The sequence below is a fragment of the Parasediminibacterium schistidii genome (assembly GCF_046546515.1).
GTDB lineage: Bacteria > Bacteroidota > Bacteroidia > Chitinophagales > Chitinophagaceae > Parasediminibacterium.
The window spans coordinates 1-57671 of sequence record NZ_JBKHKJ010000025.1; the positions used below are offsets into that span (position 1 = coordinate 1).

Here is a 57671-nt window from a genome sequence, read left to right on the forward strand (position 1 = left end):
ATAAAACATGGTAAAACTTTTGCTGCAATTATAGGAGTTATCATTATCACAAAAGCACTGAAAATAAAAAAAGAGTTTAAAGAAATTGGCGATATAAAGAAAGTATTATTCTTCTTTTTCTTTTCTTCGTGAAAGTTTGAGTCTTCGAGCATTTGTGGCTAAAAAATACTAGTCGAAATAATTTTAAATAATATAAAATGAACCTCAATAATTACACCATCAAAGCGCAGGAAACCATACAGGCTGCGCAGCAAGTGGCTTTCAATAATGGAAACCCCAATGTTGAAACCAATCATTTGCTAAAAGCGCTACTGAACGACCAGGATAGTAGCATTGATTATTTAATCAAGAAAAATTCTGTTAACACCACACTTATCCAAACAAAATTGGATGAGAGCATTAAACGTTTGCCAAAGAGCAGCACAGGCGAACCAGCCCAAAATATTGGCAGGGATTTGAACAGTGTTTTCTTAAAAGCAACCAATTCTATCAGCCGCTTTAAAGATGAATTTGTAAGTGTAGAACATTTACTATTGGGATTACTGGAAGTGAACGATGATACAGGCAAAATTTTAAAAGACGCAGGGCTTACTGAAAAAGGGCTAGTAGCTGCTATTACTGATTTACGAAAAGGTAGTACAATAAACTCCCAGTCAAGCAATAACCAGTTTAATTACTTGCAGAAATACGCAAAGAATCTAAACGACTTAGCCCGTCAAGGAAAGCTGGATCCTGTGATTGGGCGTGATGAAGAAATAAGGCGGACATTGCATATCCTTACGCGCAGGAGTAAGAACAACCCCATCTTGGTGGGTGAACCAGGCGTAGGTAAAACAGCCATTGCTGAAGGGTTGGCTATGCGTATTGTTAATGGGGATGTGCCAGAGAACCTGAAAAACAAAATCATTTTTGCCCTGGATATGGGCTTGTTGATAGCAGGTGCCAAATACAAAGGTGAATTTGAAGAACGCTTGAAAGCCGTAGTAAAAGAAGTAGGCGAAAGTGATGGACAATTTATTTTGTTTATTGATGAGATACATACGCTTGTAGGTGCAGGTGGCGGCGAGGGCGCCATGGATGCCGCTAACATCTTAAAACCTGCATTGGCAAGGGGCGAGTTAAGGGCAATTGGTGCAACAACGCTGAACGAGTACCAGAAATTCTTTGAGAAAGACAAGGCCTTGGAGCGCCGTTTCCAAAAAGTATTGATAGATGAGCCTTCCGTGGAAGATGCCGTGAGTATCTTGCGTGGGATAAAAGACAAGTACGAAGCCCACCACCATGTGCAGATAAAAGACGAAGCCATTATTGCGGCTGTTGAATTGTCGCATCGCTATATAACTGACCGTTTCTTGCCTGATAAAGCTATTGACTTGATTGATGAAAGTGCTGCCAAGCTCCGTTTGGAAATGAATAGTATGCCTGAGGAGCTAGACAAACTAGAACGCATCATCCGCCAACTGGAAATTGAAAGGGAAGCCATCAAAAGGGAAAATGATACGGATAAGTTGAAAGAATTATCCCTTCAAATATCTGTATTAAGTGTAGAGCGTGATACCTTAAAAGCCAAATGGAAACAAGAGCGTGAAATAGTTGATAAAATACAAAATGCCAAAGCGGAAATAGACAACCTGAAAATAGCCGCTGAACGTGCCGAACGAGATGGCGATTTTGGCAAAGTAGCCGAGATACGTTATGGCAAGATTAAGACGCAAGAAGAATTTATTGCCGCATCGACTGAAGAACTAGGGAAGTTGAGCGAAAAACGCTTGCTGAAAGAGGAAGTGGATGCAGAAGACATTGCCGAGGCAGTAGCTAAAGTAACAGGCATCCCACTGCGAAAAATGCTGCAAAGCGAAAGGGAAAAACTGCTTAACCTGGAAGACGAACTACATAAAAGGGTTGTTGGGCAGGAAGAAGCCATTACTGCCGTGGCAGATGCCATCCGCAGGAGCAGGGCTGGGCTGCAAGACCCTAAAAAACCGATTGGTTCATTTATATTCCTCGGTACTACGGGCGTCGGTAAAACAGAATTAGCAAAGGCTTTGGCAGATTACCTATTTGACGATGAAAACATGATGACCCGTATAGACATGAGCGAATACCAGGAAAAACATTCTGTTAGCCGCTTGGTGGGTGCGCCTCCAGGATATGTGGGTTACGACGAAGGCGGGCAATTGACGGAAGCCGTTAGGCGCAAACCGTACAGCGTAGTGCTATTGGATGAAATAGAAAAAGCGCACCCTGATGTATACAATATCTTACTCCAAGTATTAGACGATGGCCGCCTAACTGACAATAAAGGACGTGTGGTGAATTTTAAAAACACCATCATCATCATGACCAGCAACATGGGTAGCCAATTGATACAGGATGCTTTTGAGGATGTAACAGATGCCAACCGGGATGAGGTAGTAGACAAGCTGAGAGACGAAGTAACCTCCCTCCTACGCCAAACCATACGCCCAGAGTTTTTGAATAGGATAGATGAAATAATCATGTTCCAACCGCTGATGCGCAAGGAAATAAAAGGCATCATCAACATACAGTTGCAGCAACTGAAAAACATGGTTGCCAAAAATGGTATTGAGTTACAATACACCGATTACCTGTTGGATTACCTGTCAGAAAACGGCTACGATCCACAATTCGGTGCAAGGCCGCTGAAAAGGCTCATCCAAAAAGAAATAATCAACCAGTTGAGCAAAAAAATACTGGGCGGCAGTATAGACAAAACAAAACCTGTATTGGTAGATGTGTTCGATAATGTGCTGGTGTTTAGGAATGAGGATGCGGCAGTGGTTGCATAAGATGGTTATTTAATGATAAAGCCGGGAGTGTTTGCTTCCGGCATTTTTTTTATTTTTCTTTCAGCCAATACGAATCCTGATGAGTATTGAATATCCTAAGGATATTAATAGTTAGGGCTGTTGTATCACAAATGAAAAAAAATTAAGTACGGAAACTTTGGCAGCAATTTAGCCCTAACATTTTTATACCTATAGGAGTATGCAACGGGCAATTTTGAAATTTCTACAATTGCATCATCTACTTCATCTGCAAACCTAAAACCAAGATTAGGGGAAAGTTCATTATAATAGTCTAGTGCGTCTTGAATATCGGATAATGCTAAAGTACTAATATTAACCGTGTACAACATTATGCCTGCTTAAAATTATTTTTTACGCTTTCCCATTTAACACCATAATTAGGGTTAGCAGAAATTTTCGCCAGCTCATCATCCAACGCATCCCTTTGCCATTGGGGCAGCCCTTCATTTTCTGCTTGTATACTTTCAACTGCATCACTCTTAATCAAATCCTCAATTAATGACGTAGCATATTCTTTTTTTATTTTCAGGTGGTATATTGCTTCCATTTTATTTCGAATTAAGTGGGCTATTTTCCAAAAATAAGAAAAAATTATTAGCTACTCAATACTTCATACACTTTTATCTGCGATTCCAGCATTGCCTGCGCTACTCTCCCATTTGCCTTTAATGCTAAGAGGGCATTTGTCAATAAACTATGTGTAAATGCTTTTCTGTAGGCAGCTTCTTGCTCATTTATTGGTGACTGCAAAGACAAACGGTATGCCAGTTGCATCGCATTAGTTGCCTGCTCCTGTTTTTGTTGCATAGCCGCCAATCGCTGCCTTGCATAGTATAACTTTCTCTGGTTTTGCTGTACCTGATAGTCTGTTTGCTTTTGCAGTAATGCCTCTTCCTCATCTGACTGCTGCTTTACCAATGCGGCTATTTCGTCAGTTAAATCTTCCTTTTCTTCTTTCAGCAATGGGGCTAGCTTTAGCATGGCCCGAGTTGGCAGCTCCCGTTTGTCGGTTTCTGCCTGAGCAAGGGTGCTGCGGGCAATGGAAAGGTAAAAAGCCAGTTGCTCCTGTTGAAGACCATATTTCTCACGAAGTTCTTGTATCCAGTTCATGGTAAATGATAGTTTTAAGATTAGTAAGTTGATTTTTAAGCAAAGCTGAAACATTTTTTCTGAAACATTTTAAAATGTTTCAGAAAAAATGTTTCAAGAACAAACAGTCAAATTTAATTAAGGTCAGTTTTATATTTTAGTTATTCAGTGGAGGATGTACAATATTGAAAATATTTTCAGCAATCATTTGGATTTTCGGGTTCTATGACTTCAATATTACATTTCTAGTTCAGAATCTAAAGTTATATAGAAAATACATCCAATTGAACAATTTAAAAAAAACCGAATGCTTTGCTATTAACTCACCTTACGCAGACCTATGCACAAAGTCAATGTTTACAATGGTTGCAGAAGTATTAATGTAGTTTTCATCATCTCCTAAAACCCTTGATAAACCTACAATTGTTAATAAAGATGCGTAAAATCAGTAATTTATATTTTTCCCCATCATGGGGGAAATTTTGGGTACCCATGGGGGAATATTTCCCCCATATAGGATTTTTGTTTTGGGCTATATACCTATCCATGCCAACTTTACATTAAAAGAGGAACTATGGCATCTTAGCCTTGCCTCCGCATCGGATGTTAGTTGGCTTAGGAAAATGATAATCCACCATCAAAATCTTATCGGTTTCTTATCAATAAATTATCAGTTTATTATCATAAAACTATTATTTCATTTTCAATAAATTATCATAAAATTCACTTAAATTATTATAAAAAATGAGGCTCAAAAAAACAAAAAAAATTGAATATCAATGAGTTATAGGTAAAAAGGTAAATAACAAAAAAAAATAAACCACCGAAAAACAAAAAATAAACCAGTTCAAAGCTACTTATAAATAAAAAAGGCCAACAAAAAGCGAAGATTTAAAATACACCCTCATTATTCCCAATTCTTCAATAATTCATTGTCAATTGTGAATTATTTTCCTTATTTTAGAGCTGGTGAACAAGCACGGTGCCAAAAGTTCTTTTATTCATTAAAAAAAACAGCAAATGAAATCATTATCACAAACTTGGTTTGCAGACGGCTACATTGATTTTGAATTGAAAAAATACACGCTACTAGCCTACCTGCAGGAAATTAATGGTTGCTTCAACCAAAATAAGTTGTATCCTCAACTTGCCGATTTAATTTTTCATTACAACAACCTTGTAGCCTTCAGGGAAAATAAAAAATACCTGCAGGAGCAATTCCCAAAGCGGCTTACTGGTGTGCAGATACAACAATTGCAAGTGCTGTACGAAAGCATGATAGAAGATGACAGCATGATGAGCGAGCTGCAGGCTATTATTAATTATTCTGCCCATAAAATGAAAACCACCATTAGCAGTGGCACAGAAATTTATGAGTTTGTGGAAGATAAGCTGAATATTGAGCCGATAGGTCTGGTGCCACTGGATCACAGCGAGGGGTATTTTTTCTTGTGCGAAGGGAAAGGAAATACCCGTGTGTACCAATACAGGCTAAGTATTTTTGAAAAGCACGATGAAAAGTACCGCAGCATCAAAACAGATTTTATTGATACTTGGCAACGCACCATGGCAAATAGCTATCAGAACATAAAAGCAGCATTGATCCGGAACCGGGGTTTTATGCCCAACCCAGCAGTATATGCTGTAGAAACACCACTTAGCCTGCCTATTGAAGAAACATTGCTGCCGATCGCCAAGCGTAGCTTAGTTAGGTATATTACGCAGAACGCACCTAATGCTGGGTGTTGAGCAAAGGACTGTCCATAAAGCAATGTTATGCATAAAAGCCACCCGATAAGCAACTGATGCTTAGCAATGTTGTAGAAATAACTTTCACATTATTGAAGGCAAATATCATGGCTAAAGCCATTTTGCGGTGTCCATTTCACCCCAGCCTAATGGCATGGGGTTATTGTTAATACCATTAATAGCTTTATTTAGCCTGCTGTAGATAACTCTATGCCTTTAGGCTGGGGATACAAGTGGTGTTAATCAGCCTTTAGCCATGACAAGATATTACTTACATTGAACCCAGATTTTGCAATTGAAATCTATTGCAAGCCCCAACTACTTCAATCACAAGCACTTGCTGGAATTTTTGGCTTTACAATAATTTACTATGTTTTCAGCCAAAAAAATCGGCTCAAATGCTTGTATTTATTGTATTTGAGCCTTTTATAACGAGGTAAACTGCAAAATCTGGGTTGAAGGAAGTTATTTTGACAACTTAATTTAGTTGTTTGTCGTTTCCTTTTTGTTAACTTATTTTTATCCACGTCTCCCAGTTTCGAAAGCTATTATTAAAAAAAGCCCTATTTTTAAAGTTTTTGCAAGTGTTGGTTAACACTAGTTTTTTCATTAAAATTTTTACATGATAGCTACCAAAGAGGCGTCGCTTTTTCAAAACTATTTCAATACTAGTTATTCGTATAATGAGTTATTGGGAGAAGATGGGAACCTACGCCCTCACTGGCAAACTTTTTTTAATTCATTTGAGAAGCTGGGACCAGCAGAAATACAGGAACGCAGGCAGGATATACTCCGCTTCCTGAAAGAAAACGGCGTTACTTATAATATTTATGGCGACCCTTCTGGTCTTAACCGCCCATGGAACCTTGATTTAATTCCTTTTCTGGTTAGTAAACCAGAATGGTCCATTATTGAAGCTGGCTTGGTACAGCGTGCCGAATTGTTCAACCTGATACTAAAAGATATTTACGGCTCGCAGCAATTGATTAAAAATGGGCTGTTGCCTATAGAGCTTGTTTATAACCACCCTGGTTTTTTGCGTCAATGTGCTGGCATACCTTTAACAGGCAACCATCATCTTATATTATATTCTGCCGATATTGCCCGCAGCCCCGATGGAAAAGTTTGGGTATTGAACGACAGGACACAAGCCCCATCCGGATCCGGCTATGCGCTGGAAAATAGGATGGCAATGGCTAGGATATTGCCCGAGCTGTTCGAAGGGCTAAAAGTGAAACAATTAACCCCTTATTTCAACGACCTTCGCGATGCGCTAACCGCAATGGCACCCACTCAGAAACAGCCACGGGTTGTTATCCTTACGCCAGGCCCACGCAACGAAACCTATTTTGAGCATTCTTACTTATCGTCTTACTTGGGTTATACCCTTGTGCAAGGCGATGACCTGATGGTGAAAGACAGCATCGTTTGGCTGAAAACCATAGGTGGATTGGAAAAAGTGGATGTAATTTTAAGGCGGGTAGATGATGTGTATTGCGACCCATTGGAGTTGAAAGAAGACTCGCACCTAGGCGTTGCTGGGCTTTTGCAGGCCGTAAGAAGCAGGAACGTTACCATTGCCAACCCGCTTGGCAGCGGCATTTTAGAAAACCCTGGCATAATGCCTTTCCTGCCAGCTATTGCAAAATACTATTTTCAAAAGCCATTGATTTTGCCCAATATTGCTTCGTGGTGGTGTGGGCAGCCCAAGGAGATGAAGTATGTGCTGGAAAATATCCCTACCTTAATCATTAAAAGGATTTACAGGGATTCTGACACTAGCACATCCATAGATGGTAGCACGCTGAACGCAAAAAGGATACAGGACTTAAAAGAACAAATAAAAACACATCCTTATTTATTTGTTGGGCAGGAAAAAGTTTCTTTTTCATCTACCCCTTCCCTATCAGACAAAAAAGTAGAACCGAGAAATGCCCTGTTCAGAAGTTTTTTGGTAAGCAACAACGATACTTACACCGTGATGAAGGGTGGGCTTACCCGTACTGCCAGCGATGCTGGCAATATGGTAATATCTAACCAACTTGGCGGTTTTAGCAAAGACACTTGGATTATAAACCCAGATGGCGAGGCACAAACAGGGATGCAGTTCCAAGGTGGTGGCGGTGCTCAATTTCAATCAATGGGCGGCTGGCAAGGGCAGGCAGGGGCATTTTCCCAGTCGCAAATGCAATCTCCAATAGAGATGCAAGGCGGCCAAGCAGCAGCCCTACAAATACCTACCTTAAAAAATATTTTGCCCAGCCATACTGCCGAGAACCTATTTTGGGTAGGCAGGTATGCAGAGCGTTTTTTGGGCAATGCCCGGTTCCAGCGTACCGTGATGCAAGTAATTACCGAAGGCAACCGCTTGCAATTTGACAGCGACCGGGAAACAGAGCAAACATTGCTGATGGCATTAACGCACTATACCTGCACCTACCCTGGATTTGTGGGCGATACTGGAAAGGCAAAACTGGAAAACCCATGGAAAGAACTGTCGTCCATGATGTTTGACATTAGTAGAAGTGGGGGACTTATGTACAATTTCACTTTGTTTAGCCGATCGGTAAATGCGGTGAGAGACCACTGGAGCACAGATACTTGGCGGGTATTGAGGAGCATGGAGGAACATTGGGCAGAGGCCGAAAGCGTGCACCTTACTCATTTTAAAATGATGGCCATGCTGGATGATTTAATCACCTCCATGGTTGCTTTTATCGGGCTGAACAGGGAAAGTATTTCAAGAGAGCAAGGGTGGGTAATTTTAGACACTGGACGGAAAATAGAACAAAGCCTCCTGCTGGTAAATATGCTGCGTGCCACATTAGTAAACAAGCACGATGAGCAAGTATCCTACAACTTGCAGGAAGCTATTTTAAAAAGCAATGAATCGCTGGTTAATTACCGCTATAAATATAAAATACACCTTCAGTTACCTTATGTGTTAGAATTGATGCTGCTGGATGCAAACAACCCACGCTCGCTTGTATACCAGGTTTTCAGGATAAAGAAATACTTGGAAAGTTTGCCTAAGCCCCAAAATAATAATGGAAATATGCCAGAATACTTACGGTTGATAACAGATGTATATGACCAACTAAAAGCGGCTGACAAAAACACACTTTTGGCATTGGGCAAGAACGAGGCTACTTACGAAAAGCTGGATATTTTCCTTTCGGATATGTTTACACTATTGGCATGCATACCCAACGCCATTTCCAAAACATATTTTAAACACACGCAAACACAACGGCAATTGTTTACAGCCGATAAAATTGCGTAATAGATTTTTATCACCATGAATTACAAGATTGTACATAAAACACAATACATATACCACGAGCCAATAAGCCTTTGCCACAACATTGCGCGGCTTACGCCCCGTAGTACCAATAGGCAGGAATGTAAAAAGTCAACGATTACCATTGACCCTGTACCGGATGTAATGAACGAATTTGAGGATTTTTTTGGCAATAAAGTGGTCTATTTTGCCATACAGCAAGAGCATAAGTCATTGCTGGTAACAGTATCCTCAGAAATAGAACGCCTCCCTGCGGAAACTTTGCAAGGCATAGAAACGTATGGCAAGAAGCCATGGGAGGAAGCTAGGATGCAACTGTATCAGCCACGTTTAGACTATATAGAAGCGCGCCAGTATGTACCAGAAACACCAGCCACCAGCTTTGAAGCGTACATCACAAGCTACACATTGCAGTCATTTACGCCAGGGCGGCCTATTTATGAAGCCGTTTACAACTTGATGGAGCGTATATATAAAGATTTTGAATTTAAGCCAGGTTTTACCACCGTAGCCACGCCTATTTCGGAAGTGATGGCGAAACGCAAAGGCGTGTGCCAAGATTTTGCACATGTTGGCATTGCTTGTATCCGTTCCGTGGGCCTGCCAGCCAGGTACGTGAGTGGCTATATTGAAACCCTACCCCCGCCCGGCGTGGAAAAATTAGTAGGCGTTGATGCTTCCCACGCATGGTTTTCTGTTTTTATCCCCAATATTGGTTGGCTCGATTTTGACCCAACGAACAATGTAATACCCTCGGAGCAGCATATCACCATCGGCTGGGGCAGGGATTATTTTGATATTACCCCTTTAAAAGGCGTAATACTAAGCAGTGGCCCCCATACACTTTCTGTATCTGTTGATGTAAGGAGGGTGGGTGGAAAATGATAGTATTTTTTTTTTTCATTTATAGTCTTTAGAATTTATCCAGCTGGCTGAAAATTTTGTAGAATAGAAAAAGGGTTGCATATTAATTCATTTATCATATTGGGCATGAATCTTGCAAATTAGGTGCTTAGTTCTGTATTAAATAGCATAAATTACTGTTACTTTAGTGATTTTCATTTTTAAAAAATGTAACACTGAGTACTTCAGCACTTAAATAACTTATAAAAGCAGCATGAAAAAATCATCGTTCCTAGTTACCGCTTTCTTATTTTTAGTTAGCATTGTGCAGGCGCAAGGCTATACGCAACAAATTACCAACGTAAAAACACAGGCAAGGATAATGGCCGAAGCTGCCATGAAAAGGGATTACACAACCTTGCTGAAGTATATAAACATTGACGGCTTCCCAAAAGGAAGGCTGAATATCATGACAAAGGCCAAAGCGTTGAAAATTATACAGACTGCCGATTCTCAAATGGTGAAACAGGGTATTGCCATACAGTCTATCAATTTTGGGGATGTGTTGTCTATACTAAAAGTGGGTTTTGAATTCCAATGCACCATGCCGCAAACTACAGAAATGAAAATGCAGGTTGGCAGGGTAATTACGACATCTACATTAATAGGCTTATCGGAAGACAATGGCATTAACTGGACATTTATCGATGCTACAGGCAGAGATAAAATAGAAATGAAAAGGCTAATGCCCAAATTGAGCAGCAAGCTGCAGTTTGCCAAGCAGGAATCGCCCAAGTTTATAAGTCATCAGTAGTAAGTCGTAAGCTGTGAGTACTTTGATTTGGCAACTTTCCAAAAGTTGCGGAGTAATGGACAAAATTGATGCTATTTTCTGAGTTCCAATGCCTTAAAAAACTCATACAATACTTGCCAGTACTGCATTTTAGATGTTTTTTTGTAATCAATATTCTATTGGAAATACTTTGATTGCTTAAAACACAATGCTAGCCTTAATTACAGGGAATTTGAGCATCAATTTTGTCCATTACCCCAAAGTTGCCAAATCTTACTGAATGATTTTATGCACACAGTCATCAGTAGTACGGAACGCATTTGCAAATAAAAAAAGCTACCCAAACAGAGTAGCTTTTCCAAAAAATATAACCAATCAACTATTTTGCATCTGCCATGTCTGGTATCATTTGTACCTTATATGCCCCTGCTTCCAGTTTTGCTTTTGTTTCGCTAAAGGCTTTCAAGGTTTCCTCTATATCTGCATCTGTGTGTGCAGCAGTAGGAATTAAACGGTAAATAATATGCCCCTTAGGGATAACTGGATACACCACTATTGAACAAAAAATATGGTAATGCTCTCGCAAGTCCATCACCATGGCGGTGGCTTCTTCCACGCCGCCTTTCATATAGATGGGTGTTACTACGCTGTTGGTATTACCAATGTCGAAGCCACGTTCTTTTAAGCCAGCTTGCAGTTTCAGGGCATTGGCCCATAGTTTGTCTTTCAACTCAGGCTTGGTACGCAAAAGCTCCAGCCTTTTCAGGTTGCCTATTACAAACGGCATAGGCAGGCTCTTGGCAAATATTTGGGAGCGGATATTATAGCGGATATAATCTACAATTACTTTTGGCCCAGCAAGAAAAGCGCCAATACTAGCCATAGACTTTGCAAAAGTGCTGAAATAGAGGTCTATACCATCCTGGCAACCTTGTTCCTCCCCTGCCCCTGCCCCTGTTTTGCCCAAGGTACCAAAGCCATGTGCATCATCTACCAATAACCTAAATTCAAATTTTTCTTTCAAGGCCACAATTTCAGTCAGTTTGCCTTGGTCGCCAGCCATGCCAAAAACACCTTCTGTTATTACCAAAATGCCACCCGCATTTTGTTTATCAATTAGTTGCGCAGAGCGTTCCAGTTGTTTTTCTAGGTCTTCTATATCATTGTGCTTATATACATACCTATGCCCAGGGTGCAGGCGCAAGCCATCTATAATACAGGCATGGCTTTCTGCATCATATACTATCACATCGTGCCTGCCACATACAGCATCAATAGCACTCATGATGCCTTGGTAGCCATAATTCATTAATATGGCATCTTCTTTTTGCTCAAAAGCCGCCAACTCTGCCTCTAGCTGCTCATGGAAGTTGCTATTGCCGCTCATCATCCTGGCACCCATTGGGGTGGCAAGGCCGTACTCGGCAGCCGTGTCGGCATCTATCTTCCTTATTTCGGGGTGGTTTGCAAGGCCTAAGTAATTGTTCAGGCTCCATACAATCATTTCTTTCCCACGGAATTTCATCCGGTTGCCAATTGCGCCTTCCAGCTTGGGGAATGCAAAATAGCCATGTGCCCTTTCCCTATGCTGCCCTATGGGGCCGTAATTCTTAATTAACCTTTCAAAAATATCTGCCATATTCTATAATACCTGTTTTGCACTTTTCAAACGCTATGGAATAGCAGCTAAAAGCTGGTGAGAAAAAGAACCTAGGCCATGCCCCGGCAACAATGCGTGCAAAAATAAGCTATACAACTGTATTGGTTGAAGTAAATTATATCAAGGCCAGTTATTACTGCACCCAGACCTCCACGGTTTGCATTAATAGCTACCATTGTTCAACCCATGCTAGGAGCAAGTATCCAATTAAAGCCGTCTAATGCGCCAACACAAAACTTTTGGCACGGTATTGCATGATAGTTTATAGATAAAAAAATATTTACAAAAAAAAAACGAATTATGAAAAAAGTAATGGCAATATTGATGGCAGGTAGTTTATTTGTAGCTTGCAAATCGAACAGGGATACTGAAGTAATGCAGGCTAGGCAAATGGCAGTTGATTCGATGGCTGCTGTGTCGGACAGGCAAAAGGCAGTTGATTCGATGAGTGGGCTGGCTGTGCAAAAACAACAAGTGATAGACTCTCTGAATGTGGCAGCTACCCAAAAAGCAAGCATTAGAACTGAACGGGTACACGAACGCAGGACAGAACGCACTACAGAAGCATCTCCTACAGGAAATGGTAACACCACAACCACTACTACTACCACGCAAGCTACCCAAACAACAGTAGCCCCTGCAAAAAAGAAAGGACTTAGTGGTGCCGTTACGGGCGGTCTTGTTGGTGCAGGTGTTGGTGCCATTACAGGTGCAATGATAGATGGGCGGAAAGGCGAAGGCGCTATTGTGGGCGGCTTAATTGGCGCAGCGGCAGGTGCAGGCACAGGTGCCATAATAGATGCTAAGAAAAAGAAGAAAGCAGCGGCAGATGCAGCTTTGCAGCAACAGCAGCAGTAAAATATAAATTCCAATAATAAAAAATCCCCTTGACATTTAGGTCAAGGGGATTTTTTATGGGCAATATTTTCTACAATTTTTATCAATAAATAGCTGCTGCATAATTTTACGATTGGAAATAAGCTTTTTATCATTAATCTTGCTAAGTAAACACATAAATAAAAATAGAAACAAAAATAAGTTTGAAACAGCATACAACACCAAAAGCCCACTGTTTAAATTTGTACATGTAAACGATAATTTTGAATGAACCTTTCTTTTGAAAAAAAAATATTCCTAATATTTATATGCTTGCTTGCCGCAACTGTATTAGCTGGCGTTTATACCTATAAAAACAGCAATGCAACCCAAGCAACGAATTTTTGGGTAAAACACACGGAAGAGGTGCTGTACCGGTCAGAAAAAACACTTTCTGCCATTAGGGACATAGAATCGGCAAGCAGGGGGTTTATACTTACTGGCGATACTTCTTTTTATAAATTGGACAAAAAAAACTACGACAGTATATATGCCAATATCTCGATACTGAAATCATTAACCAAAGACAACCAACAACAGCAGCGGCGTATAGATTCCATTGCAAACTCTACTACTTGCAGGCTAAGGCTATTAGGCGAAATTTCTGAATATAAAAAACTACACAATACAAACCTAGCAGAAGCAGCCATTGCTACGCAAGTAAAAAACGGCAAGCGGTGCATGGACGAAATTGCCACGCACATTAATGGGATACAGCAAGAAGAAAACAAGTTATTGATATTGCGGGAAGAAGCTAATGCAAAAAGCCTTCATCAATTTTACTACACATTATATGCCTTGCTAGGGTGCATCGGCATTTTATTTATACTTGCCTGGTGGTGGATAGGCATAAACATTAAAACTAGGAAAAAGAATGGTGTAGAGCTGCTGAATGCAAAAAAATTCCTAGAAGCCATTAATAACCTTACCCGTATTGGACATTGGGAAATAGATATGCGTCAAGAAAAAATATTCTTGTCAACCATTACAAGCGAAGTATATGAACTGCCAGCTTTTTATCAACTGGGCATTGCAGAAATGCTGGGCTTTTATAAGGAAGGCGAAAGCAGGGACACCATTGAGGAAGCCTTTAAAAATGCGCGAGAAAAGGGGATAGCATTTGATTTGCAATTGCAGATAGCAACGTTTAAAGGCAAAGGGCGCTGGGTAGAGATGAAGGGCGTAGCCGAATTTGCTAAAGGAAAATGCGTAAGGCTTTATGGAACCTTACAGGACATAAGCACCATTAAAAAGCGGGAATACCTTTTTATAGAAAACGAGGCTTTGCTCACAAACTTATATGGCAACACGCCCATGCTGGTAGGGCTGGTGGAAATTGAGGGCAACGACATACTGCACATTAAAATGAACAAATGGGGGGCAGCCTACATGGGCAAAGCTGAGGCTGAAATAAGTAACCGGTATGGCAGCGAACTGGGTAGCCCACAGGAAACCCTTGACTTGTGGATTGGTTATTTCAAAGAAGCAGAACGGCTGGGCAAACCCTTGAAACTTGAATATGAACGCATAAAAGATGGCAAGGCCTATTATTTTAAGGGGATGGCTGCTTACATAGGTATTAACGAAGCTGGCAAAAAAAGATACGCCTACTTATCGGAAGACATTAGCCCCCAGAAGTACATTGAACTACAACTTTTGCAAAGCGAGGAGCAATTCAGGGGTACATTTGAAAATTCCGCCATTGGCATTGCTATTGTTTCACTTACTGGGCAATGGATAGACGTAAACCCTAGTGTTTGCAATATTGTGGGCTATACTAAAAAAGAACTGTTAAGCCTTACTTTCCAGGACATTACCCACCAAGATGATTTAGAAGACGATCTTGGCAATGTAAACGCCTTGCTTGAAGGGCGAAGCAACAATTACACATTGGAAAAGAGATACCTGCACAAGGATGGCTCTGTTGTTTGGGTGTTGTTAACCGTTTCCTTATTGAGGGATGCAGCCAACAAGCCTGTTCACTTTATATCCCAAATTATTGACATCACTAGCAAGAAAAAGTCTGAGGAGCAGGTAATGCGGTTGGTGTCTGATTTGAATGCCGTGCTGAATGCCACTACCGAGGTATCTATTATAAGCACAGACCTTGTGGGCAATATCAACCATTTTAATAGAGGTGCAGAAAATTTGCTTGGCTACACAGCAGCAGAAATGGTGGGCAAGCAAACGCCGGAAATCATACATTTAAAGGAAGAGGTAGAAGCCAGGAGCCAGCAACTATCTACTAGGTTTGGCAGGGAAATCAAGGGCTTCGATGTTTTTGTGGAATACAGCAGGCAAGGCAGGTTCGAATCGAGGGAATGGACATACCGGAGGAAAAACGGCAGTACATTTACTGTGCAACTGGTAGTTACCCCCAAAATAAGCGATACAGGCGAAATAATCGGCTTTTTAGGCGTAGCTGTAGATATAAGCCGCATAAAAAACATTGAAAAACAGCTTAAAGAAAGCGAGCTAAAATTCCGGACACTCTTTGCCCTTTCGCCCGTGGGTTTTGTACTGAAAGACTTGGAGAGCGGCAACTATGTGGACTTTAACGATGCATTTTTAAAAGACATAGGCTTTAGCAGGAACGAACTACTTTCAAAAAGTTACCTGTCCATCACTGTCAATGGTCAAGAAGAAGTAAGATTGCTGGCTGGCCTGAAAGACAAAGAGCATTACGGGCCAATAGAAATGGAATACATAAAAAAAGATGGCACCCACTACACGGCATTGAAGAATGGCGTGAAAATAATAGACAGTACTGGCAACGAGCTTGTATGGGCAGTGATTCAGAACATTACCGAACTAAAAGAAAAGGAAAAGGAATTAAAGCAACTAGCAGGAGAAATAGAGGCAAGGAACAAAGAACTAGGCAACATAAACCAAGAATTGGAACAATTTGCTTACGTAGCCTCGCACGACTTGCAGGAACCCTTGCGGATGATTACAGGCTTTATTAGCCTCCTACAAAAAAAATACAGCGACGTACTGGACGACAACGGGAGAAAATACCTAAGCATTATTGTGGATGGCGCCGTAAGGATGCGTACTATTATTACAGATATACTGGATTATTCTAGGTTGAACAAAGCCGAAGCAGAGCATACACCAGTAGATTTGAACAGGATACTAAAGGAAATTGCCCAGGTGCATTTATCTGGGATACAAACCCCGTTGCCATTAATTGAATTGGACAATATGCCTACCATAATTGCCGACAAAACAGCTATGCAGCAGCTATTTTCAAACCTAATTAGCAATGCCTTGAAGTACCAAGTGCCTGGCACCCAACCAATTGTAAAAATAAAAGCACAGGATAATGGGGCTAGCTGGCAATTTTCAGTTGCTGACAACGGCATAGGGATACTACCTCAGTTTTATGACAAGGTATTTGCGGTTTTCCAAAGACTTCATAGCAAGGAAGAATACGCTGGCACAGGAATTGGGCTGGCTATCTGCAAAAAAATTGTTCAGAACCATCATGGCGAAATATGGATTGAGCCAACAATGGGTGGGGGCGCAACATTTTTATTTACTATTTCAAAAAAATAACATTAATTTTAAGTCCAATTTTTAATTTATGCCAATGAATTCCATACATATTTTGCATGTAGAAGATAGCGAAGCAGATATTTTATTAATGCAGGACGCAATGGAAGAATTGCACTTGGCTCATCATATAGAAGTAGTAAGAAACGGGTATGAAGCTATACAATTTTTGGAAAAAAAAGGGGATTACCAAGACAAATTCACGCCTGATTTAATTCTTTTGGATATTAATATGCCCTTGATGGATGGGCACGAACTATTGGAATTCATTAAAAAGAATCCAAGAACAAAACATATACCAGTACTGATGCTTACCACATCGTCGTCCCAGACAGATATTATGAAGTCTTACCAAGAGTATGCAAACAGCTATATTGTAAAACCGCACAATGTGGACGATTTTGCAAGTGTAGCAAATGCTATAGAAAGCTTTTGGATGAAAGTGGCCTCTTTGCCTGAAAACCTAAGGTATTAGGAGGAAGTTTATTGATACTGGTACACTACTTTTCCTACAAATTGATTTTGTTTGCTATAGCAGTTTTCTGTTTGCCTTAGCCCATTTTCGTTGTAATCGTACCTCCAAGTCAAATGATCGGTTCCACCTTTTATTGACTGAATCATTTTAACTACTTTTCCATCGGCATCATATTCATATATAAAATCTGGCAATAGTTTCCTTGCCATACTGTTGTACCTTACCACATCGGTAAGCAAGCCAGCATCGTTGTAGTAGTAATAGTAATTTTCTGTTATTTGCCCATTTTTCTGCCATTTTTCTTCTGCTAAATACCCTTTTTCATCGTAGGTAAAAACAATACGCATCGTGTCGTGGCCGCTTTTTATCCTTAGCATTTGGCTGGGAATATTATGCTCGTTGTACTGCCAAATATGGATTTCACTATTATTTGTTGCAGTAACAGCCGTGTCGGATGAATTGGTAGCAATCGAGGCAATACTACCATTGCGGTTGTAAGTATAAACAGTGGTGGTTTCCACGGTTGTTTGGTCTTTAACATTGCTGCTTATAGAATTCATTAATTTGCCATTGGCATATTCATTTACCAAAACGGTTGTGGAGCTACCTTGTATTGCCGTTTTGGTTACTATTTTTTTGCCATCCCCCTTAATGGTTTGTTCTATGCTGAAGCCAGGAGTTATTTCTTCATTGGGGTCGTAACCAACGGCTTTCACCTCTTTTATTTTTTTTGATACTAACAATTTATATTGCTGGGCGCTTTGCTGCTGGGCAACTATGTCGGTAAAATAATATTGCCCATGAGCAGATATGGCAAGGCTACAAACGATTAAAAACAATACAAATTTCATAAGTCCAGTCTATAAATTTGTTCAAAATTAACCACTGTTGCCGCAATTTCCTAAACAGATTATTTTAAGGCAATGCCCTACCCTCGAAATCAATAGGTCATTAGTTTTGATTTGCCGTATTTAATAAGCCTTTTTTCTAATAACTCATAAGAAAGTATAGAAAGCCCTATTGTTAGTATAATCCTTGCAAGGTTGTTTATGTAATTTATAGAAATTAATTGGCTACCACAAATTATCTTCGCCCGAAACTGCTACAACATGAAGATAGGGATATTAGGAGGCGGGCAACTGGGAAGGATGCTTTTGCAAGCTGGGGTTAATTATATTGCCGAGACTTATGTTTTAGAAAACGATGAAAACTGCCCCTCCGCACACTTGTGCAATCACTTTATAAAAGGAAACATTCAAGATTTTGACACTGTGTATCATTTTGGCAAAAATTTGGATGCGATTACCATTGAAATTGAATCGGTAAATGTGGATGCCTTGGAAATCCTGGAAGCAGAAGGCGTGAGGGTTTACCCATCACCTGCTGCATTGCGTATTATTAAAAATAAAATATACCAAAAACAATTTTACAAACAAAACGAAATACCGACAGCCGATTTTAGCGTTACGCAAAGCAATAGTGATTTGCTAAACAACCATCTTTATTTTCTGCCTGCTGTTCATAAACTAGCCGAGGGAGGATATGATGGCAAAGGTGTACAAATATTGAATGATTTTAAAGACTTGGAAAAAGGTTTTGACCAACCCTCTGTACTAGAAAAACTAGTGGCAATACACAAGGAAATTGCCATCATCATTGCCATGAACGACAAAGGCGAAACGGCTATTTATCCCGCAGCAGAAATGATATTCGACCACCGACTAAATCTTTTAGACTATCAAATTTCGCCTGCATTGTTGCCAAAAGAACTGACGTGGAAAATAGAAGCCATAGCAAGGCGGATTGTAAAAGAATTAAAAAGTCCAGGCATATTTGCAGTAGAATTATTTATAGACAAAAACAATGAGGTATTGGTAAACGAAGTAGCCCCTCGCCCACATAACAGCGGCCACCACACTATAGAAGCAAATTATTGCAGCCAATACGATATGCTTTGGCGTATTTTGTTACAACTGCCTCTTGGCAACACGGCTGCCATACAGCCATCGGCCATTGTAAATATAGTTGGCGCAGACGGTCATACAGGCGAGGCCATTTACAATGGCCTGCCCGAAGTACTGCAAATGGGCAATGCCTGGGTGCATCTTTATGGGAAAACACAAACAAAGTCTGGCCGCAAAATGGGGCATGTAACCATCATGAGCAACGAATATAACGAGCTAACACATAAAGCAAAAAAAATAAAGCAACTACTGCAAGTAACTGCTAGCTAATGCCAATTATGCCATTTTTCGTTTTAGGCTTACTACTTCTTCCTGCAGGTTGCTTACCATGCCCGCTAGTTGGTTTACATCCCAACGCTGCACCATATTTGCTTTTTGCAAAATGAAAACGGCTTTCCATATTTCCAGCACATCCTCTTCGTTCACATTGTATGGCTCGTAAATAGGATTGTCGCTAACTAAAGTAAGTTTGTTTTTCAAGCGATTATTTTTCATTATCCGCTTATACACAATGCCCTCATTTTTCGATAGCACTACATAGCTATTGCTATTTTTCACATCGTCCATCTTTTCCACCTTCTCCCCTACTATCACGCTGCCGCTTGGGGTAGGCAACATGCTATCGCCCACAATTTCAAATGCCCTGTATTGGCCTGGGGCAAGCATAGGCAGTGTAAAAGTGTTTAGTTCATCTACAAAGTCCGGGTCGGCATAGCCAGCCAAATAACCTGCAGCTGCTTTTACCGGCACAAACTGTATCACAGCTACTTCTGCACCCATTTTCATTTTCCTACGTTGTTCTATATAGTTTTCTGTTTTAGAAGCACTTAAATCCTGCAGTAGCAATTCATCCAAGCTAAGTTTAAAAAAAATACTTACTGCTTCCAATACTTCCAGCTTAGGCTCGGCTCTTTCTTCTTCATAAGCACCTAAAAGGGAGCGTTTTATTTTCAGTTTGTTCGCAAATTCTTCCTGAGTCCATCCTCTTAGTTTCCTTAGGTAACGCAAATTTTTTCCAGCAAAACTCATAACATCTAATTTAATTAGATGCAAATTACTAATAAAATTAGTTTTACAACAAAATATTTTTTGGAAGCAATAAAAAGGCCATTCATTTATCCAAAAAACAAACTGTTACACGTTCTTGTTTTACAAACGTGACAAAAGTCTAGCAAAAAAATGCTTGTTTATATTTCAATACTTCCCTATTTTTAAACCCTATGAAAATGTTCAACAAGCATACCCTTTTACTATTCGTAGCTATACTATGCATCAGTATTGTTTCAGGCCAAGATAAACCTTCAAATATTGGCGTTGTTTTATGTGGCGCAGAGTTCGGCGAGAAGAAACTGCCTGGCAACCTCTATACAGACTATATATATCCCAACAAACAAGAAATTGATTATTTCGTAGCAAAAGGCTTTACACAGTTTACCCTGCCCTTCAAGTGGGAAAGGGTACAACGTACATTAGGGGGCGACCTGGATTCTGCCGAGGTAGCACGGATGAAAGAATTTTTGGCATCGTGTAATAACAACCATATCAAAGTAATACTTACCCTGCAAAATTTTGCTGTTTATAACAACAATTCAAAAGAACTAACATTAGGTAGCCGTAAGTTATCCAGAGATTTGTATAAGGATTTTTGGAAAAAAATGGCCACTGCATTTTCTGGCTGCACCAATATATATGGCTACGACATCATGAACGAACCAAGGAATATTTTTGGCCGCAAGTGGCGCAAAGCAGCCCAAGCTGCCATAGACGGCATCAGGGAAGCTGACATGAGCACAAGCATTATCATTGACGGGGAAAATGGCAGTTTTGCTTTTGACTGGCCTAGTGAAAACAACAAATTACGAAAACTAAAAGACCCAGCAGACAAGATTATATATGATGCACATTGCTATTTCGACTTTAACCACTCTGGCCAATACGACAACAATTACCAAACCGATTTTAAAACAGATATAGGCATAGACCGCGTAAAACCCTTTATAAAATGGCTGAAAAAGCATAACAAGCAAGGGATTATAGGTGAGTTTGGTGTGCCTCCCAGCGATAAATGGCTGGAAGCAATGGACAAATTTGTGGCATATTTACAAAAAAACGGGCTGGGTGCCAACTATTGGGCTGCTGGCCCTTGGTGGGGCGATTACGCTTTATCAATAGAACCTGCAAACAACACAGACAGGCCCCAAATGAAGGTATTGGGAAAATATTTGAAGCCTGTGGTTATTACACCGTAGCTATTTAAAATAGAGAAATTCATCCGTTTTATAAAAACTGACACGCATCATTTTTTTAGAATATACCAATACTAACTTTGCAAATATTGGTTCATCTATTGGCACATTCAAAATGAATGTCCATTGTTCATCTTCAAAAATTTTGCATGATAACTCCTTCATTACACAAGTTCCACATCCCTGTGATGGGGCTTAGCTACACTATTGATACCCCTTTAAAAGTTGCAAAATTTGGTATTTCATCTGTTATCTCTATAGTAGAAGATGGCTTGATTGAGCAAGTGCGTGAATTGTATAGTAGAGAGGCGGGCATACCCTATGAATTAATACCTACAACTGAATACGACAGCCGAGCCAAACGCATAACAGCTTACCTAAACTTGGTAGATGTATTGATACAAAAGCAAATAGCTACTTTAAAGGCCTTGCCTTTTGAAGCATACAGCGACATTACTACTTATTTTGAATTGTTGCCCGCCGAAAGCCCTGTAAAAGCAATGTATAATGCAATGCTGGAAACAGAAAATAAGGAGGAAAAACTTGTATTGCAGGCAGCATTAAGAAATAAAATAGTTACAGGGGCGGCAGATGTGAACATTATGGCAAAGCTGGACAAAAATAATTATGCCAAAAATGGCGAGTTGCTGCCCACAGAATATTCCGATGCTTTGGCTGGTTTAAGAGGGTTTGCAAACAGTACCTTGCATTCGTCTGTCGTTTTGTCTGCGGGCTATAATCCTAGATTGTACAATTATATTGACCATTTCCCTGATTTTTTGCCCGACGAAGCTGGTAAATTGAAGAAAGGGATTATTTTAAAAGTGAGCGATTATCGTTCCGCACTTACGCAAGGCAAAATATTGGCTAAAAAAGGCGTTTGGGTTTCAGAATTCAGGATAGAAAGCGGGCTAAACTGCGGCGGCCATGCTTTTGCAACGGACGGCCTGCTGCTTGGGCCAATACTTGAAGAATTTAAACAAAACAAAAAAAGCCTCGAAACAGAGCTAACGACCCTATGCAATCAGGCACTTGCCGCAAAAGGGGTACCTATTTTTAAAAGCCCAAGGGAAACTAGAATCACGGTGCAAGGTGGTATTGGCACAGCCAGCGAGGCCAATTTCTTATTAAACTATTACCAAACAAACAGTACGGGATGGGGCAGCCCTTTTCTATTGGTGCCGGAGGCAACTAGTGTTGACCCCAACACCTTGCAAAGCCTTGCCACAGCAGAGCCTGACGATTATTATTTAAGCAATATCTCGCCACTGGGCGTGCCATTCAATAGTTTTAGGAAAGCAACCTCCGAAGCACAGAAAGCACAGCGGATAAGCGAAGGAAGGCCAGGCAGCCCTTGCGTAAAGAAAATACTGGTATCAAACACAGAATTTTCTGATGTGCCCATTTGCAGTGCTTCACGCAAATACCAACACTTGAAAATAAAACAACTACACGAGGTCGGATTGCCTAGCGATGAGCTGGAAAAAGCAATATCCACCGTAACTGAAAAAGATTGCTTGTGCGAGGGGCTAAGCGTGGCTGTATTATTAAAAAACAATATCACCTCATTTTTTAGCAATGGCTCTACGGCAGTGGCCATTTGTCCGGGTCCAAACCTTGCTTATTTTTCAGGTATTTTCACCTTAAAGCAAATGGTGGGGCATATCTATGGCAGGGTTAATATTTTAAACAGTGTAAAAAGGCCTAACTTATTTATCAATGAATTAAGCATGTATGTAGATTACCTGAAAAAAGAAATTGACACGAGCATAGGCACGCTTACCATCACCAAAAGCAGGCAGCTAAAAACCTTCCAACAAAACCTATTGAAGGGCATAGCATACTACAAACAATTGACTGATTCTTTTAAAAATGAAACAGCCCTATACATAGAAGAAATGAAGGAACAACTGTGCAATTTTGAAAACATCATAGCCGCTTTAACTATGCCTTTTGAAGTAAAAGCAACACCGATACTAGTATAATTGTAAATGCTTGATATACATAAAAAGCCATCCCTTTTAAAATATGGGATGGCTTTTTTGCGGGTATCCCATTCAACTTCTTTTTGGCAGGATGGAATTTTTAAATAAGCATGTAGGCACATATAATTGGGTATCCATTTTAATTTTTTTCTAAAAAATTAAAATGGTATATCTTACTTTCGACTTTTAAAGCATTAGAGACAGACGATGAAACGCTTTAAAAGTATTTACTTGATAAGATATACAAGCCATTAATTGTTTTAATAACCCCATTGTTGAGGGTTCAACAGGTAGCTTCTGGAGCATCTGTAATCGGTTAATTCGTAGTCTAATATGGCACAGGCAAGGTAAACGCTTTCTTTGGGCATCCATTTGGCATTGGTAAGGGCTTGCCTCACCCGCTCATCCCCATAATAACGCCTGCAATTCCTGATGTCATCCACGTCGCCACGTTCAAACACCCGTTATATCACAAAACTTGCCTTGTCATCATAGTCCAAAGTGTCAAAATTCACGTTCCAAAAAATGCGCCTTTGAAATACTGGTTTCATATTTAATTATGAATTATAAATGATGAAATAGGAAACTTGTATGTGCAGTTAAATTACAATAATTGCTTGATCCCATATCCCTTTTTTGTAACACTTGCAACACCTTGTCAAATTTATTAATTTTTTCCCACAATAATTCTACCTATTTCAACTGTAATATTTTTTTTGTAATAAATTAAACTATTGCAAATTTTTTATTACAATCATGTAATAAAAATTTAAGAATAAATAAAATTATTACACATTTTTTATTACAAAAAGAATTTGCTGAAGAAATTACGAGATTTTTTTTACCTTTATATTCTGCAAAGTACAATTCCAGAAAAAGAATAGCAAAAACCAATTTCTATTTTTCGCCATAAGAGATTTATGCAATGCTAGACCCGCTTGTACGGATGTTAATGCAATTGAATATACCCCATTGATAAATTGAGTGCCTAACATTATGAGGTATGCTTCATTATTGTTGTTATATTAATTGATGTAACATGCAAGAGCTGCCCAAGCGTATTAAAATGTTCAACTTGTAATTGCCTTTGGACATGTTTTTCAAAAACAGGTTGATGTGTTTACCCGAAGAAGGGTTTGGAAATAACTCGAACCTAACAGCCATTGGCAAATCATCAATAGTAAGTAAGGCAATGTTGCTGTACTAAGTACTGCCATCATTGTTTATTGCTTTAAACTACTGCCACCATCGTTGTTTACATACAAATTTGTGCTGACCATGCGGGAAATGCCCACATAAATGGTTTGCAAATCCCCTTGCCCTAAAATAACTAAACTCATGATAGGGGGCGGTGAATTGGACTGAAATTGCGGCAATCAAATGGATTTCACTAACAGGATGTTGCAAACAGTTGGTTATGAACTATCCGTACTGTATTTTAGCCGAAAGTAAACACACCATGCCACACTCAAAAGAGCGGAAAGAAAAGAACTGCCTCAATTGCAATGCAACTGTGCAGGGAAGGTATTGCCAGGAATGCGGGCAGGAAAATATCGAGCCAAAGGAAAGTTTCTGGCACTTAGCCACCCATTATTTTTACGATATTACCCATTTTGATGGCAAGTTTTTTTACACCCTGAAATATTTGATACAAAAGCCAGGCTTTTTATCAAAAGAGTATATGTTAGGCAAAAGAAACAGCTACCTGAACCCTATCAGGATGTATGTTTTCACCTCGGCTATCTTTTTCCTTTATTTCTTTAGCACTTTTAATACAGAACATTTTGGAAAAGAAGGTGGAACTGAAAGTAAGATAGAGCATCTGGGACAGCGGATGGACTATGTAGATAGCCTACTAGCAGAAACGACCGACCCTAAAAACAAAAAGGAGTTGCAAAATTTAAAAAAACGTCTTGGCATCAAACAATTGACCATTAAAAAGGAGGCAGAGAAAAACAGCAAGGATACAGCCGAAAATGACAATGAAGAAGAAGACACCATTGTAAACCCCAAAAAAATGGGTTATAATGCTTTAAACCCAACTAAAAAAAACACCAAAGATTCTATTGGGGCACATGCCAATAAACCAATAGAAATAACAGATGGCCTTGTAATTCTCTCCACTAAAATACCTGATTCTATCACCACTATCAGTGAATTTGAAACATGGCAAAACAAATTAGATCCCAAGGAAAAACCCAACTGGGTCAGCGTTAAAATAATAAGGAAGTATTTCTCAATCAAAGAAAAATACAAACATTCCTGGGGCGATTTCACAGAATTGTTTGCAGAGAAATTCCTGCATTCATTCCCGCAGATGTTCTTTTTGTCGCTTCCCGTTTTTGCTTTGTTCCTTAAACTTTTGTACTGGCGCAAAAAAGAGTTTTATTATGTAAACCACCTTATCTATGCTATCCACCAATACATTGCTACTTATATTTTCTTGTTGTTTATTTTGCTGCTACAAACCCTTTCGGGTCAGCCACATTTCGGTGCAGCTATCTACCTGGCACTTGCCTTGATTATATACAGCATCTATTATATGTATGCTGGTTTACGCAGTTTCTATGGACAAGACAGGTTAAAAACACTAATTAAAAATATGATACTCAATTTCTTTTCACTTACGTTTATTGGGTTACTGATGGTGCTGTTTATTTTACTTACGTTCTTAAAAGTTTAAACAATATGCAACAACCTTTATCAGATAGTTTCCTAGGGCTTGTGAAAATAATGGACGAACTGCGGGAAAAATGCCCGTGGGACAAAAAGCAAACCATACAAACCCTACGCCCCCTCACTATAGAAGAAAGCTACGAACTGGCTGACGCCATTACAGACGAAGACTGGCAAGGGATAAAAGAAGAGCTGGGCGATGTGCTGCTGCACATTTTATTTTACAGCAAAATAGGCACGGAACAAGGGCAATTTACCTTGCAGGATGTGATAGAAGGCATTAGCAAAAAATTAATCCACCGACACCCGCATATTTATGGCGATGTTGTTGTGGCCGATGAGGAAGATGTAAAGCGGAACTGGGAACAGCTAAAACTTAAAGAAGGCAAGGGCAAAAAAAGCGTATTGGAGGGCGTGCCAAAAGCATTGCCAGCCGTGGTAAAAGCCACAAGGATACAAGAAAAAGCAAAGCAAGTTGGCTTTGAATGGGACAATAAAGAAGATGTGTGGAAGAAAGTGGAAGAAGAAATAGCCGAGTTGCATGAAGCAATTGCCGAGCAAGACCACCCCCATATAGAAGAAGAATTTGGCGATGTATTGTTTAGCCTAGTGAACTACGCACGATTTTTGAATATAGACGCAGAAGGCGTATTGGAAAAAACAAACCTGAAGTTTATCAACCGTTTCCAGAAAATGGAAGCAATGGCTGCACTACAAGGCAAAAACCTTGCAGGCATGACGCTTACAGAAATGGATGCGCTTTGGAACGAAGTTAAAAAACAAAAAAGTACCACTTGATTGCTATAGTTAGAGATGCATTTTACAAACATGGCTACCTGCTTATCATAGCGGCATGGTTATATACCATTTCGTTTGTAATTACCAATTATTGGGTATCTGATGCTTCGCCAGTAAAGGTAAAGGACAAGCTGGAACGTAAGATAGCAACTGCTGAAAATGCTATTAAAGGCATTACCAACGATACTGCACTACTAAAAATATTGATTAGTAATGCAGCAAACGAAAAAAAGCTAGAGATAACAAAGCAACAATTTGGCCTTTACCTATATTGCTTAAACGACCTTGGCAGCCCCATTTTAAATTACTGGAACAGCAATGTTTATACCATTGCCCCTGCTGACATACAGCAAAAGGATGGCTATTATTTTGCCACTAAACAAAATGGCAATTTTGAAATCATCAAAAAAACAGTATTCCTAAACCATAAAACTATTATTTTACTTGCGGTAGTGCCTATCAACTGGGATTATTTTATCGAAAACAAATACCTGACCAAAGATTTTGAGGGATTTCCCCACCTAGATGAGCAATACGAAATAAGCACAGAAACAGGCGCATTGCCCATTATGAATGCCGATGGCGATTTGTTGTTCAAGATAAAACAGAAACAAGGCCATATTTATGCTGCTTACGACATAGCCACCATCGTTTTCAGGTTGTTTTTCATTTTTGTGCTTATCTTATTTATCAATCGGGTGGCTAATGGCATTGTTGCCTCGCATGGTTTGCCAATTGGTATGTCTTTTTTAATCGGCACGGTGGGCATCATTCGGTTTATCACCTATGTATTTCCTTTTCCTTTCAACTTTAGCCGCTTATCGCTTTTCGATCCCTCGGTATATGCTTCCAACTTCCTGCACCCAGCCCTAGGGCATTTGCTTGTAAATTCGGTTTTGCTATGTTGGCTAGCAGGTTTTTGGAAATTCCACCTGCTCAAGCATAGGCCGTCAATTGTTTATTTCAGGCATAGCTGGCTCAAGTACACCAATATTATTTTGCTGCTGGCCATGGCGTTTACCATGTCCGACATTACCAGCACGCTGGTACAAGACTCTAAAATATCTTTTGATGTAAGCCATTTTTTCAGCCTCAACATTTTTAGCCTTGTTAGCTTCATTACGCTTGCGTTTCTGGTTTTGTCTTTTTACCATTTGTCGCATATTTTACTAAGGCCGCTCATTGCCACTCGTACCCCTATAGGCCGGCAAATTCTATTACTACTTATTGCTGGCTTGTGTTATACTACTTTGTCCATTGGCCCATCCACGGCAGTTAATATTTCCGTTTTGGCATGGGTTGCAGGCTACTTATTAGTGATTAACTGGCGTAAGGAAGATATCAGCTTGCCCATACAAAAATCTACCTTTTTCATTTTTTGGGTAATGATTTTCGCGCTTTCCATCGCATTGCTTATCAGTTGGCAAAACCAAGTGGTAAATGTGGCCCAGCGAAAAAAACTAGCAGAGCGGCTTGCTTTGCAAATAGATGCGAATGGAGAAAATGTCTTGAGCATTGCCGTTACCAACATCAACCAAAAAAGCATTGCAGATTGCTACCCACGCTTGCTTGCAGAAGCAAGCAACAAACACATTAAAGACAGTGTGCTAAACGAAAATTTCACAGGCTATTTAAACAGGTTTGAAACAAACATTTATACCTTCAACCGTTTTTTGCAGCCTTTGTTTAATGAAGATACCGCTATCAGCTATGCATCGTTCCAAGCCATTATCAATGCCCGGAGTAAACCAACACCCATCCCTAACTTATATGCTTGGCAAAACAACCCAGACGAAATAAACTATATTTATTCTTTCCCAATAGGTACAGATTCATTGCCAAAAGGATACTTTGTATTACTTGCCAAGCCCAAAAAATACAAAAGCGAAGCCCTGTATCCGGTGCTGTTTAGCCAATCTGGCGACGAGGTTAGCCTAGGCGAGCAAAACCAATATGCTTATGCTACCTACACTAATGGTAAATTGGTAGCCAAATACAACGATTACGATTTCCCCTTGCATATAAACAGTGCCCATCTTTTGCCTTATGCCTTTGTAGAACATCCGCACGGCAATGAAACAGAATTATGGTACAATGCTAGCAATGGCAAAACAATTATTGTTGCCAATTCTAACACACACATTATAGAAGTAGCTACTTTGTTTGCTTACTTGTTCTTTACTTTTTTGGTGGTGATAGGGCTTTTCCATTTTGGGGATTACCTATTAAAAACGAAATTCTCCAATTCTGTATTAACAAAGCCACTTAGGTTTAGTATGCAGTCAAAAATACACGCAACAGTTATTTCTATTAGTATATTTTCATTTTTTGTTATTGGAGCAGCCACCATTTACTTCTTTATCAACCGTTTCAATAGCTCTAACCAACAAAGGCTTTCTGCCAACATAGAAATGATTGCCAATGAAATAGGCGTGAAACTGCAACAGGTACAGCAGCAAAAAATATTGGATGATGGCATTGCTATGTACGACATAGGCTATAGCAACAACTTTGAACGGGATATAACTGAGGTTTCTGAAACGCATAATGTGGACATTAATTTCTATAGCTTGTCTGGCAACCTTATTGCTTCAACACAGCCTCATATTTATAGCAAACAGCTATTAAGCACCAAGATAAACCCAATTGCATTGTACCATTTGCAATACGACGGGCGTAGCCGTTTTGTGCAAACAGAAAATATTGGCCAGCTTAGCTACCTAAGCATGTACATGCCCATAGTAGACGAAACCGGTAAAACATACGCTTATATCAACATACCTTACCTCAATTCCCAATTAGAGCTAAACCAAGAAATTTCCAGCTTCATAGCCACTATTATAAACCTAAATGCTTTTATTTTCCTGATAGCAGGAGCCATTGCCTTTTTAATTACCCGGGGTGTTGTTGCTTCTTTCAGCATCATTGCCAATAAAATGAAAGAGGTAAACATTGGCAAAAAAAATGAAGCAATTGTTTGGGACAAAGACGACGAAATTGGCGAATTGGTAACCGAATACAACAAAATGGTACTTAAGCTAGAACAAAGCGCCGATGCCCTAGCACGCAGCGAGCGGGAAGGCGCCTGGCGCGAAATGGCAAAGCAGGTAGCCCACGAAATAAAAAACCCGCTTACGCCCATGAAGCTAAGCATCCAATACCTGCAAAGGGCCATAAACAACGACATGCCCAACGTAAAGGAACTGGCACAAAAAGTAGCAACCACACTGATAGACCAGATAGAACAATTGGCACAAATATCCAGCGACTTCTCGCAGTTTGCCAACATTGGCAATGCCGTGATGGAAGAAGTAAACATAAGCGAAAAGCTGCATGGCATTGTGCAACTATACCGCCAAAGCGGTTCTGTAACAATACGCTACGAGCAGCAACCACCCCATATTGTACTGGGCGACAAAATACAACTAAGCAGGCTGTTTACCAACCTGATAAAAAACGCAGTAGAATCGGTAGAAGATGGCAGCAAATGCCTGATAGAAATTACGCAAGTACTAGCGAGCGACCATGTAACCATTGCCATAAAAGACAATGGCAAAGGCATAGACCCCGAAACAGCCCTTCATATTTTCCAGCCCAATTTTACTACCAAAACCTCTGGCACGGGGCTTGGGCTGGCCATCTGCAAAGGCATAGTGGAAAAACTAAAAGGCACTATCAGCTTTGAAACAGAAGTGGGCAAAGGCACTGTTTTTATAGTAACACTGCCTTTGGTAAACGGATTAGGGTAAGTAATAAAGTATAAATTTTACAAACGTTCCCTTGTCTTACTTTTCTAATTAATCTATATAACCCGCTTAGCCAATAGATTAAAAAGCGTAGTGGCGTAGCAATATTATTCACCCAGTACCATTAAAACCCTTTGCAGGGCTTCTTTTACATTGTTGGCTATCAATAGCAAAAAAGGGTGTCTATCGTTGTTTGTTTGTGCTGTTTCCAAAGCTGCATAGTACTGCAAACGACTTTCAATATCCCCTTTTAAAATGGCTATTGGGTAGCCATGCTGCAGCAACACAAGGTTCATAAGCAGTCGGCTTGTCCTGCCATTGCCATCTATAAAAGGGTGTATGGTTACTAGCCGCTCATGCAGCCCGGCACTTAGCACCACCGGGTGCAAGGTTGTTTTGTTTTCATTGTACCAAATAAAAAAATCTTCCATTTGCTTGACCACCAAAAAAGGTTGTGGGGGTATGTGCTTTGCCCCGCTAATCAAAACTTGCACCTTCCTGTAAGTGCCAGCATTGGCATTGTCAATGCTTTGCAGTATCAGCTTGTGTATATTCAGCAATATGGTTTCTGTAAGGGGTGTTTTGTCCTGTACGAGCCCTTTTATATAATCTAAGGCATAAGTGTGGTTAATGGCTTCCAAATGTTCTTGTAATGACTTGCCCCCAATGGTTAGCCCCTTTTCCACCACTAAGGCAGTTTCCTGTAAAGTAAGGGTGTTGCCCTCAATACGGTTGCTTTCATAGGTGTATTCCAGTTCAAAAGCCTTGGTTACCTTGTCGCTTTGCAAATACCTGTAAGGCTGCAAACGGCTTTTGAGGGTGTCTATTTCTGTAAGTAAATCGTTTAGTATCATTAAATTAAATTGTGTTGTGAGGGTAAAAAAACATTTCAGGTATCTTGTTTACCGCTTCATGCTTTTTGTCGTCTATAATCTTGGCATAAACTTTTGTGAATTTAAGGCCCTCATGCCTCAATAGCTTTGACATGGATGGAAAATACCTGCAAACAAAAATAAGCCAAACAGCTACAAGTAAGAACAAATATCAACAAGGCACAAATCTACTAAATCCTTTGTTTATATGCTTTTCATTGGGGTGCATTTACTCAATTCCCCCCTCGAGGGGGTGGCCGCAGGCCGAGGTGGTTTTGCCTCGCTTCCTTATTCCAAAGAGAACAAAACGGATGGCACAAGCGACAAGGTTTGCGCCAGCGAGGGAAAGATTTGAAATGTTTTTTTTGTTCTTTTTTCGTGATTTTTTTTTCACAACCTGTCTTTTTGCCTATAACTCATTGATATTCAGTTAATTTATGTTTTTTTAGCCTCATTTTTTATGATAATTTAAGTGAGTTTTATGATAATGTATTGATAATGGAATGATAGTGTTATAATAATAAACTGATAATTTATTGATAAGAAACTATTAAGATTTTGATGGTGGATTATCATTTATCCAAGCCAACCATCCGTTGCGAGGGTAAAGGCCAAGGTGCCCCTAGTTGCTCCTTTAATGTAAAGTTGGCATAGATAGGTCTATAGCCCAAAATAAAAATCCTATATGGGGGAAATATGCCCCCATGAGCATCCAAAAATGCCCCAATATAGGATACTGAGAGAAGGCTAACAAAGGCAGCCAAATTCCCCTCACGAGGGGGTGGCCGCAGGGCGGGGTGGTTACTCCGCTACGATAACCCATCTAACGCATAAAGGCAATAATTCATTTTGGCAGGTTGCCTGCAAACAACAGCAGCCTACATTTCGGTTAGATTTCTCCTGCGTCCGAAAGGACGGGGCGACCGAAGCGAAGGCAAACGCGGCACGCCGTGCGCCAGCAAACCCTAATTTTTTCGGCTCGTGTGCAGGCCGGGAATTTTTAATAATTTGACTAATAAAAAATGTATGCGTATTTCTTGAATTAGCTGTAATACAAAATTACCACCCTGTGCTTCAAAAGTTACAAATCTAATTTGATGGTTTACAGCCATTTCTAAAGTGTGAATGTTACAACTTATTTCAATAAATCTACAAAACTTTGCTTTGATAAGCTAAATAACTTTACATCATGGCAATTAAGCCATAATTAATATTCAAAAAAAATGAAAAAAATAGTTTTACTGTTTATGATAGTTGCAATTTTTTGTAGTTGTTCATTTGCAATGACACCGCCAAAAGTAGTTAAAGACGCTTTTGACAAAAGATTTCCAACGGCTACAAAAATTACTTGGGGCAAAGAATCTGCAAAAGAGTGGGAAGCTGATTTTTCACTTGACGGAATTAAAATTTCTGCAGTGTTCTTTGAGGATGGTAGATGGCTTGAAACAGAGCAGATGGCACTTATGTTGCTGAATAAATAATATTTCAGCATGACTTTCTTAGATTATGGAACTATTTTAAATATCAAAAGAGAACTCTACATAAACTGTGGAGTTCTTTCCATATTTAAAGATATAGTACTCTGCAATGTGACAATATAATTGAATTAGCATGGAAAATAAAATTGAAAAATTAAATAAGGTTGCAAGAATTACAGGATTTTTCTGGGTAATGAAGGTGCTTGCTACAACTTTAGGAGAAATTTCTGGTGACTTCTTCTCCATGACTTTAAACATGGGCTACGTTTTAAGCTTGGCAATCACAATCGCATTTCTTATTGTGGTATTGGTCATTCAATTAAAATCTTTAAGCTTTCAGCCATTCCTCTATTGGTCAGTTATTCTAGGAACTACTACAGTTGGTACAGAAGTTTCAGACCTCATGGATAGAACTTTGGGCCTTGGTTATGCATTGGGTTCTCTTATACTTTTCTCTGGTTTGCTTTTGGTTCTATTAATATGGCATAAAAATGAAAAAGGTATAAAGGTTTATCCTATAACCCAAACAAGAGTAGAAATATTTTATTGGCTTGCTATATTGTTCTCTAACAGCCTTGGGACTGCTTTTGGTGATTTTTTAAGTGATAATATGGGCTTAAGTTATTTGTTAGGTGCTTTAGTAACAGCGGGAGTAATCGCTATTGTATTACTGCTGCATTATTACACTAAAATAAATCGCATTTTACTTTTTTGGATAGCTTTCATATTCACTCGTCCTTTTGGGGCAACTTTTGGCGATCTGATGACGAAACCATTGTCATTAGGTGGTTTGAATTTTGGAAGAGGAATTGCAGCACTAATCGCTGCTGGGTTATTGTCTTTTGTTATCCTTTACTCAAGTGAAAAGAACAAAAAGATAGGGGCGGCAAATAACATTTAATAAAAAAGACATTATGAATAAGGAATTATTAAATAGAGTTTCAAGATTGGGTTTGTTGTTTTGGATTGTTAAAATATTTTCAACAACGGTTGGTGAAACTGCTGCTGATTTTGTTTCGGAAAACTTAAACTTAGGCTTAATTATAACTACAATTTTAATGGGTGTAATTACAATTTTAGTTACTATTTGGAATTTTAAACAAAAAAATTATTTTCCACCTTCCTATTGGTCTTTAATCGTAATGATGAGTATTGAAGGAACTTTAATAACTGATATTTTAGTTGATAAATTTAGTGTTTCTCTATTGACTTTGGATATCGTTTTTGGAATAGCAATGGCATTGGTATTTTATTTTTGGTATAAGAAAGAACAATCATTGTCAATTCATTCAGTAAATAACGATACCAGAGAAAGATTTTACTGGATAATTGTTTTAACAACTTTTGCATTGGGTACTGGTGTTGGAGATACGGTATCTGAATATCTAAAAGTTGGCTATCTAAACTCTTTAATCATTTTTGGTTCTGTCTTTATTCTAGCTGGTGTTTTATACTATTTTAAAATTATAAATGACGTTGTAGCATTTTGGATTGCATTTATTGTTACGAGACCAATTGGAGCCTCATTAGGAGATTTTTTTATTCAAGACCTAAAAGATGGAGGTTTAGGAATTTCAGTGGCCATAATAAATATTATCTTTTTTATTGTAATTATAGCTACTGTAACCTATTTAACAACAAAATCATCAAAACCTCCAAAAGGCCAAGCTAGTCCACATGAAACCTAGTTTTGATATAATCCGCAACTTCCCGAAAGTTTAAATTTTCGGGAAGTTGGGTTCTAGAAGTTTAAGATGGAACACGAAAAACCTAATTATTTTACTGCAACACAATGCCAGTCAAATGCGGCAGGTTTACAAGCAGCTTATAACATTTAGAGGGTTTATCTACCAATAGTACTATAATATTCTTTTTTAAAATACTAATATATTTAGTTTATCTTCGTGCAATATTTAGCTTAAAGTATGGAGACAAAACAAGCCAAGCTAATTCGCAGTTCTTTTTTTATTAATATTAAAATAGTTGTAGTGCCAAAATAGGGTTTTGTTTTATGGGCATAAAATCACTCACTTTTTCTCACAAATCACTCATAAAATACGCATAAATCACTCAAAAAGTACGCACAAAACACTCACAAAACACTCAAAAAAATTTGTCGATATTGTTGATAATCAATGGTTTTAATGAGTGAAAGCGATTTTTGAAAAACGACAAAGGAGGAAAAAAGCCCGAAAAAAGGCAAAACTGAAACTATTTTAATAAAAAACAGATAAAATGGATATTATAAAAAATGTACAAGGGTTTCGTTTTGCCCTTCCCTCCAGTCCACGCCAGGCTTAGTGTCGCTGGAGAAATAGGCCGTAAAACAAATATCAGTATGGTGCAACTAAAAAATCATTTTCTCACTAAATTTGTAATAAAAACGCACGGCTATGCAAACAGTTACAATAGATATTATCAATGACAAAGCTGTGAGGCTTTTGGAAGACTTGGAACTATTGCAGCTTATACATATACGAAAAGAAAAAGAAGCACAAGGCCATGTACCTAACTGGGCAGCTAAGTATAAAGGGGCAATGACAAAACAGCCATTGGCAGATATAGATAACCAACTAAAGGAACTAAGAAACGAATGGGAGTAAAATATTTGTGGGATACCAATACCGTTGTCTATTATTTACAAAAGCTTTTTCCGCTTGGTGGCGAAATGTTCATTGGACAATTTATTAAAAAGCAACCAGCCTGTCATTTCTGCCATAACTGAAATAGAACTGCTTTGCTGGAAATCTGCTACGGAAAAAGATGTAGAGCTTTTGCATAGCTTTATGAATAATTCGTTAGTAATAGAATTGGAAAAAGCAATCAAACTGAAAACAGCTGAAGTGCGAAAGGCAAATAGGATAAAACTACCAGATGCCATTATTGCAGCTACTGCTATTGTTTATGATTTAACTTTATTAAGCCGCAATACCAGTGATTTCAAAAATATAGAAAACATTAAAATGGTCAATCCGTGGAAGATTGTTTAGGCGTTTTCATCTGGGAGCCAGTTCCAACTAGTCCACATGAAATTTAATTTCGACTCAAGCAAAAACTTCCCAAAAGTTTAAACTTTCGGGAAGTTGGGTTTTAGAAGTTTAAGATGGAACACCAGAAACTTAATTATTTTACTGCAATACAATGCCCGCCAAAGGTGGCAGGTTTAGTAGTAGCTTATAACATTTGGATGGTTCATCTACCAGTTCTGAGCTTATAGAAGGATTATACACAGTGCCGCTACCCCAAAATTCTTTATTGTCGCTATTGAATATCTCTGCCCAGTTTTCTTTGTTGTGCACATATACTGGCCAATCATGGCGCACCATTGGTGTCATGTTCAATATTACCAATACATCGTTGCTTGGGTCGTTGCCTTTCCTTTTATATACAACTACACCTTCAGCACGGTGGTTTAGGTCCACCCATTCAAAGCCTGCTGTACTAAATTGTTTTTCAAAAAGTGCCGGTGTGTTTCTATAAAGTGCGTTTAGCTGCTGCACGCAATGTTTCATGCCGCTATGGCTTACATATTGCAACAACTCCCAAGGAAGTTCTTTTTTATAGTTCCATTCGCTAGTAGCTGCAAATTCATCACCCATAAACAACAGTTTTGCTCCAGGGTGCGTGAACATATAGGTATATAGCAAGCGCAGGTTGGCAAATTTCTGCCAATCATCCCCCGGCATTTTATAAATCATGGGGCTTTTGCCATGCACTACTTCATCGTGGCTTAGCGGCAGCATAAAGTTCTCGTTGGGGAAATAAGCCATGCTAAACGAAAACTTGTCCTGCTGAAATTGCCTGTAAATAGGGTCTAGTTTAAAATAATCAAGCGTGTCGTGCATCCAGCCCATCATCCATTTCATGCCAAAACCAAGCCCCCCTTCAAAAGTGGGCTTGCTTACGCCCGGCCAATCGGTGGCTTCCTCGGCTATTGTTTGGATGTCTGGAAAATCCCTGTAAAGTGTTTCGTTCAAATCTTTTATAAAAGCAATGGCTTCTATATTGCCATTGCCGCCAAACTCATTGGGTTCCCATTGGCCTGCATTGCGGCTATAGTCTAGGCGCAACATACTGCTTACCGCATCTACCCTTATCCCATCCATGTGAAATTGGTCGCACCAAAAACGGGCACTGCTTATCAAAAAACTCTTTACCTCTCCCCTCTTGTAGTTAAAAATATAACTGTTCCAATCGGGGTGGTAGCCTTTGCGCATGTCGGCATATTCGTAAGTATGCGTGCCATCGAACATAAACAAGCCATGTGCATCATAAGGGAAATGAGAGGCTACCCAGTCTAGCAATACACCTACGCCAGCCTGGTGGAAAGCATCTACCAAAGCCGCAAAATCTTGTGGGTTGCCAAAGCGGCTTGTGGGTGCAAAATAGCCTGTGCCTTGGTAGCCCCAGCTGCCATCAAAAGGGTGTTCGTTTATGGGCATCAGCTCCACATGGGTAAAGCCCATTTCCTTTACATAAGGCACCAATAGTTCAATCGCATGCCCGTATGTATTGTAGCTTTCCTCGTCGTTTTTGTCTGGCCGCATCCAACTAGCCAAATGCACTTCATACACCGAGTAAGGCGCATCTAAAGCATTCTTTTGTTTGCGGTTTTCCATCCATTCGCCATCTTGCCATTCATAATATGTTTGCCAAGTGATGGAAGCGGTAAACGGCCTTTTCTCGGCAAAATGGGCAAATGGGTCTGCCTTATCTACCTTGATGCCGTTGAAGCCATGTATATGGTATTTATATGCCTCTCCCTGCAATACATTGGGTATAAAACCTTCCCAGATGCCTGACTTGTCTAGCCGCACTTTTAAAGGGTGGCTATGCTTGTCCCAGTTATTGAAATAGCCAACCACACTGATAAAAGTGGCATTGGGCGCCCACACGGCAAAATAAGTACCATTGGTGCCAAGCACAGTGATTTGCTTGTTGCCAAATACCTTGTACAAGCTATAATGCGTGCCATGCTGAAAGTTACTAATATCAGCTTCGCTAAATAAAGAATAATTCCAAACGGGTTGCTGGCTATCTACAAAATGAATTTCCTCGTATTTTTTTATTTCCGCTGCTATCGGTGTTGCTGAAGCGATAACTGTTTTCTTAGTTTCCTTTTTTTCTTTTTTTGGGGTGCTTGTAGCTTTTTCTGCTATATCGGCCTTCTTCTTCGGGGGCATAATCAATCGTGTTGTTTAATTGTAAACAGGTTTTGTTTCCATTGTAGATATTTCCAAAAGTAAAAATATGGAGTTATTGCCAACTTTTGGTTTTACGGGTGCATAAAAGTTTTTCACTATTCTTTTTAAGATTTGGCAATTTTTGGAAAGTTACCAAATCAATTTGATAAATTAAAAAAGGTAGTTATGTGAAAAAAACTTTATGCCTTGGTTTTACTAACCCCATGTCTTTAGGCTGGGGTGAAATAGATACCGCCGAATGGGTTTAGCCTAGATATATTGTTAGCATTACAAAAAATTGATCCTAATCAAAACAAAAGCCTAAGTAACAGGGCTATCAATAAAGTATTTATAAATTAAAGCTATTGTTTTATATATTTTATCAATAATTAACCTATTTATTGATAAATATTTGTTTCTTCTACATTTTTTTCTATCTTCCAACTTTCATAAAATAATAATCAATCAACTGTTTATGGATCGTTTTCAAGGTTTATTTGGTGTGGTGCTGATATTGGGTATTGCATTCCTTTGTTCAAACAACAAGAAAAAAATCAACTACCGTCTGGTTGCCAGCGGCATTGCACTGCAAATAGTAATTGCCATACTGGTATTGAAAGTAAGTTTTGTTACCAATTTTTTTAAGTGGGTGGGCCACCAGATTGGCCATATTGAAGAATTTGCGAAGGAAGGTGCAGGGTTTGTATATGGAGGCGTTATTGTGCAGGGGGCTGGCGGTGCCATGGTTCCTTACCGCTCGCCGCAAACATTTATTTTTGCTTTTAGTGTTACCGCAACTATCATCCTAGTATGCGCATTGGTAGCTATATTTTACCATTTTGGCATCATGCAAAAGATTGTTTCTGTTATTGCCAAAGCGATGAATTTTATTATGAAGGTAAGCGGTGCAGAGGCATTGAGCAATGTAGCTAGTGCATTTGTGGGCCAGGTAGAAGCGCAAGTAATGATACGCCCTTATTTAAAAGGCATGACCATGAGCGAATTGCTCGCCAGCATGAGCGGTAGCCTTGCCTGTATAGCAGGTGGTATTTTGATTGTGTATGTAAATTTTGGTGCCAAAGCAGAATATTTATTGACGGCTAGCTTGATGGCAGCACCTGCCGCATTGGTTATTTCTAAAATTGTGTGGCCAGAAACAGAAGAAAGCGAGACAATGGGCGATGTGAAACTAGATGTAAAATCACCTTATACCAACATAATAGATGCCATTTCGCATGGGGCTGGCGATGGGTTTAAAATTGCAATGAATGTGATAGCGATGCTGATTGGGTTTATTGCATTGATCACTATGCTAAACTTTATCTTAGGCAAAGTGGGTGGGCTTTTCCATCTAGATTTTAAATTATCCCTCGATTATATTTTCGGAAAACTGTTCTACCCTATTGCCTGGGCAATGGGCGTGCCGGCTGCCGATGTAAACAGTGTTGCTGCCTTGCTAGGTCAAAAAATAACCATCAACGAGTTTGTTGCTTTCTTCCACCTTACGGAAAGAGACCCGGTTACGCATCAATTGGTGATGAAACTATCTGAAAAAGCCACCATGATTGCCAGCTTTGCTATTTGTGGCTTTGCCAATTTTAGCAGCGTGGGGATGCAGATTGGCGGTATTGGTGAAATAGCACCAGAGCGCCGTGGCGACCTTGCTAGGCTAGGTATGCGTGCCCTGCTTTGCGGCACATTGGCCTCTTACTTATCAGCTACAATAGCGGGAATTTTGATTGGGTAAGTAAAAAAATTGGCCACTAAGGCTCGAAGGCTCAAAGAAGCACCAAGGAATTAGGATTAAAATATATTACAATCTCCTAGAAATTTAGAGTGAGCCACTCTTCAAGAGTGGCTCACTCTAAAAAAGGCGGTATAGAAGATTTGCTATCTTTCATACCGCCTTCTTTCTTGGATACCACGGGTTGCACCCGTGGCTACTATTGTTTAACCCTTTCAGGGTTTTTAGTAAAACTCAACCAATTTATAATATCCCCTTCTTTGGAAAAGTTATTTTCTAAACATTCTTTAATTAGCCAGCATCAACTTCACAAAATCATCAAATAAATAACGGCTATCATGTGGGCCCGGGGTGGCTTCAGGGTGGTACTGCACACTGAAAGCAGGCTTGTTTTTCAGCCTCATGCCTTCAATGCTATTGTCATTCAAATTCAAGTGAGTTATTTCAATATTCTCGTGGTTTTTCACCGCTTTGGGATCTACCCCAAAACCGTGGTTTTGCGTGGTAATTTCGCACAAGCCAGTAATGATGTTTTTCACAGGATGGTTTAATCCCCTATGCCCATGGTGCATTTTAAAAGTTGGTATATCATTGGCCAAGGCCAATAATTGATGCCCTAGGCAAATACCAAACACAGGTTTATTTTCTGCCAGCATACCTTTTACGGTTTCTATTGCATAAGGCATAGCGGCAGGGTCGCCAGGACCGTTGGAAATAAAATAACCATCCGCATTGAAGGCTTTTAAACGGCTTATGGGTGTTTTGGCAGGATGCACACGCAGATGAACGCCTCTTTCTACTAAGCAGTTTAAAATATTCTTTTTTACGCCGAGGTCTAGTACTGCTACTTTTAAAGTTGAGGTAGGGTCGCCCAAATCATATTCTTCCTCTGTGCTTACAGTGCTTGATAGTTCCAAGCCATCCATATCAGGGCAATCATTTAGCAGTAATTTCAGTTGCTCTATATCCTCAATCTCTGAAGATATAATACAGTTCATTGCCCCTTTTACACGGATATGCTCTACCAAAGCCCTTGTATCAATGCCACCAATGGCCACAATATTATTTTTAATCAAGTAGGCTTCCAAAGAACCATCTGCCAATATGCGACTAAAATCATTCTCCAAGTTCCTGGCTATCAAGCCTTGGATTTTAATGCTGCTGCTTTCTACATCGGTATCTTTTATGCCATAGTTTCCTATATGCACATTGTTCATGATCAATACTTGCCCTGTGTAGCTAGGATCAGTAAAAACTTCCTGGTAGCCAGTCATGCCTGTGTTAAAGCAAACCTCACCAGTTACAGTGCCAATTTTGCCAAATGCTTTTCCATGCAATACCTGGCCATCTGCCAATAATAAAATAGCTTGTTTTGCTTTTGAAAACATAAATCAATTAGGAATTAGGAATTAGGAATTAGGAATTATATCCTGATTACAAATCATAAAAAAGGCAAAACCTGAATTAGATTTTGCCTTTCTTATTAAGAACTATTTGTGAGCTGCCATTTTATTCGGCAGGTGTTTCCTCGCTAGCAATTGTTTCTTCGGGTGCTACTTCTTCTGCAACAATGGCGTTTTCTGCTACTGGTTCAGCAACAGTGCCTTCGGCTTTCTTAGTTGCACGGCCACGGCGTGTTTTCTTAGCAGTGTCAACAGTTGCAGCAATCCCGTTGCCATACACTTCGTTGAAATCAACCAGCTCAATCATTGCTTTTTCAGCATTATCTCCTGGACGTATGCCCAATTTAATAATCCTTGTATAACCACCAGGGCGGGAAGCTATTTTAGGACCTACCACAGTAAACAATTCTTTTACTGCTTCTTTGTTTTGCAAGTGAGCAAATACTATCCTATGCTGGTGCATAATGATTTCTTTGGTATCTACTTTCTTTGTTTTAGTTAACAAAGGTTCTACATAAGTACGCAATGCCTTTGCTTTGGCCAAAGTAGTTACGATGCGCTTGTGCGTAATAATTTGGGCTGCCAAATTGCTTAATAGGGCTTCCCTGTGTGCCTTTTTACGGCCTAAATTGTTTATTTTGTCTCCGTGACGCATAATCTTAGCATTTTAAATTTCACCCACACCGTGCCAGGAATTGTGGGCTACCTGTTATAAAAAATAAAAGTGTGTACCTTACCTAAGTAAAATACACACTTTTTCTAAATCGTTAATCTAAATTATCCAAGCCCATTTTCGGCAAGTCCATTCCAAAACTCAAGCCCCTGTCTATCAACACTTGCTCAATTTCTGATAATGATTTTTGACCAAAATTCCTGAATTTCATCAAGTCTTCTTGTTCGTATTGTACCAATTCGCTTAAAGAATTGATTTTTGCAGCTTTCAAGCAATTGAATGCACGCACAGAAAGATCCAAATCTTCCAATGGTGTTTTCAATACCTTGCGCAATTGCAAGATTTGCTCGTCAACAACATCGTCTTTCTTCTCTTCCTTGGTATCGAAAGTGATGTTTTCGTCTGTAATGATCATTAAATGCTGAATCAATATACGTGAAGCCTGCTTTACAGCATCTTCTGGATGGATTGTACCATCAGTAGCTACGTTCAGTATTAATTTTTCATAGTCAGTCCTTTGTTCTACACGATAGTTTTCGATAGAATACTTCACATTTTTAATGGGCGTATGTATAGAATCTATTGCTATTGTACCAAAAACACTGTCTTTTATTTTATTTTCTTCTGCAGGAACATAACCACGCCCTTTTGAGATTGTTAATTCAATATCAATCTTTGAGGTAATATCCATGATACAGATAGACAATTCTGGGTTCATCACTTTAAAATATTGTGATGCTTCGCCAATCATGTCAGCAGTAAACTCAGTTTTACCTTTAATAGACAATGTAACTTTTTCGTTAGACATGTCTATTTCAGCAATTTTCTTGAACCTAACTTGCTTTAGATTAAGGATTATTTCAGTAATATCTTCTGTAACACCTTTAATTGTTGCAAACTCGTGGTCAACACCTTCTATTTTAATGCCTGTAATAGCATATCCTTCCAAGCTGTTTAGCAGAACCCTGCGCAAAGCATTCCCAATAGTTAGACCATAACCTGGTTCTAATGGGCGGAATTCAAATTCACCGTCAAAATCAGATACTTTTTGTAAAACAATTTTATCTGGTTTCTGGAAGTTTAATATAGCCATATTAAATCTTTGTATTTTAGTTTATATCGCTTATATCTAATTATACTTTAATAGTATTCTTAAGTTTAGCAATAATTATTATTACTTAATAAATGAGAAGTATTTAAAATTGATACCCAAACAATTGCTCTTTTATAAAGCAGTTATTTAGAGTATAATTCCACAATCAATTGTTCTTTAATATTCTCAGGTACATTCTCTCTTTCAGGATAAGTAATAAAAATACCTTTTTGCTCGGCCACGTTCCAATCTACCCAGCTAAATTTAGGGTTCTTGCCACGGCTTTTGCCTAGGATTGAATCGTTTATAGCACTTTTGTTTTTGTAAGCTATAATATCGCCTGGCTTGCAAGAGTAAGAAGGCACATTCATCGTATCGCCATTCACGGTGATATGTTTGTGCGCTACCAATTGCCTTGCTTCTGGGCGGCTAGCTGTTAAACCCAAACGGTAGATAGTGTTATCTAGCCTTGCTTCTAACAGTTTAATGAGGTTTTCACCTTTTACGCCTTTCATTTTAGAAGCCTCAACGAATGTTTTGCGAAACTGACGTTCTAGCAAACCATAAGTGTATTTCGCTTTTTGCTTTTCCCTCAACTGCAAAGCGTACTCACCCAATGTTTTACGTTTGCGGGTAGCACCATGCTGGCCTGGAGGGTTGCTGTTTTTGGTTAACCATTTACCATTGCCTAGGATAGGTTCTCCGTAAATTCTACAAATTTTGGTTTTTGGACCAATGTAACGTGCCATAATTAAAAATTCTATTTGCTTGATTTTTTAGTGAATGACAAACGATTATGAAAAAATCAAAAAACTAAATCGCTTATCCAAGAATATATATTGTTTTAAGTTTTGTGTTTTGAGTTAAAAAAAGGAAATCTTTATTCAATTTAAAACTTAAAACATATAACTCAAAACAACTTAAACACGTCTTTGTTTAGGTGGCCTGCAACCATTGTGCGGCATTGGGGTAACATCTTTAATAGAAGTAACTTCAATACCATTCTGGGCAATGGAACGGATAGCACCTTCACGCCCAGAACCTGGCCCTTTTACAAAAACATCTACTTTTTTCAAGCCAGCATCTACTGCTACTTTGGCAGCATCAGCAGCAGCCATTTGAGCGGCATAAGGGGTGTTCTTTTTAGAACCACGGAAACCCATTTTACCAGCAGATGACCAAGAAATAACTTGTCCTTGCTTGTTGGTAAAAGCAACAATAATGTTGTTGAATGTTGCACTGATGCGTACTTCACCTGTGGACTCTACTTTTACAATCCTTTTTTTCGCAGCAGCCTTGGCACTGTTCTGTGCCTTTGATGGTTTAGCCATAATTTGTTTTTAGGTAATCTTTAAAAATAAAAATAGCCCCTACTCTCCAAGGTGGAATATCTGGTGGCTTATAAATGAAACCGTGAGTTATAGAGACTTTACGTTCTATAACCCACAGTTTTATTAGTTATTTCTTAGCTGCTTTCTTTTTACCAGCTACTGTCTTGCGTTTTCCTTTACGTGTACGGCTATTTGTTTTAGTGCGTTGGCCACGTACTGGCAAACCTTTACGGTGACGAAGGCCACGGTAACATGCGATGTCCAACAAACGCTTGATGTTCATTTGTGTTTCACTACGCAAAGCACCTTCCGTTTTAAATTCAGTATTTATGAAATTACGAATAGCAGCTTGCTCTTCGTCGTTCCATTGGTTTACTTTTTTATCAAGGGAAATACCTGCTTGGTTCAAAATTTCTTTTGCCCTGCTACGGCCAATGCCATATATGTAAGTAAGCCCTATTTCGCCCCTTTTATTTTTTGGTAAGTCTATACCGGCAATACGTGCCATATAACTATGTATGTTTAATGATGAATGTGTGTTACTTAAATTAAATTATCAACGCTATTTTACCCTTGGCGTTGTTTAAAACGAGGGTTCTTCTTGTTGATTACATAAAGCTTTCCTTTGCGCTTAACAATCTTGCAGTCTGCACTACGTTTTTTAATAGCTGCCCTAACTTTCATTGTAGTTTATTTATACTATTTGTAAAGTGCCATTTGTCAACCATTGACTTTGGCAATACTTGCTTATTTATACCTAAAATTTATCCTTCCCCTGCTCAAATCGTAAGGGCTCATCTCCACCCCCACCTTATCTCCTGGCAAAATCCTTATATAGTGCATCCTCATTTTACCAGAAATAGTAGCCAAAATCTCGTGCCCATTCTCCAGTTTTACCCGAAACATGGCATTGCTCATTGCTTCTATAATCTGTCCATCCTGTTTTATTAATTGCTGTTTCGACATACTTTTTTTCGGGCTGCAAAAATAGGGGAATAAATTAAAAAAACTAGATTTTCTTAAAAAGAAATCTAGTTTTCCTTAAAAAATGTGGATAAAAAAGGGATAAATGTCAATAAAATAAGATTTACTGCTAAAATTAGTCCTTAGAAGAAAGATAAAATCTCTTTTCGATAGCAAGCAGTCAAATATATATTAATCCGATTCTTTTTTCTTCTTTGCGGTTTTTGGGGTAAGCATCAAAAACATCCTTTTACCTTCCAGCTTGGGCAGGCTTTCTGGCTGGCCACTATCGGCCAAGCGTTCTGCAAATTTAAGCAGCACAAGCTCGCCACGTTCTTTAAACATAATAGCACGGCCTTTAAACTGCACATACGCTTTCACCTTGTTGCCTTCTTTCAGGAATTTTTCGGCGTGCTTTGCTTTAAAATCAAAGTCATGGTCATCAGTGCCAGGCGTAAAGCGGACTTCTTTTACCTCGCTTTGCTTGGCATTGGCTTTCATTTCCTTTTCCTTCCGCTTTTTCTCGTAAAGGAATTTTTTATAGTCGATAGCCTTGCATACGGGTGGATCTGCATTGGGGGATATTTCTACTAAGTCCAGCTCTAGCTGCTGGGCTATTTTCAAAGCCTCGTGTATGGGGTAGATACCCACTGTTACGTTTTCGCCTACTAAGCGCACCTGAAGTGCCCTTACACGCTCGTTAATACGGTGTTCTGGTTCTGGTTGCCTGTTAAAACGCGGGTTAAACCGTCCTCCTGGACCGCTGCTGCCTCTAAATGGTAATGCCATTAAAACTTGTTTGGTTAAAAATTTTTAAACTTTAAGCAGTATCAAAATGAATACTACCTTTTACTATTGCTGAAAAGGCTCTAACAACCATGCCAGTTAAAGATTCTTTTGCAATAGTTTTGATTATTATAATTGTATTTGATGCAAAAATAATATTATTCCCCGCTTTTCCGCTCAAAAATTTCTTCCACGATATTTTCGATAAATTCCTGCACGGTTTGAGTGCCTGCATCACCCTTACCTTGGCGGCGGATAGACAGTTTCCCTTCTGCCACTTCCTTCTCCCCTACTACCAGCATATATGGCACACGGCTTAGCTCTGCCTCACGAATTTTCTTGCCTATTTTTTCTTGCCTCTCATCAATCTCTACCCTCACCTTGGCTTTGCGTAGTTTGGCTTTTACTTCATTGGCATAGTCAATAAACTTATCGCTTATGGGTAAAATCTTCACTTGCAACGGTGCTAGCCACACGGGGAACTTGCCCGCATAATGCTCCAATAAGAACCCAATAAAACGTTCATGCGTACCCAAAGGCGCACGGTGGATAATCAGGGGTATCTCTGCTTCATTTTCTTTATTGGTAAAAGAGAGGTTAAAGCTGCGTGGCTGCGCAAAGTCAACTTGGTTTGTAGCCAAGGTAAATTCCCTGCCAATGGTGCTGAAAATCTGCACGTCTATTTTAGGCCCGTAAAAAGCACCCTCGCCCTTTGCTTCAATAAATGGCACGCCGGTTTCTATCAGCACACTACGTACCAGTTCTTCGGTTTCCAGCCACAATTCTGGCTCGTTTACATATTTCTGCCCTAGTTTTTCAGGGTCATGCAGGCTGAGGCGCATCACATACTTATCAATCCCAAAAATCTTGAAATATTTTAAGTACATATCGTTTACCGCCCTGAATTCTTTTGCAAATTGCTCCTTGCTGCAATAGATATGCGCATCGTTCATGTGCAGGCAGCGTACACGCATCAGACCAAACAACTCACCGCTTTGCTCATACCGATAGCAAGTACCATATTCAGCAATGCGGTAAGGCATGTCCCTATAGCTTTTGGGCTCGGCATCAAATATTTTGTGGTGGTGCGGGCAGTTCATCGATTTCAAGTAATATTTCTCACCATCCATTTCCATTGGAGGGAACATACTATCGGCATAATAAGGCAAGTGGCCACTTGTTATGTATAAATTTTCCTTGGCAATATGTGGGGTAACCACCCTTTTATATCCACCATCTTCTTCTGTTTCCTTGGCCAGCTTTTCCAGTTCTTCTATAATCACTGTGCCATTGGGCATCCAAAGAATAAGGCCTGCACCAATATCATCGTTTGTGGTAAAAATGCCCAGTTCCTTGCCCAACTTCCGATGATCACGTTTTTTGGCTTCCTCCAGTAAAAACAAATACTCGTCTAATTCCTTTTGGGCAGGAAAGGTAACCCCGTATAACCTGGTAAGTTGTTTGTTTTTTTCATTGCCCTTCCAATAAGCACCAGCTATATTGGTCAATTTGATGGCTTTTATAAACCCTGTTGACGGGATATGCGGGCCACGGCACAAATCGGTAAACTCGCCTTGGGAATAAAAAGTTATGCCTCCATCGGTAAGGTTGCCCAAAAGATCTAGCTTATATTCATCGCCCTTTTCTTCAAAATAGGCAATTGCGTCTGCCTTAGAAATTTCTTTGCGAAGGAAAGGGTTGTTTTTCTTAGCCAGCTCCTGCATTTTCTTTTCCAGCACGGCCAAATCTTCCTCCGTTAGCTTGCGGTCGCCCAAATCCATGTCGTAATAAAAGCCTTTTTCCAAGGCCGGACCAACCCAAAACTTTACGCCCGGAAAAACGCTTTCAACTGCTTCTGCCATCAAGTGGGCAGAAGAATGCCAAAAAGTATTTTTGCCCTCGCTATCGTCCCATGTAATTAGTTTCAAGGAAACATCTTGGGTTATTGGCCTTGTAGCATCCCAAACCTGCCCATCAACGCTGGCAGCCAGCACTTTTCTTGCAAGCCCCTCACTTATGGATTTGGCAATGCCCAATGCACTTATGCCACTTTCATATTGCCTTACTGCACCATCAGGTAAACTGATATTTATCATACTACTATCGAAACGATTATTTAAGAAGATTGCAAATGTAGTAATTGCTGGGATGTATTTTGGCGTTAATTAAGAATATGATTAAAAAACCTTTAACTATTTTTTATATGGATGTATGTTAATTTGCATCCATTGTGATGAGCGTATGAGATTATTTTGTACTTGCGTGAGTTTATTTTTACTAATGCCGGCCTGCTTTTCACAGAAGCTAACGGGTATATGGCGGGGCTATTTCCTTCAAAAAAGCTTTGATGGGGTTCGGGGGCAATTTATAGACGATAAATACCGCTATGAGATACAGATAAATAATTTGCCAAGCAATAGCATTGAAGGGGTTACTTATTCATATAAAACAACCCGTTTTTATGGCAAAGCCGCATCGCAGGGCATTTATGCAAAGAAAACAAAAACCTTGTTGCTGAAAGAAACGAAGATGCTGGAACTGAGGATAAGCGACATGTCTGTTGCTTGTTTAATGACTTGTTATTTAGACTATACAAAAGCGGGTGACAAAGAAACCCTTACAGGCACTTATACAAGCGTGAACGAAAAAGATGGATCGGAATGTGGCAGCGGCACAGTATATTTAGAAAAAGTAACCACCACAGAGTTTGAAAAAGAAGATTTCTTAACTAAAAAAGAAAGCCCTGCTATTACGCATAAAAAAACAATCCCACTTGCAAAAAAGCTAAACCCAGTACCCCGCACACCCTCAACTAATTCACCATCAAAACCTTCTGCTGCAAGGAGCATAAGCCCTTTAAAACAGCAGCCCAATTCAAAACCGCCAATAAAACCTGGCGCAGAAGATTTTGTTGTTGGGCACTCAATAAAAAAGACCCAGAAAAAATTAATACCGAAAGATACCATTACCCCACCTATTGTGCCTAACGTGCCAATGATAGAGCCAAAAGATACGGAAGCAGAAGCCGTAAGCCCTGTACCCGAGATATTGCAAAAAAGGGAAAATGTTTTGTCGCACACATTAGTTGTTGATAGTCAGGATGCAACTGTTGAGTTTTATGACAATGGCCAAATAGATGGGGACACTATCAGCGTTTATCATAACAACAGGGTAGTTATTGACAAAAAAAGGCTTACCTACTCCCCTATTACCATGCAGGTGCATATTGACGAAAAGAAACCTGTGTATGAATTTATTGCAGTGGCAGAAAACTTGGGGCTTGTGCCGCCTAACACGGCATTGGTAATTGTATCTTCTGGCAGCAAGCATTATGAAATAAACATTACCTCAGATGAACAAAGGAACGCAAAGATTATCTTGCAATACCAAAAGCCGCCTGTAAGGCAGTAATAGAAATACAAAATATTTCAAAAAAAATCTTCTTAAAAACTAAATTTCAACATCACTTACTAGCGATTACCTTTGCCGCTCAAAAATTTGGCTTACTCATGTTGATTGGTTTACAAAATGTAACTTTTGAATTTGGTGCAAGGGTAATTGTAGAAGATGCCACATGGCACATTAACCCCGGTGAAAGGATTGGTTTAATTGGTTATAACGGTACTGGAAAATCCACCTTGCTAAAGGTATTGGTAGGTCAATACCTGCCCTCCAAAGGCTCTGTTGAAAAAGGCAGGGATGTTTCAATTGGCTACCTTCACCAAGACTTATTGAGTTTTGAAACTACCGACACCATCCTGGAAGTAGCCATGGGTGCATTCGAAAGGGTGCGCCAATTAGAAAAGGAAATTGAAGCATTAGGGATAGAATTGGAAACAAGGGAAGACGAAAAATTGTTAACCGACTATACTGACAAACTACACGAAATGGATGTATTGGATGGGTACAATATCCAATACAAAACAGAAGAAGTATTGCACGGGTTAGGCTTTACCAACGAGCAAATGCTGAAACCCTACCAACAATTCAGCGGGGGTTGGCGTATGCGGGTACTACTGGCAAAAATGATTTTACAAGCACCAGATGTATTGCTATTGGATGAACCTACCAACCACTTGGATTTACCGTCTATCGAATGGTTGGAAAAATACCTGCTCCATTACCAAGGTAGTGTGGTAATTGTAAGCCATGATAAATATTTCATGAACAGGATGGTAAATAAGATAGTGGAGATTTACCAGCAGGAACTCCATATCTATTCTGGCGATTATGAATACTATGAAATAGAAAAAGAACAAAGGGTAGAAATACAACAACGGGCTTTTGAAAACCAGCAGGATTATATCAAACAACAGGAACGCTTTATTGAGCGTTTCCGTGCAAAAGCATCCAAAGCAGCAGCGGCACAAAGTGCCATGAAGCGTTTGGACAAGATTGACCGTATTGAAAATGTTCAAATAGAACGTCCCAATATAAAAATCAACTTTCAGGTAAACAGCCAGCCTGGAAGGGTTTTGGTAACGTTGAAAGAAATCCATAAACAATATGGCGACAACCTGATTGTAGAAAATGGCGCAGCAGAAATAGATCGTGGCGATAAAATAGCCCTGATTGGTGCCAATGGTAAAGGAAAAAGTACCCTCTTACGCATAATAGCCGGCACTGAAGAAAACTTTGGCGGAGAGCGTGTTTGGGGCCACAATGTAGAAAGTAGTTTCTATGCCCAGCACCAATTGGAAGCATTGACAATGGATAATACCATCCTAAATGAAATGATGGAAAGCCGCAGCGGCAAAACGGAACTGGAGCTACGCAGTTTGTTGGGCTGTTTCTTGTTTAGTGGCGACGATACGGACAAGAAAATTAAACTACTAAGTGGTGGTGAAAAAGCCCGTGTGGCATTGGCAAAGGTAATTGTAAGCAAAAGCAATTTCCTGATGCTGGATGAACCTACCAATCACTTGGACATGCACAGCGTGGAGCTGTTGGCAGATGCCCTGAATAAATACGAAGGCAGCCTGATACTGGTAAGCCACGACCGTTACTTTGTATCTAAAACGGCCAATAAAATCTGGGAAATCGTTGACCATGAAATAAAGGAATTCAAAGGCACGTATGCCGAATATCTGGAATGGAAAGAACGCATGGCTAAACAGGCAAAAGAAGAAAGCCGTAAAGCCCCAAAGGACGACCCCAAGGATAAAAAAGACGAGCAGAAAAGCAAGCCCGTAGAGGCTCCTAAACCAGTTACCAAACCCCGTATTGACAATACAGAGCTGAAAAAGCTGCAAAACAAATTCCAGAAAATAGAGCAGGAACTGGAACAGCTAAAAAAGCAAAAGCAAACCGTAGAATTGGAATTAGCTGCCCCTGACAATTACAAAAATGCAACAAAATTCGCCGAAACCGAGCGCAACTACAAAAGCATCACAGAACAGGTAAAAAAAGCAGAAAGCCAATACGAGGAACTGTTTGAACAGATAATGGAAATGGAAAATTGATAATTGATAAGCAATCTCCTCATCCATTATATATAAAAAATCTTAATAAAAATGCAGCCCTCGCTTTCGGGGGCTGCATTTTTATTATTACTGAATACAGTGTAAACTAAATAAATTTAAAAAATCAAGTACTTGATTTTTGTCGGAGGCTAGCTCCCTCTCCTTTGGAGAGGGTTGGGGTGAGGTCTAGCAAAACATAAAAAATTTAATTTACACTATGCTGCATTATTTTTTGCAAACCTTAACTTATGCTTCTCACCAATATTGCGACCAAATAAATATAAATCAAAATAATTATCCCTAAACAATAAATATTTATTGATAAACAATAAAATATTTATAAATTTACCAAAAAATAACTTTTATTGAACACACAAAATGACTGACAATGAAAAACAAACTTTTACGATGGCCATCGGCAACCGGAGTAACCTTGCTATTGGTTGCTATTTATTTTGTTTATATACTCGGTTATCACGTAACACATCCTGGAAAAAACGAAGCCACTTACGAAATAGTTGATACCGCTGACACAAACTATGATACCCCAAACGATTCATTGCCAGCCTATATATACAAGCGCCTATATAAGCCGATTGAGGATAGTATAAGCCAAGCAAAGCAAACCCAGGAATTGCTAGATAAAGGATTTTACATGCACTATAATGGCATTTTTGGGTTGGGGATAGCACAATATGATGAGGATCAAAATGAGCGTTTTTATACAATACCAATCCTGGAGACAAAAAAAAACGATTATTTGGCCCTAATTCCAATAGTTAACAATAAAGATTCTATCGCAAGTCTAATAAAAATGGTAGATAATATCAAAGATTCTATCCATAAGATAAAGGGCAAACATACACCTGATGTAAAGTATTTCATCGCTGTTTTCCCTTTCTCCTTGCCTACAATTGAAAATATGTATGATGGCAGCTTCTTTGTTTCAAACAAAAAATTTTATATTAAATATCCTCACTTGGATAGCTTTAAAAACAATTTCCACAAAGGGCATTTTGTTTACAAGGAAGTACCTGTCAGGTATATAAAGGCTAATCAGTATTTGCTTATCCCCACAACCAAATTTTGGTACCAGTTTGTGAACTGCTTATTCTATATATTATTTTTAGTAACGATAAGTGGCCTATTGTATTTTGTGCTGATATTGCCCATTACCTGTTTGCTGAGCATTGCTAAAGGCAATCCATTTAGTGTTGAAAACATAGCACGCCTATTTGGTATCTCTTATTTTTTTATCGGTTTAGTTTCTGCTCAAATATTGCTACCTTGTATAGGCTATTTGATATTCCATAAGTTGATACCAACTGAATTTTCTTTGGACATGTGGAAATGCGTGGCAGATTCAGAGCCATTAATCATTGCAGGTATCATCGTATTCATCATAGCAAAGGCATTTCAAAAAGGGCATGAATTACAAAAAGAACAAGCGTTAACCATTTAATTATGCCAATAGTAGTAAACTTGGATATTATACTGGCAAGGCGGAAGATGAGCCTCACGGAACTAAGCAGCCGCATGGGTATCACCATTGCCAACATGAGCATCTTGAAAAGCGGCAAGGCAAAAGCAATACGCTTCAGCACGCTTGATGATATTTGTAAGATATTAAATTGCCAACCTGGAGATATTTTAGAATATGTGGATGAAGAGAAAGAGGCTTTTTAGAAATTGAATGGGTAGAAGTACATTTTGTAGTCTCTTGCTTCCCTCATTTCCATCATTGCGAGACACAAAGCAACCCTTTCTAAAAAATCGGAACCGCAGAAACTTGTAAAGAAAAATAAACAAAAAATGCACCCCACTAAAGGCTGCATTTTTTGTTATCAAACCATCAATTTATTCTAATGAATTCCCTCCAGCTTTAACTGGTAAAGCAAAAGTCTATTATCAATTCCTAATTCCTAATTTTCCTCCTTTTCCATCATCAAATAAGCCTTGATAAACCCATCCAACTCCCCATCCATTACTGGCTGCACATTGCCCACTTCGTAATCTGTCCGGTGATCTTTAATCATTTTATACGGGTGGAACACATAACTCCTTATTTGGCTGCCCCACTCAATCTTTTTCTTCCCTGCATTCGTGGCATCTATTGCTTCCTGGCGTTTGCGCATTTCTTCCTCGTACAAGCGGCTTTTCAGCATCTTCATGGCTAGTTCACGGTTTTCGCCTTGTGTTCGTGCTTGCTGGCATTCCACAATAAAACCACTAGGGCCGTGCTTTAAACGGACTGCCGTTTCCACCTTGTTCACGTTTTGGCCTCCACTACCACCACTACGGAAGAACGCCCATTCCAAATCTGCCGGGTTCACTTCTATCTCTATGGTGTCGTCAATTAACGGGTACACATACACGCTCGCAAACGACGTATGCCTGCGGGCATTGCTGTCAAACGGCGATATGCGCACCAAACGATGCACCCCACTTTCTGCCTTGGTGAAGCCATAAGCAAACGGCCCTTCAAACTGTATGGTAGCAGTTTTAATACCAGCCCCATCCCCTTCCTGATAGTCCAGTTCCGTTACTTTCCAGCCTTGCTTTTGCCCGTACATAATGTACATACGCAGCAGCATATCGGCCCAGTCCTGGCTTTCGGTACCACCCGCACCAGAATTAATCTGCACAATGGCAGTCATTTCGTCCTCAGGCTTGTTCAGTGTGCTTTTAAATTCGGCATCTTCCACGGCTGTAAGTGCAGCTACGTAGGCAGCTTTCGTTTCCTCTTCGGTGGCATCGCCCTCTTTCCAGAATTCAAACAGCACCACAAAATCCTCGATAGATGCTTCCACCTGCTCGTACATCTTTATCCAGAATTCGTTGGCCTTTATGTCCTTCATGGTAGCCGTGGCGCGGGTGTTATCGTCCCAAAAGCCTGGCGAAAGCGATAGCTGGCGGTCTTGTTCTACTTTATACTTACGGTTAGCGTAGTCAAAGAAACCTCCTCAAGACAACTAACCGGTCTCTTATATCCTTAATTTGTTCTACTGTCATAGCGTGCAAAGTAAGGGGAAAAGCATCAAAACAAAGTATTTCATATCCTCCATTTTTATCTGAACAAGATTCATTTGTTTTAGCTACACCCCCAATTGGGTGCATAAAATTTTTTCGCTTTTTTATTAAAAAATCAACCTAGCCAACCTCACCCCTCCCGAAATACTGGGACATGTTACCCAAAGGAAAAGGTAATAGGAACAGGGCAAGGAGACAATATTTGCATATTTTTATACTATATTTTCTAACTTCCTTTTTATTAAAATAGTTTCAGTTTTGCTTTTTTTCGGGCTTTTTTCCTACCCTGTGTTTTTTGAAAAATTGCTTTCACTCATTTAAACCGTTGATTATCAACAATATAGCGAAATTTATTTGAGTGTTTTGTGCGTGTTTTGTGCGTACTTTTTGAGTGATTTGTGCGTACTTTTTGAGTGATTTGTGAGAAAAAGTGGGTGATTTGTGGGTGATAAACGCAACACCAGATTTTGGCACTACAACTATTTTAATATTAGTAAAAAAAGAACTACGATAAAAATGACTAGACATTAGCTTTGTATCAAGTGCAAATTGGATACAAAGATAAGTTTTTCCTTTTTTTGTTGGGCAATAGTTTCTACATTTAGTTTTTGAAACTGGCGTTTGCTAGACTAATAACAAAATTATTGACATTGAGAAAAGGGAGGGAAATATGGGGGAACGAGGATGGCATAAAAAAGGCGACTTGCGCCGCCTCAAATGTTTTCACAACGGAATAATCCTTATTGTGATTTGCTTTAAATCTTAGGCTGTAAAAATAATGACTTTAACTATATAAACTAAAAAACATGAGAAAAGTTTTGGGGTTAGATTTAGGGACTAATAGTATTGGGTGGGCGTTGATAGAGGTTGATGAAAATAATAAACCCATTAGGATTATAGCAATGGGTTCAAGAATAATTCCTCTTAGTTCTGACGATAGGGATGAATTTCAAAAAGGGCAAGCCATATCCAAGAATCAAAACAGGACTATTGCCAGGACACAGCGTAAAGGGTATAATAGGAAACAACTGAAAAAGAGCGATGATTTTAAGTTCAGCCTAAAGAAAACACTTAAAGAGCTAAATATTTTTCCCTCTAAAGAATTAATGCAGATCCCAAGTTTGGAATTATGGAAATTAAGGAGTGAGGCAGCTTCGGGAAGCAGTGGTATTACAGGAGAGCAGCTAGGCAGGATCTTTTATATGCTCAATCAAAAAAGAGGGTATAAATCAGCAAGAAGTGAAGCTAATCAAGATAAAAAAGATACTGATTATGTTGCTGAGGTAAAAGGAAGATTTGCAAAACTGAAAGAAACGAAGCACACAATAGGACAATATTTTTATGATGAATTGGTAATTGCCAAAAAAGAAAATCAATACTTTAGGATAAAAGAAAAGGTTTATCCGAGAGAGGCCTATGTAGAAGAGTTTGATGCAATTATAAATGCTCAAAAAGAGAAACATGATTTTCTTACAGAAGAAGTTGTTGAAAAATTGCGCAATCAAATTATTTATTATCAACGTAGCCTGAAATCGCAAAAAGGATTAGTAAGTATTTGTGAGTTTGAAGGTTTTGAGACTACTTATATTGATAAAGAAACAAAAAAAGAAAAGAAAGCTTTTGTAGGTCCAAAAGTTGCCCCGAAAACATCCCCATTGTATCAACTATGTAAGATTTGGGAAGTAGTAAATAATATTTCCTTAAAAGTGAAAAATGCAGAAGGAAGTAAATATAAATGGGGCGATAAATTTCCTACTATTGAAGAAAAAGAAAAAATAGTAGCACACCTGAACCAAAAAGCCAAACTTGATTTTAAAGATTTGGTAAAAATACTAGGGCTTAAGGAACAAGATGTATATGTAAACAAGCAAATACAAAAGGGGATACAAGGCAATATTACCTATGCAGCAATAGAAAATATTTTAGGAGAAAGCGAAGCGCTACAATTTAACTATAATGTCGTTCCTACTAAAAAGCCTGCTATTTTGGTAGATAAAAAAACAGGAGAGGTTTTAAAAGAACTAGAAGGGTTACAAATAGATGCCAAGATAGAACGGGAGCCACTTTATCAACTTTGGCATACCATATATTCTATCAAGGATCTTGAAGAATGTAAAGCAGCATTGATAAAAAGATTTAATTTCCCTAGTGAAATTGCTGACAAATTATCTAGGTTAGATTTTAATAAGCAAGCGTTTGGTAATAAATCTAACAAAGCAATGCGCAAAATATTGCCTTATTTAATGCAAGGTTACGATTACTCGCAAGCGTGCAATTTTGCTGGATACAATCATTCAAATAGTTTAACTAAAGATGAACAATCGAAAAGGCTTACGGATGAAAAGCTAGCGTTATTGCCAAAAAATACTTTACGACAACCGATAGTAGAGAAGATTATTAACCAAATGATAAACGTGGTAAATGCCATTATAGAAACCTATGGTAAACCAGATGAGATACGGGTAGAACTTGCCAGGGAATTGAAACAAAGCAAAGATGAAAGGAATGATGCTGATATTCAAAATTCCAATAACAAAAAACTGAATGACGAAATAGCCCAAAGACTGGCTGCACATGGCTTGCCTGTTACAAAAAAATATATACAAAAGTATAAGTTCATTTTTCCTGTTAAGGATAAGAAAATGAAAGATGCCCAAGTGGTGAACCAGTGTATTTATTGTGGTGAAATATTCAATCTCACAGAAGCTTTAAGCGGGGATGATTTTGATATTGACCATATTGTGCCACAAGCACTCCTTTTTGACGACTCCCAAACCAATAAAGTATTGGTACACAGAAGTTGTAACGCAAACAAAACCAACAAAACTGCTTACGATTATATTGCTGCTAAAGGAGAAGATGCACTAGGTCAATACATTAACCGGGTTGATAATTGGTTCAAGAAAGGTATTTTATCTTATGGAAAAATGCAGCGCTTAAAAGTTTCATATATTGAATACACAGAACGGAAAAAAATAAAAAAAGAAACGGAGGCGGATAAAAAACTGTGGGAAAGTTTTATTGATCGCCAATTGCGGGAAACACAATACATAGCACGGAAATCAA

General features: G+C 39.2%; 45 protein-coding genes (1 of these 45 running past the window's edge). 26 read left to right on the plus strand and 19 right to left on the minus strand.

Translation table 11 applies throughout. The annotated features are described in order from the left end of the window. The first annotated feature begins 197 nt into the window (after nucleotides 1-197). Nucleotides 198-2810 carry an ATP-dependent chaperone ClpB gene (gene clpB, locus ACHFIY_RS14140; RefSeq protein ID WP_410846756.1) on the plus strand — a complete coding sequence of 871 codons (2613 nt, stop codon included), beginning with the start codon at nucleotides 198-200 and terminating at the stop codon, nucleotides 2808-2810. 349 nt (nucleotides 2811-3159) lie between these two features. On the opposite strand, the gene ACHFIY_RS14145 is transcribed toward clpB, so the two are convergent. Both ACHFIY_RS14145 and ACHFIY_RS14150 read right to left on the minus strand, forming a co-directional pair. Next, entirely contained in the window at nucleotides 3160-3378 is a 219-nt protein-coding gene (locus tag ACHFIY_RS14145) for an addiction module protein (RefSeq protein WP_410846757.1), read from the minus strand. Between the two features lie 47 nt (nucleotides 3379-3425). Then, on the minus strand, nucleotides 3426-3941 hold the full coding sequence (locus ACHFIY_RS14150) for a helix-turn-helix transcriptional regulator (protein ID WP_410846758.1): 516 nt from the start codon (nucleotides 3939-3941) through the stop codon (nucleotides 3426-3428). 999 nt (nucleotides 3942-4940) lie between these two features. Between ACHFIY_RS14150 and ACHFIY_RS14155 the strand changes: the two genes are divergently transcribed. The 4 genes from ACHFIY_RS14155 (at nucleotide 4941) to ACHFIY_RS14170 (ending at nucleotide 10627) form a co-directional block, all read left to right on the plus strand. Further along, a complete protein-coding gene (locus tag ACHFIY_RS14155; protein WP_410846759.1) occupies nucleotides 4941-5669 on the plus strand; it encodes a hypothetical protein in 729 nt (242 codons plus the stop codon). A gap of 622 nt (nucleotides 5670-6291) precedes the next feature. Next, nucleotides 6292-8952, plus strand: a complete 2661-nt coding sequence (locus ACHFIY_RS14160; protein ID WP_410846760.1) for a circularly permuted type 2 ATP-grasp protein — start codon at nucleotides 6292-6294, stop codon at nucleotides 8950-8952. Between the two features lie 15 nt (nucleotides 8953-8967). After that, a complete protein-coding gene (locus ACHFIY_RS14165) occupies nucleotides 8968-9855 on the plus strand; it encodes a transglutaminase family protein (RefSeq protein ID WP_410846761.1) in 888 nt (295 codons plus the stop codon). A 232-nt stretch (nucleotides 9856-10087) separates the two neighbouring features. Beyond that, on the plus strand, nucleotides 10088-10627 hold the full coding sequence (locus ACHFIY_RS14170; protein WP_410846762.1) for a hypothetical protein: 540 nt from the start codon (nucleotides 10088-10090) through the stop codon (nucleotides 10625-10627). Nucleotides 10628-10985: 358 nt separating this feature from the next. On the opposite strand, the gene ACHFIY_RS14175 is transcribed toward ACHFIY_RS14170, so the two are convergent. Continuing rightward, complete coding sequence (locus ACHFIY_RS14175) at nucleotides 10986-12245, minus strand: aminotransferase class I/II-fold pyridoxal phosphate-dependent enzyme (protein WP_410846763.1); 1260 nt, start codon at nucleotides 12243-12245, stop codon at nucleotides 10986-10988. Nucleotides 12246-12566: 321 nt separating this feature from the next. Here ACHFIY_RS14175 and ACHFIY_RS14180 point away from each other — a divergent pair, with 321 nt between their 5' ends. From ACHFIY_RS14180 to ACHFIY_RS14190, 3 genes are all read left to right on the plus strand, one after another. Further along, complete coding sequence (locus ACHFIY_RS14180) at nucleotides 12567-13124, plus strand: hypothetical protein (protein ID WP_410846764.1); 558 nt, start codon at nucleotides 12567-12569, stop codon at nucleotides 13122-13124. 246 nt (nucleotides 13125-13370) lie between these two features. Then, complete coding sequence (locus ACHFIY_RS14185; protein ID WP_410846765.1) at nucleotides 13371-16700, plus strand: PAS domain S-box protein; 3330 nt, start codon at nucleotides 13371-13373, stop codon at nucleotides 16698-16700. 34 nt (nucleotides 16701-16734) lie between these two features. Next, nucleotides 16735-17172, plus strand: coding sequence for a response regulator (locus ACHFIY_RS14190; RefSeq protein ID WP_410846766.1), 438 nt, complete (start codon nucleotides 16735-16737; stop codon nucleotides 17170-17172). Between the two features lie 8 nt (nucleotides 17173-17180). Here the strand turns inward: ACHFIY_RS14190 and ACHFIY_RS14195 are convergent, their stop codons facing one another. Next, nucleotides 17181-18023 carry a hypothetical protein gene (locus tag ACHFIY_RS14195; protein WP_410846767.1) on the minus strand — a complete coding sequence of 281 codons (843 nt, stop codon included), beginning with the start codon at nucleotides 18021-18023 and terminating at the stop codon, nucleotides 17181-17183. Between the two features lie 258 nt (nucleotides 18024-18281). On the opposite strand from ACHFIY_RS14195, the gene ACHFIY_RS14200 reads away from it, so the two are divergent. Next, the gene (locus ACHFIY_RS14200; protein ID WP_410846768.1) at nucleotides 18282-19406 is read left to right on the plus strand and encodes a 5-(carboxyamino)imidazole ribonucleotide synthase; all 1125 of its coding nucleotides are present in this window, start codon (nucleotides 18282-18284) and stop codon (nucleotides 19404-19406) included. Between the two features lie 6 nt (nucleotides 19407-19412). Here the strand turns inward: ACHFIY_RS14200 and ACHFIY_RS14205 are convergent, their stop codons facing one another. After that, on the minus strand, nucleotides 19413-20165 hold the full coding sequence (locus tag ACHFIY_RS14205; RefSeq protein ID WP_410846769.1) for an XRE family transcriptional regulator: 753 nt from the start codon (nucleotides 20163-20165) through the stop codon (nucleotides 19413-19415). 197 nt (nucleotides 20166-20362) lie between these two features. On the opposite strand from ACHFIY_RS14205, the gene ACHFIY_RS14210 reads away from it, so the two are divergent. Together ACHFIY_RS14210 and ACHFIY_RS14215 are read left to right on the plus strand one after the other, a co-directional pair. Beyond that, nucleotides 20363-21385, plus strand: coding sequence for a glycoside hydrolase family 5 protein (locus tag ACHFIY_RS14210; RefSeq protein ID WP_410846770.1), 1023 nt, complete (start codon nucleotides 20363-20365; stop codon nucleotides 21383-21385). A 146-nt stretch (nucleotides 21386-21531) separates the two neighbouring features. Continuing rightward, complete coding sequence (locus ACHFIY_RS14215) at nucleotides 21532-23367, plus strand: hypothetical protein (RefSeq protein WP_410846771.1); 1836 nt, start codon at nucleotides 21532-21534, stop codon at nucleotides 23365-23367. 260 nt (nucleotides 23368-23627) lie between these two features. Here ACHFIY_RS14215 and ACHFIY_RS14220 read toward each other — a convergent pair whose 3' ends face one another. Continuing rightward, complete coding sequence (locus ACHFIY_RS14220; protein WP_410846772.1) at nucleotides 23628-23828, minus strand: hypothetical protein; 201 nt, start codon at nucleotides 23826-23828, stop codon at nucleotides 23628-23630. 956 nt (nucleotides 23829-24784) lie between these two features. Here ACHFIY_RS14220 and ACHFIY_RS14225 point away from each other — a divergent pair. Genes ACHFIY_RS14225 through ACHFIY_RS14235 form a run of 3 tightly spaced genes read left to right on the plus strand, consistent with a single transcriptional unit; the run spans nucleotide 24785 to nucleotide 30590 of the window. Continuing rightward, the gene (locus tag ACHFIY_RS14225) at nucleotides 24785-26050 is read left to right on the plus strand and encodes a DUF3667 domain-containing protein (RefSeq protein ID WP_410846773.1); all 1266 of its coding nucleotides are present in this window, start codon (nucleotides 24785-24787) and stop codon (nucleotides 26048-26050) included. A 5-nt stretch (nucleotides 26051-26055) separates the two neighbouring features. Next, entirely contained in the window at nucleotides 26056-26841 is a 786-nt protein-coding gene (gene mazG / locus ACHFIY_RS14230; protein WP_410846774.1) for a nucleoside triphosphate pyrophosphohydrolase, read from the plus strand. Further along, entirely contained in the window at nucleotides 26838-30590 is a 3753-nt protein-coding gene (locus tag ACHFIY_RS14235; protein WP_410846775.1) for a sensor histidine kinase, read from the plus strand. The genes mazG and ACHFIY_RS14235 overlap by 4 nt, the downstream gene beginning before the upstream one ends. 104 nt (nucleotides 30591-30694) lie before the next feature. Here the strand turns inward: ACHFIY_RS14235 and ACHFIY_RS14240 are convergent, their stop codons facing one another. After that, nucleotides 30695-31441 (minus strand): Fic family protein, encoded by a 747-nt coding sequence (locus tag ACHFIY_RS14240; protein WP_410846776.1) that lies wholly within the window; start codon nucleotides 31439-31441, stop codon nucleotides 30695-30697. A gap of 226 nt (nucleotides 31442-31667) precedes the next feature. Here ACHFIY_RS14240 and ACHFIY_RS14245 point away from each other — a divergent pair, with 226 nt between their 5' ends. From ACHFIY_RS14245 to ACHFIY_RS14270, 6 genes are all read left to right on the plus strand, one after another. Beyond that, nucleotides 31668-31814, plus strand: coding sequence for a hypothetical protein (locus ACHFIY_RS14245; RefSeq protein WP_410846777.1), 147 nt, complete (start codon nucleotides 31668-31670; stop codon nucleotides 31812-31814). Between the two features lie 868 nt (nucleotides 31815-32682). Then, nucleotides 32683-32940: a hypothetical protein gene (locus ACHFIY_RS14250; RefSeq protein ID WP_410846778.1), complete on the plus strand. Its 258-nt coding sequence runs from the start codon at nucleotides 32683-32685 to the stop codon at nucleotides 32938-32940. A gap of 130 nt (nucleotides 32941-33070) precedes the next feature. Next, nucleotides 33071-33838 (plus strand): COG4705 family protein, encoded by a 768-nt coding sequence (locus ACHFIY_RS14255; RefSeq protein WP_410846779.1) that lies wholly within the window; start codon nucleotides 33071-33073, stop codon nucleotides 33836-33838. 13 nt (nucleotides 33839-33851) lie between these two features. Continuing rightward, nucleotides 33852-34625 (plus strand): COG4705 family protein, encoded by a 774-nt coding sequence (locus ACHFIY_RS14260; RefSeq protein ID WP_410846780.1) that lies wholly within the window; start codon nucleotides 33852-33854, stop codon nucleotides 34623-34625. 705 nt (nucleotides 34626-35330) lie between these two features. Next, nucleotides 35331-35540 (plus strand): hypothetical protein, encoded by a 210-nt coding sequence (locus ACHFIY_RS14265; protein ID WP_410846781.1) that lies wholly within the window; start codon nucleotides 35331-35333, stop codon nucleotides 35538-35540. 57 nt (nucleotides 35541-35597) lie between these two features. Then, nucleotides 35598-35927: a type II toxin-antitoxin system VapC family toxin gene (locus ACHFIY_RS14270; RefSeq protein WP_410846821.1), complete on the plus strand. Its 330-nt coding sequence runs from the start codon at nucleotides 35598-35600 to the stop codon at nucleotides 35925-35927. Nucleotides 35928-36065: 138 nt separating this feature from the next. Here the strand turns inward: ACHFIY_RS14270 and glgB are convergent, their stop codons facing one another. Continuing rightward, entirely contained in the window at nucleotides 36066-38120 is a 2055-nt protein-coding gene (glgB, locus tag ACHFIY_RS14275; protein WP_410846782.1) for a 1,4-alpha-glucan branching protein GlgB, read from the minus strand. A gap of 475 nt (nucleotides 38121-38595) precedes the next feature. On the opposite strand from glgB, the gene ACHFIY_RS14280 reads away from it, so the two are divergent. Continuing rightward, nucleotides 38596-39867 carry a NupC/NupG family nucleoside CNT transporter gene (locus ACHFIY_RS14280; RefSeq protein ID WP_410846783.1) on the plus strand — a complete coding sequence of 424 codons (1272 nt, stop codon included), beginning with the start codon at nucleotides 38596-38598 and terminating at the stop codon, nucleotides 39865-39867. A gap of 284 nt (nucleotides 39868-40151) precedes the next feature. Here ACHFIY_RS14280 and carA read toward each other — a convergent pair whose 3' ends face one another. The 10 genes from carA to thrS all read right to left on the minus strand — a co-directional run bounded on the left by carA (nucleotide 40152) and on the right by thrS (nucleotide 48209). After that, a complete protein-coding gene (gene carA, locus ACHFIY_RS14285; RefSeq protein ID WP_410846784.1) occupies nucleotides 40152-41252 on the minus strand; it encodes a glutamine-hydrolyzing carbamoyl-phosphate synthase small subunit in 1101 nt (366 codons plus the stop codon). Nucleotides 41253-41373: 121 nt separating this feature from the next. Then, entirely contained in the window at nucleotides 41374-41922 is a 549-nt protein-coding gene (gene rplQ, locus ACHFIY_RS14290) for a 50S ribosomal protein L17 (protein WP_410846785.1), read from the minus strand. A gap of 112 nt (nucleotides 41923-42034) precedes the next feature. Next, nucleotides 42035-43033, minus strand: a complete 999-nt coding sequence (locus ACHFIY_RS14295) for a DNA-directed RNA polymerase subunit alpha (RefSeq protein WP_410846786.1) — start codon at nucleotides 43031-43033, stop codon at nucleotides 42035-42037. 143 nt (nucleotides 43034-43176) lie between these two features. Beyond that, nucleotides 43177-43782, minus strand: a complete 606-nt coding sequence (gene rpsD / locus ACHFIY_RS14300) for a 30S ribosomal protein S4 (RefSeq protein WP_410846787.1) — start codon at nucleotides 43780-43782, stop codon at nucleotides 43177-43179. A 171-nt stretch (nucleotides 43783-43953) separates the two neighbouring features. Then, nucleotides 43954-44364, minus strand: coding sequence for a 30S ribosomal protein S11 (rpsK, locus tag ACHFIY_RS14305; RefSeq protein WP_410846788.1), 411 nt, complete (start codon nucleotides 44362-44364; stop codon nucleotides 43954-43956). A 127-nt stretch (nucleotides 44365-44491) separates the two neighbouring features. Further along, the gene (gene rpsM / locus ACHFIY_RS14310; RefSeq protein ID WP_410846789.1) at nucleotides 44492-44872 is read right to left on the minus strand and encodes a 30S ribosomal protein S13; all 381 of its coding nucleotides are present in this window, start codon (nucleotides 44870-44872) and stop codon (nucleotides 44492-44494) included. A 59-nt stretch (nucleotides 44873-44931) separates the two neighbouring features. After that, nucleotides 44932-45048: a type B 50S ribosomal protein L36 gene (gene ykgO, locus ACHFIY_RS14315; RefSeq protein WP_379011929.1), complete on the minus strand. Its 117-nt coding sequence runs from the start codon at nucleotides 45046-45048 to the stop codon at nucleotides 44932-44934. Nucleotides 45049-45111: 63 nt separating this feature from the next. After that, entirely contained in the window at nucleotides 45112-45330 is a 219-nt protein-coding gene (infA, locus tag ACHFIY_RS14320) for a translation initiation factor IF-1 (protein ID WP_410846790.1), read from the minus strand. A 189-nt stretch (nucleotides 45331-45519) separates the two neighbouring features. Continuing rightward, a complete protein-coding gene (infC, locus tag ACHFIY_RS14325; RefSeq protein ID WP_410846791.1) occupies nucleotides 45520-46116 on the minus strand; it encodes a translation initiation factor IF-3 in 597 nt (198 codons plus the stop codon). A gap of 155 nt (nucleotides 46117-46271) precedes the next feature. Then, nucleotides 46272-48209, minus strand: a complete 1938-nt coding sequence (thrS, locus tag ACHFIY_RS14330) for a threonine--tRNA ligase (protein ID WP_410846792.1) — start codon at nucleotides 48207-48209, stop codon at nucleotides 46272-46274. 166 nt (nucleotides 48210-48375) lie between these two features. Here thrS and ACHFIY_RS14335 point away from each other — a divergent pair, with 166 nt between their 5' ends. The 4 genes from ACHFIY_RS14335 (at nucleotide 48376) to ACHFIY_RS14350 (ending at nucleotide 53261) form a co-directional block, all read left to right on the plus strand. Further along, nucleotides 48376-49524, plus strand: a complete 1149-nt coding sequence (locus ACHFIY_RS14335) for a hypothetical protein (RefSeq protein WP_410846793.1) — start codon at nucleotides 48376-48378, stop codon at nucleotides 49522-49524. A gap of 98 nt (nucleotides 49525-49622) precedes the next feature. After that, on the plus strand, nucleotides 49623-51575 hold the full coding sequence (gene abc-f, locus ACHFIY_RS14340) for a ribosomal protection-like ABC-F family protein (RefSeq protein WP_410846794.1): 1953 nt from the start codon (nucleotides 49623-49625) through the stop codon (nucleotides 51573-51575). Nucleotides 51576-51963: 388 nt separating this feature from the next. Next, entirely contained in the window at nucleotides 51964-53037 is a 1074-nt protein-coding gene (locus ACHFIY_RS14345; protein WP_410846795.1) for a DUF2975 domain-containing protein, read from the plus strand. 2 nt (nucleotides 53038-53039) lie between these two features. Further along, entirely contained in the window at nucleotides 53040-53261 is a 222-nt protein-coding gene (locus tag ACHFIY_RS14350) for a helix-turn-helix domain-containing protein (protein ID WP_410846796.1), read from the plus strand. A gap of 236 nt (nucleotides 53262-53497) precedes the next feature. Here the strand turns inward: ACHFIY_RS14350 and prfB are convergent. Then, nucleotides 53498-54587, minus strand: a protein-coding gene (gene prfB / locus ACHFIY_RS14355) for a peptide chain release factor 2 (protein ID WP_410846797.1) whose coding sequence is annotated in 2 segments (ribosomal slippage) — nucleotides 53498-54538 and nucleotides 54540-54587 — 1089 coding nt in all. Because the reading frame shifts where the segments join, the coding sequence is not laid out codon by codon here. Nucleotides 54588-55411: 824 nt separating this feature from the next. Between prfB and cas9 the strand changes: the two genes are divergently transcribed. Next, nucleotides 55412-57671: the 5' portion of a type II CRISPR RNA-guided endonuclease Cas9 gene (gene cas9, locus ACHFIY_RS14360; protein WP_410846798.1), read on the plus strand. The gene runs 1643 nt beyond the window's last position; only the first 2260 of its 3903 coding nucleotides appear in the window; it begins with the start codon at nucleotides 55412-55414; its stop codon lies beyond the right edge, outside the window.

Coding starts and splice junctions, on each gene's coding strand:
- ACHFIY_RS14180 (WP_410846764.1), top strand. CDS start 12,567: ATGAAAAAAGTAATGGCAATATTGATGGCAGGTAGTTTATTTGTAGCT.
- clpB (WP_410846756.1), top strand. CDS start 198: ATGAACCTCAATAATTACACCATCAAAGCGCAGGAAACCATACAGGCT.
- thrS (WP_410846792.1), bottom strand. CDS start 48,209: ATGATAAATATCAGTTTACCTGATGGTGCAGTAAGGCAATATGAAAGT.
- ACHFIY_RS14245 (WP_410846777.1), top strand. CDS start 31,668: ATGCTTTTCATTGGGGTGCATTTACTCAATTCCCCCCTCGAGGGGGTG.
- mazG (WP_410846774.1), top strand. CDS start 26,056: ATGCAACAACCTTTATCAGATAGTTTCCTAGGGCTTGTGAAAATAATG.
- ACHFIY_RS14195 (WP_410846767.1), bottom strand. CDS start 18,023: ATGAAATTTGTATTGTTTTTAATCGTTTGTAGCCTTGCCATATCTGCT.
- ACHFIY_RS14250 (WP_410846778.1), top strand. CDS start 32,683: ATGAAAAAAATAGTTTTACTGTTTATGATAGTTGCAATTTTTTGTAGT.
- ACHFIY_RS14280 (WP_410846783.1), top strand. CDS start 38,596: ATGGATCGTTTTCAAGGTTTATTTGGTGTGGTGCTGATATTGGGTATT.
- glgB (WP_410846782.1), bottom strand. CDS start 38,120: ATGCCCCCGAAGAAGAAGGCCGATATAGCAGAAAAAGCTACAAGCACC.
- ACHFIY_RS14255 (WP_410846779.1), top strand. CDS start 33,071: ATGGAAAATAAAATTGAAAAATTAAATAAGGTTGCAAGAATTACAGGA.
- ACHFIY_RS14165 (WP_410846761.1), top strand. CDS start 8,968: ATGAATTACAAGATTGTACATAAAACACAATACATATACCACGAGCCA.
- ACHFIY_RS14215 (WP_410846771.1), top strand. CDS start 21,532: ATGATAACTCCTTCATTACACAAGTTCCACATCCCTGTGATGGGGCTT.
- ykgO (WP_379011929.1), bottom strand. CDS start 45,048: ATGAAAGTTAGGGCAGCTATTAAAAAACGTAGTGCAGACTGCAAGATT.
- ACHFIY_RS14210 (WP_410846770.1), top strand. CDS start 20,363: ATGTTCAACAAGCATACCCTTTTACTATTCGTAGCTATACTATGCATC.
- ACHFIY_RS14160 (WP_410846760.1), top strand. CDS start 6,292: ATGATAGCTACCAAAGAGGCGTCGCTTTTTCAAAACTATTTCAATACT.
- ACHFIY_RS14205 (WP_410846769.1), bottom strand. CDS start 20,165: ATGAGTTTTGCTGGAAAAAATTTGCGTTACCTAAGGAAACTAAGAGGA.
- ACHFIY_RS14150 (WP_410846758.1), bottom strand. CDS start 3,941: ATGAACTGGATACAAGAACTTCGTGAGAAATATGGTCTTCAACAGGAG.
- ACHFIY_RS14350 (WP_410846796.1), top strand. CDS start 53,040: ATGCCAATAGTAGTAAACTTGGATATTATACTGGCAAGGCGGAAGATG.
- ACHFIY_RS14295 (WP_410846786.1), bottom strand. CDS start 43,033: ATGGCTATATTAAACTTCCAGAAACCAGATAAAATTGTTTTACAAAAA.
- ACHFIY_RS14240 (WP_410846776.1), bottom strand. CDS start 31,441: ATGATACTAAACGATTTACTTACAGAAATAGACACCCTCAAAAGCCGT.
- ACHFIY_RS14345 (WP_410846795.1), top strand. CDS start 51,964: ATGAAAAACAAACTTTTACGATGGCCATCGGCAACCGGAGTAACCTTG.
- ACHFIY_RS14225 (WP_410846773.1), top strand. CDS start 24,785: ATGAACTATCCGTACTGTATTTTAGCCGAAAGTAAACACACCATGCCA.
- ACHFIY_RS14265 (WP_410846781.1), top strand. CDS start 35,331: ATGCAAACAGTTACAATAGATATTATCAATGACAAAGCTGTGAGGCTT.
- rpsM (WP_410846789.1), bottom strand. CDS start 44,872: ATGGCACGTATTGCCGGTATAGACTTACCAAAAAATAAAAGGGGCGAA.
- carA (WP_410846784.1), bottom strand. CDS start 41,252: ATGTTTTCAAAAGCAAAACAAGCTATTTTATTATTGGCAGATGGCCAG.
- infC (WP_410846791.1), bottom strand. CDS start 46,116: ATGGCATTACCATTTAGAGGCAGCAGCGGTCCAGGAGGACGGTTTAAC.
- abc-f (WP_410846794.1), top strand. CDS start 49,623: ATGTTGATTGGTTTACAAAATGTAACTTTTGAATTTGGTGCAAGGGTA.
- ACHFIY_RS14170 (WP_410846762.1), top strand. CDS start 10,088: ATGAAAAAATCATCGTTCCTAGTTACCGCTTTCTTATTTTTAGTTAGC.
- rplQ (WP_410846785.1), bottom strand. CDS start 41,922: ATGCGTCACGGAGACAAAATAAACAATTTAGGCCGTAAAAAGGCACAC.
- ACHFIY_RS14200 (WP_410846768.1), top strand. CDS start 18,282: ATGAAGATAGGGATATTAGGAGGCGGGCAACTGGGAAGGATGCTTTTG.
- rpsD (WP_410846787.1), bottom strand. CDS start 43,782: ATGGCACGTTACATTGGTCCAAAAACCAAAATTTGTAGAATTTACGGA.
- rpsK (WP_410846788.1), bottom strand. CDS start 44,364: ATGGCTAAACCATCAAAGGCACAGAACAGTGCCAAGGCTGCTGCGAAA.
- ACHFIY_RS14145 (WP_410846757.1), bottom strand. CDS start 3,378: ATGGAAGCAATATACCACCTGAAAATAAAAAAAGAATATGCTACGTCA.
- ACHFIY_RS14175 (WP_410846763.1), bottom strand. CDS start 12,245: ATGGCAGATATTTTTGAAAGGTTAATTAAGAATTACGGCCCCATAGGG.
- ACHFIY_RS14185 (WP_410846765.1), top strand. CDS start 13,371: ATGAACCTTTCTTTTGAAAAAAAAATATTCCTAATATTTATATGCTTG.
- ACHFIY_RS14190 (WP_410846766.1), top strand. CDS start 16,735: ATGAATTCCATACATATTTTGCATGTAGAAGATAGCGAAGCAGATATT.
- ACHFIY_RS14260 (WP_410846780.1), top strand. CDS start 33,852: ATGAATAAGGAATTATTAAATAGAGTTTCAAGATTGGGTTTGTTGTTT.
- ACHFIY_RS14155 (WP_410846759.1), top strand. CDS start 4,941: ATGAAATCATTATCACAAACTTGGTTTGCAGACGGCTACATTGATTTT.
- infA (WP_410846790.1), bottom strand. CDS start 45,330: ATGTCGAAACAGCAATTAATAAAACAGGATGGACAGATTATAGAAGCA.